This window comes from Streptomyces sp. NPDC060028 (assembly GCF_042736725.1).
Taxonomy (GTDB): domain Bacteria; phylum Actinomycetota; class Actinomycetes; order Streptomycetales; family Streptomycetaceae; genus Streptomyces.
In genome coordinates this window covers 133,769-189,803 of sequence record NZ_JBHWVJ010000003.1, presented here as the reverse complement: position 1 = coordinate 189,803, position 56,035 = coordinate 133,769, and the positions used below count along the sequence as shown (strand labels likewise).

Genomic DNA, 56,035 nt, shown 5'->3' with positions numbered 1-56,035 from the left:
GCAGCGTCTCGACGATGCCCATCGCGGCGAAGCCGTCCGCGCCGGCCGTGCCGTACGGGTGCCAGGCGCGGTCGCCGGGGCGGGCCGCCCGTACGGCCGCGGACAGCAGGCCGCCGGTGGCCGTGATGATCTCCACCAGTCCGTCGGGGGTGGTGCCGGGGTCGGCGGTGATCTCGAAGGGGACGTACGCGCCGGTCGCCCGGCCGGTGAGCTGGGCCGCGTAGGCCGTGAAATCGCCGGCCACATGGACGGCGGTGTCGTGGCAGCTCCACTCCAGTCCGGCGGCCGGGGCACTCCAGTCGAGGTGTGCCACGTCCCGCAGTGCCTGGGTGGTGAGGGACACCGCCTTGTCCACATCCTGCGCGCTCGTGATCGTCATGGAGCGAACCATAGGTCGCGGGCCCGGTCGGGCCAACGCAATATCCACCGGACCTCGTACCGGTGACAAGGGCGCGTCTGCGCGCCTGCGACCGGGCCGGGGCGCTACTGCTTGTGCTCGGGACGGCGCGCCGACGGCGCCCCCCGGATGAAGGGCGGAGCAAGCGGTGAAGATTTCGACGAGGGACGTCTTCGGGGCGCCGTGCTGGGTGAGCCTGATGGCCCGGGACCTCGGGACCTCGCAGCGGTTCTACGGTGCGGTCGTGGGCTGGCGGTTCAGGCCGGCCCGGCTCGGCGAGGCGTTCTCGGTCGCCGAGCTGGACGGGGTGCCGGTGGCGGGGATCGGGGCGTTGGCGGGGGACTTGGCGGTCGCGGTGGCATGGACCCCGTACTTCGCCGTCGACGACGCCGATGTGGCGGCGGGCCGGATCCGCGAGCGCAGCGGCACGATCGCGGTCGGCCCGGTGTCCTTCGAGTCCGGGGGCCGGGCGGCGCTGGCGGCGGACCGCGACGGCGCGGTGTTCGGGATCTGGGAGGGCCAGGTGTCGGACTCCTGGCGGGTGGGCGCGGGCCACGCGCCGGCCTGGCTGGAGCTGCGTACCCGCAACGCGTTCGAGTCGGCGATCTTCTACGGGGAGGTGCTGGAGTGGGCCACCGGCCGCCCCGGGTGCTGCGAGGTCAGCTACGAGGAGGACCGGGTGGTGCTGCGGCAGGGCGGTGAGCCCGTCGCCCGGCTCGACAGCGGTCCCGTGGAGACGGCCTCGTACGCGCCGTACAGCCGCCCCCGCTGGCACGTGCACTTCCGCGTCCCGGAACTGGAGCCGGCCGTGCAGGCGGCCCTGGACCTGGGCGGCCGCACGGTGTCGCCGATCCAGTCGAGCGACACCGACCGGTGGGTGGCGCTGCGCGATCCGGACGGGGCCCTGTTCACCCTCACGACCCCGATCGCCGCCGGCGCGGAGTCCTAGTGCTGTGGCCACCCACCGGGGGCCGGGGCGCCCGCCGGGGCGTCCCCGGCCCGGCGCTCAGCGCGGATTCGGTCCCCGGGCCGGTCAGCCGGGTGGGCGGCGGGTGCGGGTCCAGGTGAGGAGGTCGGCCGCGGGCCAGGTGTTGACGATCCGGTCGGCCGGGACCCCGCATTCCACGGCGCGTTCGCAGCCGGTGGTCTGCCAGTCCAGCTGGCCCGGGGCGTGGGCGTCCGTGTCGATCGCGAAGAGCGTGCCCGCGCGCTCGGCGAGGCGCAGCAGTCTGCGGGGCGGGTCCAGTCGCTCGGGCCGGCTGTTGATCTCCACCGCGGTGCCGGCTTCCGCGCAGGCGGCGAAGACGGCTTCGGCGTCGAACTGGGACTCGGGCCGGGTCCTGCCGGTCACCAGCCGGCCCGTGCAGTGGCCGAGGACGTCCATGTGGGGGTTCTGGACGGCGGCGAGCATCCGCCGGGTCATGGCGGGCGCGTCCATGCGCAGTTTGGAGTGCACGGATCCGACGACGAGGTCGACCTCGTCCAGGAGTTCGTCCTCCTGGTCGAGCGAGCCGTCGAGGAGGATGTCGCACTCGATGCCGGTCAGCAGCCGGAACGGCGCCCAGGTCTCGTTGAGCTCGGCCACCACCCGCAGTTGTTCGCGCAGCCGCTCGGGCGAGAGCCCCCGGGCGACCGTCAGGCGCGGCGAGTGGTCGGTGAGCACCGCGTACTCGTGCCCGAGGCCGGCCGCGGCCCGGCCCATGGCCTCGATCGGGCTGCCCCCGTCCGACCAGTCGGAGTGCACGTGGCAGTCGCCGCGCAGGGCCGCGCGCAGGGCGAGGGCCTCGGGTGAGGCGGGCGGACCGGCCGGGTGCGCGGCGGCCTGGTCCTCCAGCTTCCGCAGATACTCCGGGACCCCTCCGCCCAGCGCCTCGCGGACGACCTGGGCCGTCTTGGGGCCGATGCCCTTGACCGCCTCCAGCGTGCCCGCCCGGACCCGCTCGGCCGCCTCGCCCTCGCCCATGTGTCCGACGGCGGACGCGGCCGTGCGGAACGCCCGCACCCGGTACGTCGGCTCCTGGGCGCGCTCCAGCAGGAAGGCGATCCGGTCCAGCGCCGCAACCGGATCCATCGCGTACCTCCTGTTGCCCGTGATCCGCGTACTCCCAGTGTGACCACGAACCCGGCGGCCCGGCTCAGCGGAGCTCGGCCAGCAGCAGCGCCACGTCGGCCCCGGCGACCGCCAGTGTGGCGTGGAAGGGGAACCGTCCGCCGAGCCGCCCGCCCGCGAGCAGGGCCGGGGCGGTCGTCACGGCGAGCAGGGCCCAGCCGTACGGGCTCACCGGCCCCGGCGGCCCGACGACCAGGGCGGTGGTCGAGCCGAGGACGAGGAGGCCGGCCAGCGCGGCCGAGCGGCGCACGCCGAGCCGCTGCGGCAGCCCCGCCACCCCGGTGGCCAGGTCGTCCTCGATGTCGGGCAGGACGTTGGCGAAGTGGGCGCCCGCCCCGAGCAGCGCCGCGGCGGCGGTGAGCCACGGGGGCGGCCAGGGCGCCCCGGGCAGGCCGAGGGTGACGTAGGCGGGGAGCAGCCCGAAGGCGAGGGCGTACGGCAGCCAGGAGGCGGCGGTGCTCTTGAGCCGCAGGTTGTACGCCCAGGCGGCGGCCACGCCGGTCAGGTGCACGGCGCCGGCGAGCGGCCCGCCGGCCAGCGAGAGCGGGACGCACAGGAGCAGCGCCCCGAGCGCGGCGGCGGTCACCGCGCTCGGGGTCACCGTACCGGCGACCAGGGGTTTGTCGACGCGGCCGGTGGCGAGGTCGCGGCGCAGGTCGGTGCGGTCGTTGCACCAGCCGACCGACAGCTGTCCGGCGGCGACGGCGGCCACGCAGACCGCGGCTCCGGGCAGGGCGCGGCCCACGGCCGCGGCCAGGGCGGCGGCGAACAGGGTGACGGCCGCCGTCGGCAGCGGATGGCAGGCGCCCAGCAGGCCGGCGACGGGGGACGGAGGCGTTCGGGCCTCTGCTGCGGTGGCGGGCACGGTGTCACGCTAGGCCGTCTCGTGGACGGCCCGGGCTGCGGCGCGCCCGGTTCGACTGGTTCCTCACGAAGTGTCGGATCTTCCCTATGTTGAGGCAATGACACGTGTCCTGGCTGTGCGCAGCGTGTTCCCGCCCCACCGCTACCCGCAGTCCGAGATCGCGCAGGCGCTCGCCCGGTTCCTGCCGCCGGGCAGCGACACCGCGCTCCTGCACCGCGTCCACGCCTCGGTACGGGTCGGGGCCCGCCATCTGGCGCTGCCGCTGGAGCGGTACGGGCCGTCGAACGACTTCGGAACCACCAACGCCCTCTTCGTCGAGGCCGCCCTCGAACTCGGCGGCCGGGCCCTGGAACTCGCCCTCGCGGACGCCGGTTTGGCCGGCGCCGAGCTCGACCTGGTCATGTCGACCACGGTGACCGGCCTGGCCACGCCCTCCCTGGAGGCACGCCTCGCCGGCCGTGCCGGGCTGCGCCCGGACGTGCGGCGGGTGCCGCTCTTCGGCCTCGGCTGCGCCGCCGGCGCCGCCGGGGTGGGCCACCTCCACGAACACCTGACCGGCAGCCCCGGCCACGCGGCGCTCCTGCTCTCCACCGAGCTGTGCTCGCTCACCCTCCAGGCCGCTGACGCCTCGATGGCCGCCCTGGTGGGCGGGGCCCTCTTCGGCGACGGGGCCGGCGCCCTGGTGGTCGTCGGCGAGGAGCATCCGCTGTACGGGTCGGGCACCGGACCCACGGTGGTGGCCGCGCGCAGCCGCCTCTACCCGGGCACCGAGCACCTGCTCGGGTGGGACATCGGGCACTGGGGCTTCCGGCTGGTACTGGACCGCGACGTCCCCGAACTGGTCCGGCTGCACGTGGCGGAGGAGGTCGAGACCTTCCTGGCCGGGCACGACCTCAAGCCGTCCGACGTCCATGCGTGGATCTGCCATCCCGGCGGGCCCCGGATCCTCGACGTGCTGGCGGACGCGCTGTCGCTGCCCGAGTCGGCCTTCGCGGCGAGCCGGAACTCGCTCGCGACCGTCGGCAACCTCTCCTCCGCCTCGGTCCTGCACATCCTCGCCACCTTCCAGGAGTCGGGACCGCCGCCGCCCGGGTCGGTCGGGCTGATGCTCGCCTTCGGTCCGGGCTTCGCCTCCGAACTCGTCCTGCTGCGCTGGTGAGTGACCCGTGTCGATGAACCTGTACCTGCTGATCGTCGGACTCGTCGCCGCCGAACGCCTCGCCGAGCTCGTCACGGCGCGCCGCAACAGCGCCTGGAGCCTGGCCCGCGGCGCCCGCGAGTACGGCCGGGAGCACTATCCGGCCATGGTCGCCCTGCACACCGCGCTGCTGGCCGGATGCGCGGTGGAACCGTGGGCCGCGGGGCGCCCGTTCGTCCCCTGGCTGGGCTGGACCGCGCTCGCGCTCGCCGTGGCGGCGCAGGGTCTGCGGTGGTGGTGCATCGCCACCCTCGGGCCGCGCTGGAACACCCGGGTGCTGGTGGTGCCCGGACTGCCGCTGGTGGCGGCGGGGCCGTACCGGCTGCTGCGCCACCCCAACTACGTCGCGGTCGTCATCGAGGGCATCGCGCTGCCGCTGGTGCACACGGCGTGGTTGACCGCGATCGGCTTCACCGCCCTGAACGCGGTCCTGCTGGGCGCCCGCATCCACTGCGAGGACATCGCCTTGGCCGACGCCTTGGCGGACGGCGCGGCCAACAGCCCGGCGGACGGCCCGACGGGCGGCCCGGCGGACGGCGCGGCCGACAGCGCACCCGCCCCGGCCCCGCACCCCGCGCCGTGATCGATCTGCTCGTCGCCGGCGGCGGACCGGCCGGGCTGGCGACCGCGATCCACGGCGCGCTGGCCGGGCTGGAGGTGGTCGTCGCCGAGCCGCGCCCGACCCCCATCGACAAGGCCTGCGGCGAGGGCCTGATGCCGGCGGGCGTGCGCCGGCTCGCGGAGCTCGGCGTCACGGTGCCCGGCCGGCCCTTCCACGGCATCCGCTACCTCGACGGCGTCACCGGGCGCCACGCGGAGGGGCGCTTTCGCACCGGCCCCGGGCTCGGCGCGCGGCGCACCGCGCTCCAGGCCGCGCTGGCGGACCGGGCCGCGCAGTTGGGCGTACGGGTGCTCCCCCGCCGGATCGACGAGGTGCGCCAGGACCCCGACTCGGTCAGCGCGGCCGGCCTGACCGCCCGCTACCTGGTGGCGGCGGACGGTCTGCACTCCCCCGTCCGGCGGGAACTGGGCCTGACCGCGCCGCCCGTGCCCGGCCGGGCGGCCCGCTACGGCCTGCGCCGGCACTACGCCGTGGCGCCGTGGAGCGACTGCGTGGAGGTGCACTGGGCGGAGCGGGCCGAGGCGTACGTGACCCCGCTGGGGCCCGACCGGATCGGCGTGGCCGTGCTGACCTGCGAGCAGGCCCCGTTCGACGTACAACTCGCCCGGTTCCCGCTGCTGTCGGCCCGGCTGCCCGCGGCTCCCGGCGCGCCGGTGCGCGGCGCCGGACCGCTGCGCCAGCGGGCCCGGGTGCGGGTGGCGGGGCGGGTGCTGTTCGTGGGGGACGCCGCCGGGTACGTCGACGCCCTCACCGGCGAGGGGCTCACCCTGGCCGTGACCGCGGCGGGTGAGCTCGTACGGTGCGTACGGGCGGGCCGGCCGCAGGAGTACGAGCGGGCCTGGCGGGAGCTTTCGCGCAGCTACCGCACCCTCACCGCCTCCCTGCTCTGGGCCCGTGGGCAGCCCCCGCTCGCGCGCCGCATCGTGCCGCTCGCCGCCCGGCTGCCCGGGGTGTTCACACGGCTGGTGAACGTGCTCGCGTGACCCGCCGCACGGCGTCGCCCGGGCCCCTTCCCGGATCAGGTTCCGTCGCGCCGCGGCCGGTACTGCAGGGCCAGGCCCGCCAGCACGGCCGCGGACGCGGCGCACAGCACGGCCGTCACGTCCGTCCAGTCCGCGGACCCGCCGACCGCACCCGGCGGCGGGTCGAACCCGACGATCCCGCCCAGCACGTGCAGCACGGCGACGGCGAGGGCGGCCACGGCCCCGGTCCGCCACACCGCGGCGGTGTCGCGCACCGCCAGCAGGGCGCCGAGCCCCAGGCACAGCACGGCGACCGCAAGGCCGGGCAGCACCCCGGGGTCACCGGCCGACACGCCCGCCGGGTACCGGGGCAGGTGCAGTGCCCCGCAGACCAGCAGCGCGAGCGCCACCGGCCAGCGCAGCAGGTGGCGCAGCGCGCGGGAGCCTCGGGGCGCGGCCCGCGGGGTGAGGTCCGTCTCCTCCCCCTCGTGCGCGTGTTCGCCCAACAGGGCGGCCCTCTCGCCGACTTCGTGGACGGGGCGGGCCGCCTCGGCCGCCCGCGGGGCTTCGTGTCCGGGGTCTTCGTGTTCCGTCGCGGCGAGCCTGATGGGGTCATCCATGGAAAGCTCCGTTCACCGACGCGCGGGCACGCCTTGCGCGCCGGTCGTCGTGCGTTACGGGTATCGCACGCTTTGTCATATTCAGCGGCACTTCGCCGCACTGCGCCATTCGGGGCGGGCAAACGGGGGTCTCCCGCGCCGCCGCCCCGGTGACTTCCGCCCGGCGTGGGCATGGTGGAGGCATGAAGGGCACGGAAGTACTGGCCGACGCGTTCGGCAGAATCCGCGACGTGGTGCACGAGGCGGTCGAGGGATTGTCGGGCGAACAGTTGAACGCGCGCGTCGATCCGGGGGCGAACTCGATCGCCTGGCTGGTGTGGCACCTCACCCGGATCCAGGACGACCACGTGGCGGACGCGGGCGGGCTGGAGCAGGTGTGGTCCGCCCAGGGCTGGGCGGACCGGTTCGCGCTGGCGCTGCCCGCCGGGGCGACGGGGTACGGGCACACGGCGCGCCAGGCCGGGGCCGTGCGCGTGGACTCCGGCGAACTGCTGCTGGGGTACTTCGACGCGGTCCACGCGCAGACCGGGCAGTTCCTGCGCGGGGTGGCCGCCGCCGATCTGGACCGGGTGGTCGACGAGGCCTGGGATCCGCCGGTGACCCTGGGCGTGCGGCTGGTCAGCGTGATCGGCGACGACCTCCAGCACGCCGGGCAGGCCGCCTTCGTACGGGGCGTGCTGACGAGGCGCCGGTGAGGGCGGCCGTACGGCGGGCCGTGCGGGCCCTGCTGGCGGGGCTGCTGCTGTCGGCGGCCGGGCCGGCCTTCGGCGCCCGGGCCGCGGACCGGCCGGTGGTGGAGACCGACCGCGGGGCGGTACGCGGCCGGGCGCATCCCGGGTACCGCACCTTCGAGGGCATCCCGTACGCCGCGCCGCCGGTCGGGGCGCTGCGCTGGCGGCCGCCGGTGCCCGTACCGCGCTGGCGCGGTGTCCGGGACGCGGGGGCGCCCGGTGCCCGCTGCGTGCAGTTCCCCGCGATCGGGCCCGGCGGGCCGAGCGGCTCGGAGGACTGCCTGTTCCTGAATGTCACCGGCCCCGCGGCCGGGGTGCGGCGGCCCGTCATGGTCTGGTTCCACGGCGGCGGCTTCGTCAACGGCGCCGGGGACCTGTACCGGCCGCAGCGGCTGGCCGCCGCGGGCGGGGCGGTGGTCGTCACGGTCAACTACCGGCTCGGCGTCTTCGGCCTGTTCGGGCACCCGGCGCTCGGCGGGGCGCCCGACTCCACCCTCTCCGACCAGCAGGCGGCGCTGCGCTGGGTGCGGGCCAACGCGGCCACGTTCGGCGGCGACCCGGGCAACGTCACCGTCTTCGGCGAGTCGGCCGGCGGGCTCAGCGTCTGCATGCACCTGACCTCCCCCGCCTCGGCCGGCCTGTTCCACCGGGCGATCGTGCAGAGCGGTTCCTGCTCGACGACGATGCCCCCGCGGGCCCTGCTGCCGGAACTGGGTGCGTACGAGCCCTTCGTGCCGGAGCGGCGCACGGTCGCGGACGGGGCCGCCGCGGCGGCCCGGCTCGGCTGCGGCCGGCCGGAGCCCGCCGCCGAACTGGAGTGCCTGCGCGGCCTGGACACCGGGAAGCTGGCGACGCCCGAGCTGATGCAGCGGTTCTCCCTCGTCTCCTACGGCAATGCGCTGCTGCCCGTCGAACCGCGGCGGGCACTGCGGGAGGGGCGGTTCCACCGGGTCCCGGTGATCCAGGGCGCCGACCGCGACGAGATGCGGATCTTCCTCGGGCAGACCCTGGCGGTGTACCCGGTCGCCGACGAGCAGGCCTACCGGGCCCGGCTGTACACGTCGTTCGGGGAGTCGGCCCCGATCGTCGAGGCGGCCTATCCGGCCTCCGCGTACCCGACGCCGGCGCTGGCGCTGGCGACGGCGCTGACCGACGTGTCCTTCGTGTGCCCGACGCTGCGCGACGGCCTGGCACTGGGGCGGCACGTGCCGACGTACCTCTACCGGTTCGACGACCGGGACGCGCCGAACTACACGGGGCTGCCGGAGGTCCCCGGTTTTCCGTACGGCGCCTCGCACGGATTCGAACTGACCTACCTGTTCGACACGCCGTTCGCCCTGAGCGGGCCCCAGCGGGCGCTGGCGGACCGGATGGCCGGCTACTGGGTCCGGTTCGCGCGGACGGGCGATCCGAACGGGCCGGGGGTCCCGCGGTGGAAGGCTTCCTCGCCGGCCTCCGTGCAGTCGCTGGCTCCGGGGCCGGCCGGGATCCACCCGGTGGACGCATCGGCCGAACACCACTGCGCGCTCTGGGAGTCCCGGGGCGGCGCCGACGGAAAGGCGGACTCTTGACCGGCTTGAGCGACATCCTGGAGCGGCACGTCAGCAGCGGTTCGCTGCCCGGGGCGGTGGCCCTGGTGGCCCGGGGCGACGAGGTCGAGGTGGCGGTGGTGGGCAGCGCGGACGCGGAGGGCAGCGCACCGATGGTCCGGGACTCGCTCTTCCGCGTCGCCTCGATCACCAAGATCGTCACTGCCGTGGCGGTGATGATGCTGGTGGAGGAGGGCCGGTTCGCGCTGACCGATCCCGTGGCCCCCTGGCTGCCCGAGCTGGCCTCGCCCGTGGTCGTACGCACCCCGGCGAGCCCGGTCGACGACGTGGTCCCGGCCGAGCACGCGATCACCGTCGCGGACCTGCTGACCTTCCGGGCCGGCTGGGGGTTCCCGTCCGATTTCTCGCTCCCGGCGGTCGGGCTGCTGTTCAGCGAGCTCAGGCAGGGGCCGCCGCAACCGCAGCTCATCGCGGCGCCGGACGAATGGATGGCGACGCTGGCACGGATCCCGATGCTCCACCAGCCGGGCGAGGCCTGGCTGTACAACACCTGCTCGGACGTCCTCGGGGTGCTGATCGCGCGGGTGGCGGGCTGTTCGCTGCCGGAGTTCCTGGCCGAGCGGATCTTCGAGCCTCTGGGCATGGCCGACACGGGGTTCGCCGTGCCGCACGGCAGCCGCGGGCGTTTCACCGGCTACTACCGGACCGGACCCCGGGGCGGCCCGGAACTGATCGACGCCCCCGACGGGCAGTGGAGCAGCGTGCCGGCCTTTCCGTCCGGCACCGGCGGGCTGGTGTCGAGCCTGGACGACCTGTACGCCTTCACCCGGATGCTGCTCGACGGCGGCGGCCCGCTGCTGTCGGCCGATTCGGTGCGGCGGATGACCACCGACTGGCTCACCCCCGCGCAGCGGGCCGGCGCCGAGCTGTTCCTGGAGGGCCAGGGCTGGGGCTTCGGCGGCTCGGTGGACGTCGCGCCCGTCGACCCGTGGAACGTGCCGGGCCGCTACGGCTGGGTCGGCGGCACCGGAACGGCCGCGCACGTCACCCCGTCCACCGGGGCCGTCAGCATCCTGCTGACCCAGCTGGAGCTGAGCAGCCCGACGCCGCCGGCCCTGATGCGCGAGTTCTGGACGTACGCGGCCTCCTGAGCGCCGCCGCCGGGACCCGCGTCAGTGGTTCTCGGTCGGTTGCAGGTCGCGCGGGATCAGCGACCAGGTGGTGGCCGCGGCGGCGACGGCGAGGGCTCCGGCCAGCAGGAACGCCGGGGTGATCGCCAGGGTGTAGGCGTGCGAGGCCGCGTCGAGGAGGGCGCCGCCGACCTCGCCGCCGATCCGCTCGGCGGTGTGGGCCGCCTCGCCCACGGAGTCCCGTACGGCGCTCATGGTGGGGCCGTCCAGGTCGAGGGCCGGGAGGTTGCCCCGGTAGAGCGCGGCGGCCGTGGAGCCGAGGATGGCCACGCCCATGGCCGAACCCAGTTCGTAGCAGGTCTCCTCGATGGCGGCCGCGCTGGACACCTCGTCCGCGGGGGCGGAGGACATCAGGGTCACCGAGGCGACCGTGGTCGCCAGGCCGGCGCCCAGGCCGATGACCGTCAGGGCGACGGCGAAGGCCGGGTAGCCGAGATCGGTGAACTGCTGGAGGGTCCACGGCAGGGCCATGCCCGCGGCCAGCACCACCAGGCCGGCGCCCAGGACGTGCCGGATCGCGAAGCGCTGCATGAGGGTGGGGGCCATCATCGAGGCGCAGATCAGGGCGAGCGGCGCGGGCAGCAGGCGCAGGCCCGCCTCCAGCGGGGTGTAGCCCTGGCCGTACTGGAACCACTGGGTGACGAGGAAGAGGATCGCGCCCATGCCCACCATGGGCAGGAAGATCGCGGTCGCCGCGACGCTGAAGGCGGGCTTGGTGAACAGCCGTACCTGGAGCAGCGGGTTGTCCAGGCGCAGCTGGCGGCGGACGAAGACGGTCAGGGTGATCGCGGCGATGACGAGCAGGGCCCAGGGCAGCGGGTCGGCGATGCCGCTCTTGCCGAGCTGCTTGATGCCGCCCGCGAGGGCGAGCATGCCGACGATCGACTGGGCGACGCCCCACCAGTCCCAGGCGCCGGCGGAGCGCGGGGAGCGGGATTCGGGGAGGTAGCGCAGGCCGGCCGCGACGATGACGGCGGCGACGGGGAGGTTCAGGAGGAAGGCGGAGTGCCAGCCGTAGTCCTGGACGAGGAGGCCGCCGACGACCGGGCCGAAGGCCATGCCGCCACCGAAGACGGCGGCCCAGACGGCGAGGGCGAAGGCGCGTTCCTTGGCGTCGGTGAAGACGCTGCGCAGGATCGACAGGGTGGACGGCATGATCGCCGCGCCGCCGATGCCGAGGAGGGCGCGGGCCGCGATGACGTGCCAGGCCTCGGTGGAGAACACGGCTATGAGCGAGGCGACGGAGAAGATGCCGAAGCCCGCCATCAGCAGCCGCTTGCGCCCCCAGCGGTCGCCGAGGGCGCCGGCGGTGACCAGCAGGCCGGACAGGGCGAGCGCGTAGATGTCGATGATCCACAGCTGCTGCACTGCGCCGGGCTGGAGGTCACCGACGAGCGAGGGGAAGGCCACGTTGAGGATCGTGGTGTCCATCGAGATGAGCAGGAGGCTGCCGGAGAGGATCGCGAGCACGATCCAGCGGCGCGGATCCGGCGTGGGGGTGTGCATGGAGATTCCGTTCGGGAGGGGTGCGCAGGGCTGTGCTGGGGCTGCCCGGCGGGACTACGCGGCGGAGGCCCGGGTTCCGCCGAGGAAGGAGGTCAGGACCAGACGGCCGGTCCGGCGGGGGGCGAGGTGCCCGTCGCGTACGCCTTCGGCGGCGGCGTCGAGCAGGCCCCAGAGCGAGTACCAGAGCCAGTACGGGGGCATGTCGGCGCGCAGGCGGCCGAGCCGCTGGCCGAACTCGAAGAAGGCCAGGGCCCGCTGGTCCTGGCGCTCGATGCCAGCCCGGAACTCGGGATCGGCGAGCACGGTGGCGTCGCGCGAGGTGAACCCGTACAGGTGGACGGCGGGCAGCAGGTCGGTGACGAGCTGCTCCAGCGCGGCGTCGAAGGCCGCGCCGTCGGCGTCCGCGGGCAGGTCGGCCGGGGTCAGACAGCCGTCGACCACCTCGATCGCCCGGACGGCGACGGCCTTGAGCAGTGACTCGCGGGTTGCGTGGCGACGGCTCAGTGTGGCGCGGCTGGTCCCGATGCCCGCGGCGATGTGGGCCATCGAGGCGCTGTGGTCGCCGGCGAGGACGCGGGCGGCGCCGTCCAGCAGTTCGTTTTCGTGCACCATGATGAGCCTCCTTCGCCTCATACGATACGTTTTTGTCTCACATGAGGCAAATTTGGCTACTCAGGGCAATACGGACCAGTGGACCGGCCCACGGACCGCTACGGGTGGCCGTCCTCCTGGTCCGGGGCCGTACGGGCACGGGCGCCGGAGCGCGTGCGGCCCGGTGTCTGGGCCCGCTCCGGGTGGCGGCGCACGTACTCGTGCTCCAGCTCGTTCATCCGCTGCGTGTGCGTGACCAGCGCGTCTTTGGACCCGTGCAGCAGGGTCTCGTGGCGCGTGCGGTGGATGGCCTCGAGCTCCTTGAGCAGTCGGCCCTCCTCCAGCTCCCGCGCCGACGGACCGCCCTCGTGCTCCGCCATGGCAGGTACACCTCCTCCTCTGCCGGGCCGGGCGCACCGCCCGGTCCTGGTCCCTCCATCATCCGCCGGGGACGGCGGCCCGCGCTCGGCAGCTTCGGGCGACCTCGTCGGCGAAGACGCGGGCCGGAGGGCTGAGGGCCGTCCAGCGGCGCACGGCCCAGCCCACCGCGAGGGGAGGCAGCGCGGGGACGGGCACCAGGCGCAGCGGGCCGTCGGTGCCGGGGACCTGCCAGCCGGGCAGGGCGGGCACGACGGCGTGGCCCAGGCCCAGTTCGGCCAGCAGGAGGGCGGTGTCCCAGTCGGCGACGCTGGTGTCGGAGGCGATCCGGATGCCGGATTCCGCGAGGGCGGCGTCGAGGTGGGCGCGGGAGGCGGAGTTCTCGGGCAGCCGGATGTGGTGGACGGCGGCCAGCTCGGCCAATTCGATGCGGGGCCGAGCGGCGAGGGGGTCGTCGGCGCGGACCGCGAGCACCCAGGGCAAGTGCATGACAGGGCGTTGTTCGATGCCGCGGACGGGGGCGCCGATGGTGATCCAGGCGAGGTCGAGGTCGTCGGCGGCGAGGGCGTTGAAGCAGCTGCGGCTGGAGTTCTCGGTCTGGAACTCCAGGCTCACCCGAGGGTGCCCGCGGCGGAAGGTGACGACGGCCTCGGCCATGAAGTGCCGCACGGTCGTGGCGCCGGTGGTGACGCGGACCGAGCCGGCGCCGCCGCGGACGAGGTCGTCGAGCCGGCGCAGGGCACCGTCGAGGCCGGCGATCCCGTCGGCTGCGGCCGCCCACAGGATCCGCCCGGCCTCGGTGGGGACCACCCCGCGCGCGTGGCGCTCCAGGAGGACCGCGCCGGTCTGCTTCTCCAGGCGGCGGACGTGCTGGCTGACGGCGGACTGGGTGCGGCCGAGGTCGCGGGCGACGGCGCTGAGGCTGTCGGCCCCGCAGACGGCGACGAAGACGCGGAGGTCGTCGAGGGTCATGAACCCCCAAGCTAACACTTGGGGGTTGGGAGCAAATCGGAGGATTGACTTGGGTGTCAGCGTGAACAATGGTCTTCACAGAGACCGGGCGGCAACCCGTCCCCGGCCTCGTCACGGTCCGGACCGTGACGAGGGGAGAAGGGGACGGGTGCCGACCCATCGGCCGTGGGGGGCGGTCAGGGGTGGGGATCGGGGCGTGGGGATCAGGGCGTCGGGATCAGGGCGTGAAGGTCCAGCGCTGAGCCGCCGAGTCGTCGCAGGCGGCGCGGGTGAGCTTGGTGCCGTTGGCGCTGCCGCCTCCGACGGGGGCCAGGCATTGCCCGCCGGTACGCAGGCTGGACTGGGGGCCGGCCTGCCAGGTCTGGCCGGAGCTGCCGTTGCAGGTCTGGATGGTGACTTGCGAGGGGCTCGTAGCGTCCAGGCAGACTCCGCCGAGGCCGGTCAGGCGGCCGTCGCCCTGGAGGGTCCAGCGCTGGTTGGGCCCGCCGTGGCAGGTGTACAGGGCGGGTTCCGTGCCCGGTGTGGTGGCGCTGTACGGAAGGTCCAGGCATGCGGCGGAGGCCGCGTTGACGAGGGTGGCGTCCGCCGGGAGCGGGGCGGCCCGCCCGGTGAGCGTGATCTCGGCGGCGCTGCTCCAGGGGCCGCGGCCGCCGGCTTCGGTCAGGGCCTTGAGGCGGAGGTAGCGGCCGGTCCGTGCGGCCAGGGTGATGTCCTTGCGGGCCGCCGTGTCGGCGAAGGTGCCGCCGGCCACCGGGGACCCCCAGTCGGCGGTGGTGTCCGAGACGTACACCTCGTAGCCGCCGATCCGGCCGTTGACACCGCCGTCCTGCCGGGGCAGGTAGCCGAGGCCGTCGACCGTGTAGCGGGCGCCGAGGTCGATCTGGATCTCGTGCGGGAGCGGCGCCGGGGTGCCGGAGGACCAGGCGGTGTGCCAGATCGTGGCCGGGTTGCCGTCGAAGGCATTGCGGGCGGCGCCGTTCTCGGCGCCGGTCTCCTGGCTGTCGGCGGAGACCAGGGTCCAGGCCGACTGCGCGATCGGGGCGGAGCCCGCCGGGATCGGATCGGCCGCGGGGACGGTGGTGGCGGTGGCCGTGACGGTGAACGCGCCCGACTTCGAGCCGGTCTTGACCCAGAGGATGCCCCCGCGGTCGGCCGCGTCGAAGTACCAGCCGGTCGCTGCCCCGTCGTAGGCGGCCTTCGAGGACTGGCGGGCGAGCGCGGCGCCGTCCGCCGTGACCGTGCCGGGGGCGGTGGCCACATGGAGGGTGAACTCGTAGCCGCGGGCGGCCGGCTTGCCGGTGTAACTGCCGGTCGGGGCGCCGACGGCGACGGTGACGGTGCCCGAGCCGGTGGCCGGGGCGGTGACGTCGACCTTCTGGCGGGCGTACGCGCCGGACTCGTGGGCGCGGGTGAGGCCGTCGTCCTCGTACAGGCTGAAGGAGGAGGTTCCGCGCGGGTGGATGTCGTAGGTGAGGGTGGAGACGGGCTTCTCGCCGGTGAAGTTCATCTGCGGCCACATCGGAACGATCGCGCCGCCCTTGACGAAGAGGGGCAGGGTGTCGAGCGGGGCCCGGTAGCCGTTGAGCCAGCCCGGTCCGGCGTACGTCTTGCCCGTCCAGTAGTCCGTCCAGGTCCCGGCGGGCAGGTAGATGCCGTCCCGTACCGAGGTGTCGGAGACGACCGGCGCGACGAGGAAGGAGTCGCCCGCCATGAACTGACCGCTGGTGAGGTTGCCGCGGGCCACCGGGTCGTCGGGGTACTCCAGGACCATGGCGCGGGTGCTGGGCACGCCGCTCTCGTGCGCGACCCGGCTCATCGAGTACAGGTACGGCATCAGCCGCATCTTGAGCTGGAGGTACTTGCGGTTGATGGACAGGTACGGCTCCGCGAACCGCCAGGGCTCCTTGTCCTGGTAGCCGGCCGCAGGGTTGGTCGCGCCCCAGCCGGACATGGTCATGAAGGCCGGGGTGAAGGCCTTCCATTGGAGGTCGCGGGCGTACGTCTTGGGGCTGCCGCCGAAGATGCCGTCGATGTCGCCCGAGGCGTAGTTGACGGCGGACAGGCCCGCGCCGGTGATGGCGGGGACGTGCCAGCGCATGTCGTCCCAGGTGCCGTTGGTGTCGCCGGTCCAGACGACCGCGTTGCGCTGGGTGCCGGCCCAGCCGTCGACGGTCCAGACGTAGCGGCGGGCGTCGGAGTTCTTCTCGATGCCGTCGACGGCCTGCTGGACGCCGTTGAAGGCGTACTTGTAGCCGCTGCCGATCCAGGCCACGTCGGTCTTGACTCCGCGGGTGCCGGCCACGGAGACCTCGTCGGTGATGGAACCGAGGCCGGTGGAGGTCCACAGCCCGGTCTGGAAGCCCTTGGACTTGAGCGCGTCGACCGTGGACTTCAGCGGAGCGGTGTAGCCGCAGCCGTAGCCGTCGTTGGGCAGGAACCAGCCCGAGGGCATGTCGGCGGCGCGGGCGTCGGCGGCGTAACCGGCCACGTCCGGGGTGGTCTGGTGACGCAGGCGGTTGTGGTCGCCCTGGTAGTCGGGATTGGAGGCGTTGAAACAGTCGGCGTTGCCGAGCTCGAAGCCCCACATCGGGGCCATGAAGGGTTTGCCGCTGACGTCGGTGTAGGCGTCGAGGACCGACTTGAGGGAGCCGCCGGTGAAGTACCAGGCGTCGAAACGGCTCTCGTTGTGGGTGAGGGTGGTGGGGGCGTTGAATCCGTAGGAGCCCGGGGCCCAGGTATTGCGCATGACGCCGTAGCCGTTGGTGGACATGTAGAAGGGCGCGGGACTGGCGTTGTTGTTCTCGCGCCACTTGTTGTCCACGGCCACCGGTACGGTCTTGCCGCGCAGCGCCCATTCGCCCAGGCGCAGGCCGGTCCCGTAGAACTGCTCGTCCGCGCCCCGGGCGAGGTACTGGGTGGTCTGGCCGCCGGTCCAGGAGGTGGGCTGGGTCTCCTGCCAGACGAGGGTGGAGTTGTCGGCGCGATAGACGGAGAACTGCAGGGGCGACTTGTTGACCCGGATGGACAGGGCCCCGGTGGTGATGCGGTAGTACGCGCCGGCGTCGGTGTAAGCGGGACTGACGGGGCCGAAGTCGGTCGTCGGGGCGAGGTCGGAGCCGGCGGGGTCGTTGGTGAAGGCCCCGTCGGGCGAGAGCCAGAGCCGGAAGATGTCCGCGCGGGCGACGACCACCCGGGCCTTGGCGCCGCTGGACGCGGTGACGGTGAAGGTGTTCCCGGACCGGGTGAATCCGGTGACGTTGCCGGCCGTGGCCGGGGGGGCTGCGGAGGCCGCCTTGGCGGGCGTCACGGCCGGTCCCGCCGCGGCCAGCCCCGCCACGGCGAGGGCGGCGGCGAGCAGCGCCGCGGTGCGGCGCCTGCCCGGCCCCCGGGGCCGGCTCCTGCGGATGCGGATCAGTCTCATGGGGGTCATGGGGCTCATCGGGCAGCTCCTCGTGCGGTCCGGGTCACGGACACACCGCTTTGGCATGCTCCCGGCAAGATAGCGCTCCACGGGGCCCATTTGAAGGAAGTTGCTCGAAGTTGCTTCAGATCGAGCATCTTTGAGCATCCCACTGCGCTGAAGGCGGCTCGGGTGGTCGTACGGCCGGGAGGGGCCGGCCACAGCGTTCGTCCCGCTCGCGAAGCGGTGGTTGAGCTGCCGGCGCAGCCATTCGCCTCGGGCCGGCCGGACCGCCGGCGGGCGCCGCCACCTGCCCGGCGTCCGTAGGGGGTCGCGACCGGCCCCTCGTACACACGGAAGCGCGGCCGAAACCGTCGGCCCCGGGTTCCACACCGTCGATCATGTCGCACGCCCCGGAGCGGGCGGCGAGACGTGTGGAGAACCACATTTTTGCCTGATTTTGGACATAAGGGTGAATGATTGATCCCATTCGCGCCGACACGCCCGGGAGAGACATGCGACGCCCCCACAGCACCCGCACCGCTTGGCGGGCCGCCTTCGCGGCCGCAGGCATGGCCGTCGCCCTCTGCCTCGGCGGCATCGTCGGCACCCCCGCGCACGCGGCGTCGGGAGACGGTGCGGCCAGGCCGGACGCGGCGGCCGTACCGCCCGCGGCATCGGGCCTCATACCCGAGGCGGCCCGGCGGCTCGGGATCAAGGAGGAGATGTCCTCCTTCACCGTGAAGTTCCCGGCCGCCCCCTACCGCACCACGAACATCGGGCGCGCCGTGGAACGGATCGACGGCAACGTCGTCCTGCCCGGCGAGGCCTGGAGCTTCAACAAGACGGTCGGCGAGCGGACGCCGGAGAACGGCTTCGTCGACGGCATCATGATCAATGACGGCCGGTACGTGAAGTCCCCCGGCGGCGGGGTCTCGGCGGTCGCGACCACCATGTTCAACGCCCTGTTCTTCGCGGGCGTCAAGCCGCTGGAGCACGGGGCCCACTCGTTCTACATCGAGCGGTACCCGGAAGGCCGCGAGGCCACCGTGGCCTGGGGCACGCTCGACCTGCGCTGGCTGAACGACTCCGGCCACCCGATCTACATCCAGGCCCGGTCCACCGACCACTCGGTGACGATCACCTTCCTCGGCACGAAGCGCTTCGACGCCGTGCGAGCCGTCCGAGGGCCCCGCGCCCACATCACCCAGCCGGCCGCGCGGGAGGCCTCCGGACCCGACTGCGAGGCGCAGACCCCGTACGAAGGCTTCGACGTCGAGGTCGACCGCCTCCTCGTACGAGACGGCCGTGAGGTCGGGCGGGACACCTTCCGCACCCACTACACACCGCGTGACAAGGTCACCTGCATCGCCCCGGTGGCTTCCCCCACGGCGACGGCCGGCGCCGCATCCCCCACCCCGATGGCCAGCGCCGCGTCCCCCACCCCGACGGCCGCCGCCGCGTCCCCCACGCCGACGGCCAGCGCCACACCCACCACCCCGGGGGCCCCGCCTGCGACGTCCTGGGTGCCTCCGGTGGCGTGCATGTACATCTGCCTCCCGAGGTAAGTTGCGCCCTTGACTGACGCTTCGCCACTTCCCGTGCAGTGCGCCGCTATCGCGGTACGGAGCCGAACGTGCGGCGGTAGGCGCCCGGGGTGGTGCCGAGCGCGGTGCGAAAGCGGCGGCGGAGGTTGACGGCGGAGGCGAGGCCGACCCGTTCGGCGATGGCCTCCACCGGCAGATCGGTGCCCTCCAGCAGCACCCGGGCCTCCTCGATGCGCCGGCTCAGCAACCACTGCCCGGGGCTGGTGCCGAGCTGGTCGGCGAAGCGGCGGGCGAGGGTGCGTCCGGAGAGCCCGGCCCGCGCGGCGAGCCGGTCCAGGGTGAGCCGCTCGCCCAGCCGGGTCCCGGCCCACTCCAGCAGCGGGGCGAGGGAGTCGTCGGTGCGGACGGGCGCGGACGGCCGCTCGGCGAACTGCAGTTGGCTGCCTTCGCGGTGCGGGGGCAGCACCATGCCCCGGGCGACCCGCGCGGCGTACGCGGCTCCGTGGTCCCGGCGCACGAGGTGCAGGCAGAGGTCGATGGCGGCGCCGGTGCCGGCGCTGGTGGCGAGGTCGCCGTGGTCCACGTACAGCACGTCCCGCTCGACCCTGACGCGGGGGAAGGCCGCGGCCAGGCGGTCGGCGTGCCGCCAGTGCGTGGTCGCGGCGCGGCCGTCGAGGAGTCCGGCCTGGGCGAGCACGAAGGCGCCGGTGCACAGGGAGGCGATCCGGGCGCCCCGGCGGTGGGCGGCGCGCAGGGCGTCGAGGACGGCCGGGGAGACGGTCGAGCCGGGCGGCTGCCGGCCGGGGAGGACCACCGTCTGCGCGCGGTCGAGGGCTTCGAGCCCGGCCTCGACGAGGAGGGCGTACCCGGCGGTGGTGGGCAGCGGCCCGGGGCGCTCGGCGCAGACCTCGACCTCGTAGCGTGCGGGCTCGTCGGGGCCGGGCGGGCCGAAGACGGTGGTGGCGCAGGCGAGCTCGAAGGGGGTCTGGGGGGCTCCGGCGAGGACGGCGATCCGGTGCGGGCTGCTCATGGCAGGAATGTACCCGGTGACGTCTTTTTGGACTCTGGGGTTCGCGGCGGGCGCGGATCACAGTGGGGCCATGAAGGAAACCACCTCACACACGACGCTGCTCAAGACGGTCGTCCACGTCGATGACATCGAACCCGCCGAGGTCGTCCCCGGCATCACGCGCCGCCGGCTGCCGGCGACCGGCCTGGCGCGGGGCTGGCTGATCGACTTCGCGCCGGGATCCGAGTGGCCGGAGGTCGACGTCCACACGGCGGAGGAACGGTACTTCGTCCTGAGCGGCGAGGTGATCGAGGGCCCGGAGCGGCACCCCGCCGGCACCTACGTGGTCTTCGCGCCGGGCAGCAGTCACCGTCCGCGCACGGAGACGGGCGCCCGGATGATCGGCATCACGGTGACGGCACCCGCGCCGACCCGGGCCGGCTGACGTCGCACCGCCCGCCAGGCGCCCCGGCCTCCCACCCGCTGCCGGCCTCCCGCCCGCTGCCGGCCCGCCGCCCACCCTCGGTGGAGCCCTGGCCGGCAGGGGCGACGACGGGCATCACCGCCAGGACGGGCGGAGCCGGCGAGGTGTGCTCGTGTCCGCACGGGTCGAAGACCAGCACCACCGGCAGACCGGGGCGCTGGCGCCAGGAGATCCGCTCCGGGCCGTTGCCGCACACCGGACAGCGGGGCAGCGGGCTCGGCTCCGGCCGGCACGCGGGGGCGGCCACGAGGGGCGTGGGGTGCGGATCGCGCATGGCGGCTCCCTGGTCGCGCGGTTGGGCTGATGGCACTCTGCCATGGACCGGGCCTTGTCCGCACGGGCGAATCATCCAGGGTTCTTGCTGGTCAGGGGTGTGCTCCCCCGGATGATTCCGGTCCTCTCACGGGCACTTGGTGATCAACCGCACTCCCGGCCGGCGGCCACGAGTCCCGATTCGTACGCCGCGATCACCGCCTGCGCGCGGTCTCGTACGCCCAACTTGCCGAAGATGCCCGTGATGTGGTTCTTGACCGTGGAGATGCTGATGTCCAGGTCCCGGGCGATCTCGGCGTTGTCGAGCCCGCTCGCCAGCAGGTGCCAGATCTCCAGCTCCCGCGGGGTGAGCTCGCCCGCCATGGCGGCGGGCTGCCGCGGGGGCCGCGCGGGAGCCCGTACGTACGTGGAGATCAGCCGGGTGAGCAGGCGCGGGGCCACCGCCGCCTCGCCGCTGTGGACGGTACGGACGGCGGCGCCGAGCTCCTCCGGGGAGACGTCCTTCGGCAGGAAGCCGTAGGCGCCGGCCCGCAGCGCGGCGACGACGTACTCGTCCATGTCGAAGGTGCTCAGGGCCAGCACCCGGGTCTCCGGCAGGAGCCGGGCCAGCTCCTCGGTCGCCTTGACCCCGTCGAGTACCGGCATCCGGATGTCCATGACCACCACGTCGGGCCCGAGGCGCTGCGCGAGGGCGACGGCCTCGGCTCCGTCCCCGGCCTCGCCCACGACCTCGAACTCCGGGTCGGGTGCCAGGATCAGGGCCAGGCCGCGGCGCACCAGCGGCTGGTCGTCGGCGATGAGTACGCGGATCACAGTTCCCGCTCCCCTCCCTCTCCCCCTCGTTCGTCGCCTGCCGGCCCGGACCCGGCCGGCAGGCGGGCCGCGACCCTGAAACCGCCGTCCCGCAACGGGGCGGCTTCCAGGCTGCCGCCGTGCAGGGCGACTCGTTCACGCATTCCGATCAGACCGTACCCGCAGGGCGTGGCCGAGTGCTGCTCCGCCTGCGGCCCGCCCGCTCCGTCGTCGCGCACCTCCACGGTGACTTCGTCCGGGCGGTACGTCAGCCGTACCTCGGCCCGTGCCTGCACCGCGTGCTTGCGGGTGTTGGTCAGCGCCTCCTGGACGATCCGGAACACGGTCAGGCCCACGGTCGGGGGCAGCGGCCGCACCGGTCCGTCCACGGTGAACCCGGTGTCCGTCCCGGCCTGCCGGGCTTCGGCGACGATGCGATCGAGGTCCGCGGCCCCGGGCTGCGGCGCCGGCAGGCCCTGCTCCGGTTCCTCCCCGGCCCGCAGTACGTCGAGCAACTGCCGCATCTCGCGCAGTGCCAGACGGCCGGAGCCCTCCAGCGTGACCAGGGCCTCGCGGGCCGTCTCGGGGTCGTGCGCCAGGTTGGCCCGGGCTCCGCCGGCCATCAGCTGCATGGTGGTGATGTGGTGGGCCACGATGTCGTGCAGCTCGCGGGCGATGCGGCGCCGTTCGTCGGCGACCGCCCGGTCGGCCAACAGGACGCGGTTGGCCTCGACTTCGCGCTGCCAGCGGTTGGTGGCCACTCCCCCGGCGATGACCAGCGCGGCGGCCGCCGCGTTGGCCACGACGCCCCAGCCGGAGGGGAGCAGCGTTCCGCCCTGGCCGACCGACGGCATGGGGACGGTGGCGAGGAAGGCCGCGGCCACCACGGCGGGACGGCTGAACCTGGCCACCGAGTAGAGGGCGACCACGAGGGCGAGGCCGAAGTGCGGTGACACCCCCGGGGTGGCCAGGTTGGGTACCACGCCCAGGGTCAGCACGGCCGCGAGCACGGCCGCCGGGTGGCGGCGCCGGGCCGGCAGGGCCAGTGCCGACGCCACGAGGGCGAGGGCGGCGCTCACCGCGAGGAGCGGTCCCGCCGGCCGGCCGCCGACCGAGAAGCCCACCAGTTCCCCCGCGGCGACCCCGATGGCCAGCAGTGCGTCGTTGCGCGTCCAGACCAGCCTCGCGGTGTCCTTGGCCATCGTTGCGGTTCCTCCCCCGTCGGCTGCCCCTCCCGGCCCGTGCCGGAGGCCGCGTACCGCCGGTCCCTCAGGATCCATTCTGGCAGCGGGGCCGGCCGGCGGCGCCGGCCCGTGGGCGGAGGCCGGACCAGTACCAGGGTCCTGGTCCGCCCTCCGCCCGGACCCCGGTCCCGGGGTGCGGCTCCTCCTGTGCCCGGACGCTTCCCCCGGTCGCGCCTGATGGTCTGGGATCAGCCGGGAACCCCCGGCGCCATCGCACAGACCGGAGGAGTCACGTGATCCGCGCCCTGACCGGATTCTCGACGAGAAGCCCATGGAAGGTGATCGCCGGCTGGGCCGTGCTCGGCATCGCACTGGCCCTGCTGGGCCAGGCGCTGGTGTTCCGCGCCACGCAGAGCAGTGCCGGTGACTTCCTGCCCCCTTCCTACGATTCGGCCGCCGCGCTGAAGATCGCCGGGGAGCGGTTCGGGGCGAGGCCCGACGCCAACCCGCTGACCGTGCTGGTGGCCAGGTCGGACGGTGAGCGGCTCGGCGCCGCGGACGAGCGGCGCATCGACGGCGAAGCCGCGGAGCTGGCCCGGCACCGGGTCGCCATGCCCAAGTCGAAGGACGACCCGCCCTTCGCCCGGGACCATTCGCAACTCCCCCGGGTCAGCCCGGCCATGACGGCTCCCGACGGGAGCTACCGGCTGCTGTCCGTGGAGCTGACCGGCAATCCGCAGGATCCCGGGGTGCAGGCCACGTACCGGGCCTTCCGCGACCACGCACGGGCCGAGTTCGCGCGGGAGGGGCTGCGGACCGGGTTCACGGGCGGGCTCGCGGACAGCGTGGACGGTGTCGATGCCGAGAAGACCCGGTCCACGGTCGTCGGCATCGTGATGCTGGCGGTGATCGTGCTGCTGCACGTACTGGTGTTCCGCAGCCTGCTCGCCGCGCTGCTGCCGCTGCTGGTCGTCACCATCGTGGGCGGCGCCGCCACGGGTACGGTCGTCGGCGCCGCGATGCTCACCGGCATCCGGCTCGACGCGTCCACCCCGCAGTTGATCAATGTCGTCCTGGTGGGCATAGGCATCGACTACTTCCTCTTCCTGCTCTTCCGCTTCCGCGAGCAGTTGCGCCGGCGCCCCGACCAGTCCGGGCGGGCCGCGGCGGCCGAGGTGGCCGGGCGCGTCGGTACGGCGGTCACCTCGGCGGCGCTGACCATCGTCGCCGCGTTCGCCACGCTCGGGGTGGCCTCCTTCGGGCAGTTCCGGGTGCTCGGGCCGGCCATCGCGGTCGCCGTACTGGTGATGCTGCTCGGCAGCCTCACCCTGATGCCGGCCCTGCTCGCCGTCGCCGGGCGGAAGATGTTCTGGCCCTCACGGTCCCTGAGGCAGGAGCCGCCCGCGGGCTCCGCCGCCCGGCTGGGCGACCGGGTGGCGCGGCGGCCGCTGGTGGCGGCGGCCGTCTGCGTGGCGCTGCTCGGCGCGCTGGCCGCGGGGGTGGCCGGGATGCGGATGGACTACGGATCGGGCGACGCGGGCGGCGGGCGTACGGCGGCCGCGGCCACCGCTGCCGAGATCTCCCGGGCGCTGCCCGCCGGAGTGTCGGACCCGATCAGCGTGTTCGTCGTCACGAAGGACGGGGGCGCGTTGCGCGGCGAGCGGATCGATCCGCTGGCCGGTGCGCTCGCGAAGGTGGCCGGGGTGGGCCGGGTGGCGCCGACCGTGCTGAGCGAGGACCGCCGGGCGGCGCGGATCGACCTGTTCCCGACCGCCGATCCGCATGGCCAGGAGGCCCGGGACCTGGCGTCCGGTCCGGTCCGGGAGGCGGTCGCCGCGCACCGCCCGGAAGGCACGCAGGCTCATGTCGGCGGCAGTGCGGCGGTGTTCGCCGACATCTCGGAGGCGGTGGACAAGGACCTGAAGGTGGTCTTCCCGGTGGCGGCGGCGCTGATCGCGCTCATCCTGTTCCTGCTGCTGCGCAGCCTGCTCGCGCCGCTGGTCCTGCTGCTCTCGGTGGGGCTGGGGTTCGCGGCGACGCTGGGTGCCTCGACGCTCGTCTTCCAGCGGGCGCTGGACCAGCCGGGCGTGGCCTTCTCGCTGCCGCTGGTCCTGTTCCTGTTCGTGGTCGCGCTGGGCACCGACTACAACATCCTGGTGACCGACCGGATCCGCGAGGAGATGCGGCAGCCGGGTCCGGCGCGCGCGGCCGTCGCCAGGGCGGTGCGGCACACCGCGCCGGCCATCGCGACGGCGGGGCTGGTGCTGGCCGCCTCCTTCGGGAGCCTCGCCGTCAGCCCGGCCTCGGCCACTCAGCAGATCGGCTTCGCGACGGGGCTCGGGATCCTGCTCTCGGCCTTCGTCCTGTCGATCGTCCTGGTGCCCGCGTGCGCGGCGCTGCTGGGTCGCTCCCTGTGGTGGCCGCTGCGGCCGCGCGCCGGCGCCGAGCCGCAGGCCCGGCACTCCGCGCCGGCGAAGCACCGGGTCCCGGTCGGCTGAGCCGCCGGGCGGCGGCCGGGGCGCCGGGGCACGAGGGGGCGTACGAAAATGCGCACCGTCCCCGTGCCCCGGCGCCGCCGGTCGGCTCAGGCGAGTTTGTCGACCTCCGGGTGCTCGGCCAGCCAGGCGCGGACCGCCTGCTGTTCCTTGCCCTTGCCCGATTCCTGGATCTTTGCCTCCAGGCCGGTCAGCTGGGCCTCGGTGAGCTTGAACGAGCGCAGCCAGTCGGCCACGCGCGGTTCGTCGGCGGCGAAGCCCTTGCGCGCGACGGTGTGGATGCCGTCGCCCTTGCCCCAGGCGCCCTTGGGGTCCTCCAGCTTGTGCAGGTCGTACGAGGCGTACGCCCAGTGCGGCGACCAGAGCACCGTCACGATGGGCTCCTGCTTCGCGTAGGCGCGCTTGAGCTCGGCGAGCATGCCCGGGGTGGAGCCGTCGACGACCTTGTACTCGCCGTCGAGGCCGTACTCCGGCAGGATCTTGTCCTTCAGGATCCCCATCGCGCCCGCGCTGGGCTCGATGCCGATGATCCGGCCCTTGAACTCGCCGCTCCTGCCCTTGAGGTCGGCGAGGGACTTCACGTCCTTCATGTAGGACGGGACCGACAGTTCGAGGGAGGTGGGGCCGTACCAGGCGCCGAGGTCGTCGAGCTTGTTCCCGTACTTCTTCCAGTACTCGGACTGGGTGACCGGCAGCCAGGCGTCGGTCTGGAAGTCGACCTGGCCGCCCGCGAGGCCGGTGAAGAGGGCGCCCAGCTCCAGTTGCCGGGCCTCGACCTGGTATCCGCGGCGCTCCAGGAGCTCCTTCCACAGGAAGGTGGAGGCGATTCCCTCGTCCCACGGGATGTAGCCGATGCTGACCTTGCGGCCCTTGCCGACGTCGTCGGCGCCGGCGGCGCTCGCATCGGTCCGGCCGGCGCCGCCGAAGGCGTTCAGGCCGCCGGCGACGAGGGCGAGCACGACGGCTCCGGTGACGGCGTAGGCGGGCTGGGGGCGGTGGTTCCACAGCCGGGTGACGCCGGTCGCGGCGGACCGTGCCTTGGCGAGGGAGCGGCGGCCGAGCGGGGAGACCTGGCGGCCCAGCGCCCCGGTCATCCGGTCCAGGTACATGGCGAGGATGACGATGGAGATGCCCGCCTCGAAGCCGAGGCCGATGTCGACGCTGCCGATGGCGCGGTAGACGGCGCCGCCGAGTCCGCCGCCGCCGACCATGCCGGCGATGACGACCATGGACAGGCCCAGCATGATGACCTGGTTGATGCCCGCCATGATGGTGGGCAGGGCCAGCGGGAGCTGGACGCGCACGAGCGTGTCGCGCGGGGTGGTGCCGAAGGCTTCGGCGGCCTCGACGAGTTCGGCGTCGACCTGGCGGATGCCGAGCTCGGTCATCCGTACGCCCGGGGGCAGCGAGAAGATGATCGTCGCGATGATGCCGGGCACCACGCCCACCCCGAAGAAGATGATGCCGGGGATGAGGTAGACCATGGCCGGCATGGTCTGCATGAAGTCCAGGACGGGCCGCAGGGCGGCGCTGACCCGGTCGGAGCGCGAGGCCCGGATGCCTGTCGGGACCGCGAAGGCCAGCGTGACGAGGGTGGCGACCAGGACCAGCGAGAGCGTGGACATGGCGTCTTGCCACAGGCCGACGGAGTCGACCAGCGCGAAGCCCGCGAAGGCCAGCAGGCCGGCGAGGAGTCCGCGCAGATACCAGGCGGCGACGGCGAGGATGCCGGCGAAGAGCAGCGGCGAGGGCGCGGACAGCACGGTCTCGATGCCGTCGTAGAGCCCGGTGACGATCGTGCTGATGGCGTCGAACAGCCAGGACAGGTGGCGCTGGAGGAAGTCGACGGCGCTGTCGACCCAGGCGCCGAGTGGCAGGCGGGGCATCAGGCTGCCACCTCCGTGCAGGCCATCGGGGGCCGCTGTTCGTCGCCGATGAAGGCGACGAGGCGGTCCTGGGTCACGGAGCCGACGACGGAGCCGTCCTCGTCGGTGACGGCGACCGGGTGCGGGACCCGGGCGCTGATCGCGCAGAGGTCGGCGAGCGGGGTTTCGGGGCTGACGGTCGGACAGCCGCAGGCGTCGGCAGCCGCGGCCCCCTGGGCGGGGGCATCGGGCTCGTCCATGACGGCTTCGGCCGTCAGGACGCGCGAGCGGTCGACGTCCTGGATGAAGGAGGCGACGTAGTCATCGGCGGGGCGGGTGAGGATGTCCTCGGCCGTGCCCTGCTGGACGATCCGTCCGTCGCGCATCACCGCGATCCCGTCGCCGAGGCGCATGGCCTCGTTCAGGTCGTGGGTGATGAACACGATGGTCTTCTTGAGCCGCTTCTGGAGTTCCAGCAGCTGGTCCTGCATGTCTCGCCGGATCAGCGGGTCGAGGGCGCTGAAGGACTCGTCCATCAGCAGCAGGTCGGCGTCGGTGGCCAGCGCGCGGGCGAGGCCGACGCGCTGCTGCATGCCGCCGGAGAGCTCGTCGGGCCAGGACGTCTCCCAGCCGCCGAGCCCGCACAGCGCCAGCGCCTCGGCGGCGCGCCGTTCGCGCTCGGCCCGGGGGACGCCCTGGACCTCCAGACCGTATGCGGCGTTGGCGAGGACGTCGCGGTGCGGGAACAGCGCGAAGTGCTGGAAGACCATGCTGATCTTGGTGGACCGTACGTGGCGCAGTTCACGCGGCGTGAGCGCGGTGAGGTCCTGGCCGTCGAAGAGGATGCGTCCCGAGGTGGGCTCGAGCAGTCCGTTGAGCATGCGCAGCAGCGTCGACTTGCCCGATCCCGACAGGCCCATGACGACGAAGATCTGGCCGGGCTCGACGCGGAAGGTGGCGTCGATCACAGCGGCCGTCGTTCCGTCGGCGCGCAGCTCGTCGCGGCAGGTGCCGCTCTGGAGCGCGCGGACCGCGGCCGTCAGGTCGTCGGGGCGTCTTCCGAACACCTTGTACACGTGCTCGGCCTGGAGCGTGGACACATACACCTCGCGGGTCGTACCGGGAACGGATCTCCGGTCGCAAAGCGACCGGAGGGCCGTGGAGCGGTACGGGATCTGCCCGTGCGCGCCACGTCCTCCGGCCGTTTTGGCCGGAGGACGTGGTTCCGCTCCATTGGCGCCAGTGCCCGGTATTAACCTCAGCAAACGCGAAGGTGACCCACCTCACGCCGACTGCGGGTGTTGCGCGTCCTCCAGCATCGAGGAGCGAAGGTGCGCGAGGAGGCGCGTGAGGAGCCGGGACACCTGCATCTGCGAGATGCCGAGCGCGTCGCCGATCTGGGCCTGGGTCAGCTCGTCGCCGAAGCGCATCCGCAGCATGGTGCGCTCCCGGTCGGTGAGCTGTCCGAGCAGCGGCGCGAGGGTCTGGATGTCCTCGACGCGCTCCAGCGCCGGCTCCTCCTCACCCAGCACGTCCGCGAGGGTGTGGCCCTCGGAGGGGTGGTCGCCGTGCTCGGCCTGGGGGGCGTCCAGGGAGCCGCTGGTGTGTCCGTTGGCGGCGACGAGCCCCTCGACGACCTCCTCCTCCGTGAGGGAGAGGTGCGCCGCGAGGTCGGCGACCGTCGGCGAGCGGTCGAGCGTCGCGGTCAGCTCCTCCTTCGCCTTGGCGATGTCGATGCGCAGTTCCTGCAGGCGGCGCGGGACGCGCACCGCCCAGGTCGTGTCGCGGAAGTGCCGTTTGATCTCGCCTGTGATGTACGGCATGGCGAGGGTGGAGAACTCGGTCTCGCGGGCCGGGTCGAACCGGTCGATGGCCTTGATCAGACCGATGGTGCCGACCTGGACGATGTCCTCGATCTCGCCGCCGGCACTGACGTCGCCGGCGGCTCGGCCGCGGAAGCGGCGGACGGCGTACTGGACGAGTGAGGCGTTCATCTCGATCAGCGTGTTGCGGACGTAGCGATACTCCGGGGTGCCCTCGGTGAGTTCATGCAGCCGCCGGAAGAAGACCCTCGACAGCTCCCTGGCGTCGGCGGGGGCCACCTCACGGGGCTCGTCGATCCGGGGCAGGCCCGCGCTGAGGGCGAGCGCCTCGGCGCTCCGGCGGGGGCCGGGCAGGACGGCGGCGTCGGTGCGGGGGTCGGCGGTATGGGAGGAGGGGGCGGGTACCGGCATGGGGTTCGCTCCTTGGGCTTGTCGGCTTGCGGCGCGGGACCTTGACTGCCGTAGATGGTGGCCTTCTTCTGCTCGTACGTCAAGAATTACCGGAAAGCTGTTTCACGTCTTGCATCACGTGAATCGTGTATCGCATCATGACCGCATGGGGAGCAATGCAAGTCGCGAAAACTGGACATTCCTTACAAATCACGCACGCGTTCTGGTGAGCATCGCCCGGGACCCGGCCGTGCGGCTCCGGGATGTCGCGCAGACGTGCGCGCTCACCGAGCGGACCGTCCAGACGATCGTCACGGACCTGGAGTCGGACGGATATCTGCGGCGCGTCCGCGACGGCCGGCGCAACCGCTACGAGATCTCCTCGGGCGCGGTGTTCCGGCACCCCGCCGAGGCCGGGGTCCAGGTGGCCGGCCTCCTCGCCCTCCTGACCGGCGTCCCCGCCACCGCGAGCTCGCCCGACCTCCCGGCGGGCACGGAGGAATCCGAAGCCCTGGACATGCTGGGCCTGGACGCGGTCGCGGACTCGGCTCCCGAGCCGGCCCCCGGACCTGGCCCCGGACCTGTCCCGCAATCCGTCCCGCAATCCGTCCCGCAATCCGTCCCGGGCCTCGCCGCCGACTGACGGCGGCGGACGAGTTCGGCCCGGCCTGGCGTTTCGGGGCGCGCGGCGGTGACTTCGTGGGCGACGGTATCCCCATGAACTGGACACTCGAAGTCATCCCGGTCCCCGTCACCGACCTCGACCGCGCGAAGGAGTTCTACGCCGACAAGGCCGGCTTCAAGGTCGACGTCGACGACGAGGTCGCCCCCGGGATGCGCGTCATCCAGCTGACCCCGCCCGGCTCGCGGTGTTCGATCGCGATGCTCGAGGGGATGCCCGCGGCGCCCGGCATGAAGGTGATGGCGCCGGGCACGCTGCAGGGACTCCAGCTCTGCGTCACCGACATCGAGGCGGCCCGCCGGGAACTGGTGGACCGGGGTGTGGACGTCTCCCCGGTCCGCCGCGTCGGCGCGACGGGCTGGGAGGACGGCAAGGGCGAGACCTGGAACTCGTTCATGTCCTTCGAGGACCCGGACGGCAACGGCTGGGTGGTCCAGGAGGCCCCCTCCGAGCTGTCGGAGCGCTGAGCGGCAGCAGGACAGCGAGCGATCCCGTAGGTCCCGACGGCCCCGGCCGTCTCGGCGATCCCGGCCGTCTCCGCCGCCCCCTTCCACCGCTTCTGCCCCTCCCTTCCCTCCTGTTCCCACGCGTCCCGGGCCCCCTTGTGCCCTCGGCGGCAGCGGCCGCAGCCTTGGCCGCATGACTACGAGACCGCACTTATGGCGGCGCTGCGGCGCCCTGCTGGCCCTGTCCGCCGCGCTCGCGCTCGGCTCCCAGACCGGAGCCTCGGCCGCCGCTCCGCCGGAGGGTTCCGTCCGCTACGCCGGGGCGCCGAATTCCGTCCCGGGCAGCTATCTCGTCGTACTCGACCCGGCCCGCGCGAACTCCCGTACCGATCAGGGCCGCGCGGTGGTCGAGCGATTCGGGGGCAGCGTCCGCCGCACGTACGGGTCCGCGCTGAACGGCTACTCCGCCCGGATGACGCAGCGCCAGGCCCGGCGCCTCGCCGCCGACCCGGCCGTCACCGAAGTCGTACAGAACCGGACGCTCAAGCTCGACGCCACCCAGCCCGACCCGCCCTCGTGGGGCCTGGCCCGCATCGACCAGCGACGTCTGCCGCTGGACACCCAGTACACGTACCCGGACTCGGCCGGGCAGGGGGTGAGCGTCTACGTCGTCGACACCGGGGTGCACATCACGCACGAGGACTTCGGCGGGCGCGCCTCCTACGGCTACGACGCCATCGACGACGACATGACCGCGGAAGACGACCACGGCCACGGCACGCACGTCGCCGGGACCGTCGCGGGCACCACGCACGGGGTGGCCAAGCAGGCGAAGATCGTCGCGGTCCGGGTGCTCGACTACACGGGCTCCGGCACGACGGAGCAGGTGGTGGCCGGAATCGACTGGGTGACCCGCAACGCGGTGAAGCCGGCGGTCGTGAACATGAGCCTGGGCGGAGACCCCGACGAGGTCCTGGACGCGGCGGTCAGGGGCTCCATCGCCTCCGGCATCACCTACGCCGTCGCCGCGGGCAACCAGAACATCGACGCCTCGGGCCATTCGCCCGCCCGGGTGTCGACGGCGCTGACCGTCGGGGCCATAGGCGAGTTCGACCACCGGTCCGAGTACTCCAATTACGGGCCGCTGGTCGACCTGTTCGCCCCCGGCGACTCCATCACCTCGGCCGCGTACTTCTCCGACGACTGGTACACGACCATGTCGGGCACCTCCATGGCCACCCCGCACGTCACCGGCGCGGCCGCCCTCTACCTCTCCACCCACCGCACGGCGACCCCGGCCCAGGTGGCCGCCGCCCTCACCTCGACGGCCGGCACCGGATCCGTCATCGACGCGGGCCCGGGAACCACCGACCGGCTGCTCAACGTGAGCGGTACGACGCAGCGGCCGCCGGGCAAGCGCTTCGCCAACACCACCGACCGCCCCGTTGCCGATCTGGCGACCGTCGACTCCCCCGTCACCGTCAGCGGGGTGTCCGGCCGCGCCCCGGCCGATCTCGACGTGCAGATCGACATCAGGCATCCGGACGTCGGGGACCTGCGGATCGATGTGATCGCCCCGGACGGCACCGCCTATCCCGTCAAGGACGAGTGGGACAACTGGATCACCACGGACTACCGCGTGGTCCTCGCCGTCAACGCCTCGTCCGAGACCGCGAACGGAGTCTGGAAACTGCGGGTGTTCGACACCCGGGCCGGGAACACCGGCTACATCGACTCGTGGTCCCTGCGGTTCTGAGTCCTCCCGCCCCCGCGCTCAGGGCACGCCACCCGACCCCTCGCCCTGACGGGCCACCGGGCAGCCGTCGGGGTGTCAGGTGACGAGGAACCCCGGGGCCGGGCGGTCCCGGTGGAAGGTCAGCCGGTCCCAGGTGGGGAAGGCGAGGTCGGTGACGGCGAGCAGCCGCCCGGTGGTGTCGTGCAGGGTGCGCCGTACGGAGAGCCCGGCGGCGGGGGTGGCGGCCGGCGGGTGGCTGGTACGGGTCATGGTGATGGTCTCGGCGACGCGCCCGGCCGCCGCGGACCGCTCCAGCCAGTGGCGCAGGGGGCGCAGGTCCTCGTCCCGGACGGGCGCGGCCGCGCGGTCGCGGTAGCGGGCCAGTTCGGGCGTCACGGCGACGGGATGCGGGCTGAGGTACGTCACGGCGTGCTGGAGGATCTCGCCGGCCGGGCCGAGTTCGCGGTGGTGGTGGACGAGGGTGCGGTCGCCGCCGCGCATGCCGAGCAGGGCGGCGAGGGAGGGCGCCACGCTGACGAGCGTCAGCCAGCTCTGGGTGGGGGCCGCGGCGGGGGCGGCCGCGGCCCGGGTTGCGGCGTCGGGTGCCGGCGGGACCGGCGGGATGTGCTGCGGGGTCTGCCCGGTCTGCGGGAGCTGCGAGATCCGGGCCGCGGGCGCGGACCGGGTGCCGCGGCGGCCGGTGACGACGAGGCCGTCCTCGCGCAGGTTCTGGAGGGCGGCCCTGATGGTCTGCCGGTTGACCTGGTAACGGGCGGCGAGGCTGCGCTCGGAGGGCAGCCGGCTGCCGGGGGTGTGGGCGGTGCGGTCGAGTTCGCGGCGCAACGCCGCTGCGATCCGCTGGTACTTGGGCGTGGCGGCCGGGCCGCCGCCCCGCGCGGGGGAGGGCATGGCTTCTCCTCTGACGGGTGGTCAAGGACTGCGCGGTCTGCCCGACCAACGTAGCATTGGTCTATACCTGTTGCCAGGCGGCCCCGGGCAACCCGCCCTGTTTGGCCGGAACCCGTACCCCGCGCGGTGGCGCTGACCACCGTGATGGGCGACCCGGACCGGACACAGAACTGGCCCCGCCCGTCGGCGCTTCCCCGCGGCCGCGAGGAGTTCGGCGAAGGGGTCCATTCGCCGTGCAAATGCCGCCGCTTCCGTGGTCGTCGGAGGCGTCGGAGGTGTACCGACCAGCTTGCTGACCACACAGCTCGGTTGGGCCCCCGTCGCCGGGCTGGTCCTGTGCGTGGCGATCGCGGCAGTCCGGGCCTGGCTGTCCGCCGGGGCGTGCCGGGGCCACCGGTCGCCCGAGCGTTCGGCACACCGTGGCGGGCAACTCCCGTATGACAGGCGGCCGGACCCTCGCCACGGGCGGCCGCGGAACGGTCGGACACACGGTGGAAGATCATTCCACGGTGGTGGACCACGACACCGAATCCACCTGACCCGCGACGGCGGGCCGGACGCGCGTACGGACGAGTATCCGCAGCATCGCCGCGCCCGCCACCACGGCCGCGAGATTCAGCGCCACCGCGACGACCGGATGCTCCGGCGGGGTGAATTCGGCAGGGTCCGCCAGCGCCACGTAGGCCATGATCGGCAGCTTCCAGCCGCTCCACGCGAACAGCGAGCCCGACCCGACCCAGCCGAAGACCAGGGGCAGCCAGCGGGGCCACCGGGGAGGGCGCGCCCGGGCGACCGCCCAGACGGCGGCGGATCCGGCCAGCGCCCAGAAGCCGCCGACGGCTCCGAGCACGTATCCGTCAGTGGTCCGCTCGGCCGGGTGCGCGATTCCCACGCTGCCGCCGGCCGCCCAGTAGAGCCAGACCAGGCCGACCGCCGCGCCGAGGGCGGCCGCCCACGGCGGCTTCGTGCGCGGACCGTCCCCGAGGCGTCCGGCGAACGCTCCCGGCCAACGACGCCACAGGTACGCGGGGACCGCGAGGGCGAGGCCCAGCCCCATCCCGACGAAGCCGAACTGGACGAGCACGGCCTCCCAGAACGGCATGGCCGGATCCTCGCCACCGCCACCCTCCGGTGAACCGCCCTCGGCACCCAGGAACGCACCGATCAAGCCGAACGGCAGTACCGAGACGAGGAACCCCGACCCCACCCAGGCGCAGAACGCGACCAGCGCCCCCGGTATCCGCATCCCCCACGGCCGCACGAGCGCGAGCGACAGCCCGATCCCGATCGCCGCCATGCCGATCGTGACGGTGTTGAGCACCACCCACTCCGCCATGCCGAACCCGCGGCCGACGGGCAGCACCCCGAGGAGCGCGCCGATCACCCACGACACCTTGATCAACAGGTACGGCGACAGTGCCAGCGCCGCCCCGTACGCCCCTCTCCGCCCGACCCGATCCCACCGATCCCACCGCTGCCGCCGCTCCCACCGCTCCACCAGGACTCCCCTTCCATCAGCAGGAATCCCATCCTCGAACGGCACCTCGCCCCGCCGCCTCCCCCACCAGAGCCATCCGTCTCCCCCGCCCGGGGGAGACGGATCAGCTCCGCAGGGGGTTGGGGAGCGGCAGGTACCGGGCGTCCGCGCCGTCGGCGCGGGTCCAGCGCAGCAGGAGGTTGGTCTTGGCCGGCAGGGAGGGGGCGTCGAGCAGGGCCGCGATCTCGGGCAGGGGCCGCGCCGCGTCGTAGCGCAGGAACTCCTCGCGGGCCGCCGGCCACAGGTCGGCGGCGATGTCCGGGTGGTGTTCCGCGAGGGCGCCCGCGATCTCGGTCAGGTGGTTGACGACCAGGCAGTAGACCAGCCGCTGCCAGGCGGCCTCGCGCGGCAGGTCCGCCAGGAGTTTCACGCCCTCCGCGTCCCGGAAGAGGGCCTGCACCGGCATGCCCTCGGCGTCGACGGCGACCAGGGCGTTCTGGAGGTGGGCCTCCAGGACGATGCCGTGCCGGGCGAACAGGTCCAGCACCGGCGGCACCACCTGGCGCAGGTACGCCCGCCACCACCCGGCGGGGTCGGCGGTGTTCTCCAGCGGACTGCCCGGGAAGCCCTCGGCGAGCGCGGCGGCCAGCAGCGGGGTGGTCCCGGGCTCCCGGTGTCCGCTCAGGCCGTCGCGCACCAGCACCGCCAGCTCCTCGAAGGCGAAGGCGGCGGTGCGGTAGCCGCGGTCGGCCAGCCAGCCGGCATTCGATCCCGACCGGCGCAGATCCGCGAAGCCCGCCTCGACGGCCTCGCCCGTCCGACGCAGTTTCAGCAGGTCGTGCCGCCACAGCCGGCGCACGTCGTTGGTGATCCGCACGTCGAGGCTGAACTTCACGAACAGGTCGGCGGCCCCGCCGGGCACGTACACCGTCCGGATCGAGGCGGTCGGCCAGACCGGCAGCCGGCCGGTCCCCAGCCGCAGCAGCCGCCCGTCCTCGAAGGCCTCGCGCACCCCCGGCCGGCACCCGACCAGGTCGAGCTGCCAGGGGTGGGCCGGCAGGAGCCGGTACCCGGCGGGGGCGCGCGGGCCGTCGAGGGCCTCGGCGAGCGAGTCGACCGCGGCGCCGGCGGCCGGGCCGCCCTCCTCGGCCGCCTGGTCCTCGCGCAGGCCCAGGAAGACCAGCGGGAACCGGGCGTGGGCCTCGGGCGCGTACGGCAGCCAGCTCCCGGCGGGCGCCCCGCCGCGGGCCTTGGGGGCCGGGTGGTGCGGGTGCCCCATGACCAGGGACTGCTCGGACAGCACGTACGGGTCGGCCGCCGGCGTGGCCGCGGCGCGGGCGGTCAGCAGCGCCGCGATGGTTTCCCGGCTGTCGGTGATCTCGATCGGCAGCTCGTCGTTGGAAACCCCGGTGTATTCGCGCAGTTCGTCGGAGGTGAGTTTGACGAGTTCGGTGTGGCTGAGCGGCTGCCAGCCGTCCGCCGTGCGCAGTTCGGGGCGGGAGGGCCTGCGGGCGCCGTGCACCCGCAGCAGTCTCCCGCTGCCGCGCAACCGGTAGGCGCCGGTCCCGTCGGGTTCGGCGGCCTCCCGCAGGAGGCAGCTCAGCAACGGGGCTGCGGCGTAGGCGTCGGCGGCGGCGTTGAGGTCCACTGGTTCCATTCGGTACATCCGGAGCGCCGGAGGTGCGCGGGGCGTGCCACCGGCCGTGATCTTCAGTATCCGCGATGATGAGGTGATCATTCGCTTCCGTGAGAGGAACAGGGCCCTGAACCCCCGTGTGCACGTCCCCGACTCCCCGCCCGCCTCCCCCGCCGAGGAGGGTGTCGCCGCCGAGCTGGACGGCGTACGCCCCTCCCTCGCGGGCGCGTACGCCGGCGCGCTCCCCGGAGCGCGGGCCGCCGTGCTGACCCGGCTGTGGCGGGGGCTCGCCTTCGATCCGCTGCCATGGGTGGCGCGTCGGGAGCGGGGGGCCGACAGCCTCGTGCTGGTCCTGGCCGGGGGCGCGCGGCTGGAGGGACCGCTGCCGGATCCCTACGCGACCGGGCCGTACGTCAGCGAGCTGCTGCTGGACGGAAAGCCCTACCGGCAGGCGGCCCGGCTGATGGCGGCGCTCGGGGGGCCGCCCGGGGACCCGCTCGGGGCAGTGTCCGGTGCGGGGTTCGCCGCCGAGCTGGACGGCAGTACCGCGTCCCTGGCGCTCTCCCGGGCCGGGCAGCCAGGTTCCGGGCGCGCTTCGCAGCCGCCGCCCGCGACCACCTGGGAGTGGGAGCAACGGGTGGTCGACGGGCACCCGTACCACCCCAACTGCCGCTCCCGCCCCGGTTTCTCGGTGGCCGAGCAGCTGGCGTACGGGCCCGAGCACCGGCCGTTGGTCGAGCTCGGGCTGGTCGCCGTACGGGCCGAGGAGTGCCTGGTCACCGGGGAGTGGCCGGACCACCTGCGCGACGGCGGGCGGATCCTCGTACCGGTGCACCCGTGGCAGGCCGAGCACGTGCTGAAGGGCGAGGAGGTGCGGCCCGGGTTCGAGGCGCATCCGCTGATGGCACTGCGCACGCTGGCGCCCGCCGGGGGCGGCCCGCACGTCAAGACCGCGCTCAGCGCCCGGCTGACCTCCTCCGTACGGGACATCTCCGGCTACTCCGTCGAGACGGCGGCCGCGCTGTCCGACTTCGCACAGGCCCTGGCCGGACGGCTCGACGGCCGGCTGCACTTCACCCGCACCCTGGGTGCGGCCGGCGCCCACGGCCCGGACCTGGCGGCGGTGCTCCGCGAGCCTCCCGAGGCCTTCGCGGACGCCGCGGCGGGCGAGAGCGTGGTGCCCCTGGGCGCGCTGGCCGCCACCCCGTACGCCGGCTCCGCGGCCTGGCGGGCCGAGCTGGCCCGGCTGGCGCTCGGCGTGGGCCTGCGGCTGCTGGACCTCGGGGTGGCGCTGGAGGCCCACGGCCAGAACCTGCTGGTGGTCCTCTCCCCCGCCGGCGCCCCGCTGCGGCTCGTCTACCGCGACCTCGCCGACGTCCGGATCAGCCCCTACCGGCTCGCGGGCCACGGCCTGCCGGTGCCGCCGCTGTCCGGCCGGCTGATCAACGACGACGTGGGCGTGCTGCGGCGCAAGCTGTTCGGGTCCCTGGTGGCCGGCGCGCTCGGCTCCACGGCGGGCTCGGCGGCCGCGCTCGGGGAGGATCTCGCGCGGGCGACGGCGGGCCTGGCGCCCACCGCCGACACGGAGGCGCTGCTGACCGGGCCGCTGCCCACCAAGGCGCTCACACTGATGCGGCTGAGCCCCGGTGTGCCGGGCGACCAGTGGGCGGAGCTGCCCAATCCGCTGGCGGTCATGTGACTTTTGCCTGACGGGTGCCGACTCCGGGCGGGGAGCGGGCTACTTTCAGGGGCATGACAGAGACCTCGTACTTGCACGCCGTACGGGCGTCCTACGACGCCGTCGCGGTCGACTACGCCCGGCTGCTCGGCGCGGAACTGGCCGGCAAGCCACTGGACCGCGCCATGCTGGCCGCCTTCGCCGAGTGCGTGCGCGGCGAGGGCCGTCCGGGCGGGACCGGCGGCCGCGCGGTCGCGGACCTGGGCTGCGGTCCCGGCCGCGTGACGGCGCACCTCGACGGGCTCGGCGTACGCGCCTTCGGCGTCGACCTGTCCCCGGCGATGGTGGCCGTGGCCCGCCGGACCTACCCCGGGCTGCGCTTCGAGGTCGGCTCGATGGCCGCGCTGGACATCGCGGACGGGGTCCTGGGCGGGGTCCTCGCCTGGTATTCCACCGTCCACACCCCGCCGGGCGAACTGCTCCCCCTGTTCGCCGAGTTCGCGCGCGTGCTGGCGCCCGGCGGTCATGCCCTGATCGCCTTCGAGGCGGGTGACGCGCAGAACCGGCTGGAGCACGCCTACGGGCACCCCGTCGACCTCGACGTGCACTGGACACCGCCCGAGCGGATCGCCGAACTGCTGGCCGCGGCCGGGCTTGCCGAGACGGCACGGCTCGTCCGGGAGCCCGACGCGCACGAGAAGTCCCCGCAGGGCTTCATCCTGGCGCGCAAACCCGGCCGGTAGGCAGATAATCGGCTGTACGGCCGCCAGGGCGGCCCGGGATCGGCCGTTCGGGGGGCAACTCGGCCCGTGTGGGCCCGCCTTCCCCCCGATCGCCCGCCGCGGTGGCAGGAAGGAGGCATGCGCCTCCACCGCCGCCAGGTCCTCACCAGCGCCACCGCGGCCGTCCTCGCCACCCTCGGCGCGGCTCCCCGGCTCCGGGGCCCGGACTTCGGGGCGCTGGCGCGCGCGCTCGACGGGCGGGTGGTGGTGCCCGGCGACCGGGACTACGCCGAGGCGCGCCGGCTCTTCCAGCCCCGCTACGACGCCGTCGCGCCGGGCGCCGTGGCCTACCCGGCGCACGCCGGGGACGTGGCCGTCTGCCTGGACTTCGCCCGCCGCTCGGCCGCGGCGGTGGTGCCGCGCGGCGGCGGCCACGGCTATGCCGGCTGGTCCACCGTCGCCGCCGGGCTCGTGATCGACGTCGGGGCCATGGCCGCGGTGTCGGTCGACGCAGGTTCCGGTACCGGCTCCGGCTCCGGCTCCGGCTCCGGCTCCGGCTCCGGCTCCGAGGTACGGATCGGCGCGGGGGCCCGGCTCGGCGACCTCAACGCCGCCCTCGCCGGGCGCGGCCTGGCGGTCCCGACCGGCCTGTGTCCCTCCGTGGGGATCGCGGGCCTCGCCCTCGGCGGCGGGCTGGGCCTGCTGTCCAGGGCCTACGGCGCCACCGCGGACCAGCTCACCGGCGCGACCACGGTGACCCCCGACGGGGTCGTCCGCGAGATCGGGCCCGACCGGGATCCCGGCCTCCACTGGGCCCTGCGCGGCGGCGGGGGCGGCAATTTCGCGGTGACCACCGAGTTCCGCTTCCGCGCGCACCCGGTCGCCGACTGCGCCTTCGCGGAGCTCCACTGGGCCGACGGCGACTCCCCGGCGGTGCTGCGCGGCTGGCAGCGCTGGCTGGCCGGGCTGCCCGATCCGTTCTGGAGCCAGGTCGAGTTCGCCCTCGACGGCGGTCCGGCCCCGGTTCCCGCCGTCCGGGTGGTCTGCCTCGACGGGCGCCGCGAGCTGGAGGAGCAGCTGACCCGCCTGTCCGACCTGGTCGGGCGTCCGGCGCGGGAGCGCCGGCTCGACGTCCGGAGCTACGGCGACACCGTACGGACCATGTCGGGCTGCCTGGAGCGGACCGCCGCCCAGTGCCGGCTGCCCGGCACGCTGCCCGGCCACGGTCCGCAGGGCCGGCTCGGCCGCGAATCGTACGCCGCCCGCTCCGACTTCTGGCCCGCGGGCGGCCTGCCGGAGCCGGCCGTCTCCGCGGTCCTGGCCGCCGTCCGGGGCTACGCGCGGAGCGTGCCGTGCGGCGGGTTCGGGGTGGTGCAGTTCGACGGGGTCTGCGGCGGCGCGCTGAACCGGGTGGCGGCCGACGCCACCGCCTTCGTCCACCGCGACAGCGCCTTCCTCGCCCAGTACCTCGTCCAGTGGCCCGAGTCCGCGCCGGCCGCCGAGGTGGCCCGGCACCAGGGCTGGCTCGACGGACTCTGGCAGGACCTGCGCCCCTGGGCGAGCGGAAGCGCGTACCAGAACTACATCGACCCGAAGCTCACCGGCTGGCGCGCGGCCTACTACGGGCCGAACCTCGCCCGTCTCGAAGAAGTCCGGCGCACCTACGACCCGGACCGGCTGTTCCGCTTCCCCCAGGCCATCTGAGGACCTGGGCACGATCCGCGACGAAGAGGAGACGGACATGCGACGTGCGTTGACGGTGGCGGCCGCGACGGCCGCCCTGCTGCTGCCCAGTGGACCCCTGCCGGTCGCCGAGGCCGGCAGCGCCCCGCCGCCGACCAGCCGCTGGTCGGCACGCGAGGCCGAGACCTTCTGGACGGCCGACCGGATGGCTTCCGCGGTACCGATCTCCCGTGGCGGGGCGGCCGCGGCCGGCAACGGAACCGGGCAGGACTTCGACGGCATCCCGGTCGTCGGCCGGATGTTCGTCATGAAGGGCGGCGGCGCGTACTTCTGCACCGCGAGCGTCGTCGCCTCCCCCGGCCGCGACCTGGTGCTGAGCGCGGCGCACTGCCTGCTCGGCACGGACGCCCGGCAGGTGGCCTTCGTACCGCAGTACACCTCCGAGAACCCGCAGCCGTACGGGATGTTCCCGGTCCTGCGGAACACGGCCGGGAAGTCGAAGGTGTGGATCGACCCGCGCTACCGCAGCCTGGGCGCCGACCGCGGCGCCACCCTCGACGTGGCCTTCGCGCAAGTCGGGCCGGACGCCGACGGTTTCCCCGTGGAGGACGTGGTGGGCGGGAACCGGCTGGTCACCGGCGCCGCGTACGCCCAGCCGAAGGTGTCGCTGATCGGCTATCCGGCGTCCGCGGCGCGCCCGCGCCTGTGCGTGAACAAGACGACGAAGTTCACCAGCACCGACCCCGGGATCCCCGGATCGTTCCTGCGCATCGACTGCACCGGCTACCCCGGCGGGACCAGCGGCGGTCCGTTCCTGACCAACTACGACGCGCGGACGGAGACCGGAGACGTGGTCGGGGTCATCGGCGGCTGGAAGACGGGCGGGGACACGGCCGACACCTCGTACAGCTCCTACTTCGGCGCGGACATCAGGAAGTTGTACCGGACGGCGGTTGCCGGGGCGCGGGTGGCATGAGTACCTGCCGGCGGACCCAGCGGGTGCGGCGCGGGTTCCCGACCGAGCGCGGCGTCGCCGGGAGCCCGTCGGCGGACAGCGGGTCCGCGGGGGCCAGACCGAGCTGACGGCGCAGGTCCGCGAGGGCGGTGTGGACCGGCGCGAGGATCACCTCGGCGCGCGGATGGGCGTACGTGAGCGCGTGCGCGGCGGTCTCGACGGCCTCGGCGGCGTCCTCGGCGGCGGTCCGGCTCCACCCGCCGGGCGCGGCGGCGCCCCACGGGGCGACGGCGTCGTAGAGGTGGCAGGCGGCATCGGCCGCGGCGTCGGCCAGTTCCCCGACGCCGGGCGCCGCGATGGTCGGCAGCTCCATGCCGGGTCAACGAGCGGGGCGCGCCGGGGGAACGAGCCCGGCCGTGCTTCATGCGCCGACGGCGTGGATCCAGAGCGGCAGCAGCAGGAGGGAGACCACCGAACTCTTGATGACGATGGAGGCGGAGAGGTCCACGCCCACGTCGTAGCGCTGGGCGAAGATGAAGAGGTTCTGCGGTGTCGGCATCGCGGCGATCAGGACCAGGTAGGTGAGCCAGTCGCCGCGCACCCCGAAGAGCGCCCCGCACACCGCCCAGGCCAGCAGCGGGAAGACGAGGCACTTGAACACGAGGATGGCGGCCTCCTCGCGGGTGGTGCCCCGCAGGTCGAGGCCGACGCCGCCCAGGTGCAGGCCGAGGGCGAAGAGGGCCACCGGGGAGGCGCTGTCGCCGACGAACGCGGCCCCGTCCAGGACCACCTTCGGGACGTGAACCGACAGCAGGTTCAGCAGGATCCCCGCATTGCAGGCGAGGACCAGCGGGGTGGCGAGCGAGGCGCCGACGGCCCGCGCCAGGCGCCGCCCGGGGCCGCCTGCGCCGGGACCCGAGCGGCCCAGTTCCATGATGGCGATGACGACGAGGGACAGCACGCACACCTGGAACAGCAGCACCGGGAAGATCGGGGCCGCCGTCCCGAAGAAGGTGATGAACACGGGGACGGCGAAGTACGCGGTGTTCACCTGGACCCCCGCCATCACGCGCAGCGCGACGGCGCGGGGCTCCCGTACGCCGTAGGCGGTGGCGGCGAGGGCCACCGCCACGACCGCGAGGGCCGCGGTCGCCGCGTAGCCGCCGATCGCCCGCCAATTGAAGAGGGCGCCGAGGTCGCTGGCGTAGATGTTGCCGAAGAGGTAACAGGGGACGGCGAAGAGGAAGGCGTAGTCGGCGAAGACCTTGGAGGCCTCTGCCGGGACGATCTTGCGGCGTGCGAGCAGCACCCCGCCGCCGAAGGCCAGGAAAACCGGCACCAGTTTCTCGAGTGCTGCTGCCCCGCCCATGCCTACGACTCCCCGGTTGACCGACCGCGTGCAGCCTACGCCTGCGCATAGGCTGGACCGATCATGAGCGACACCCCCCGTACCCCCGCCAAGAACCGCGGGCCGCGCGACTCCCGCGGTCCCCGCGGTCCCCGCGGTCCCCGTGCGCTGGCCTCGCTCGCGGTGGCGCTGCGCACGCCCGCCCGGGCCGCGGAGCCGCTGTTCGCGCAGGCGCCCAGGACCTGGCACCGGCTGCTCCCCTACCTCGTCACCGTCGCCTTCGTGGTGACGCTGGTGCCGGTGACCATCGCGGTGCTGAGCAACGACTACGGGGTAGCCGGCGGCTGGGCGGGTGCGCTGGGCGTGGCGCAGACGGTGCCGCTGCTGCTCGCCGTGACCCGGCCGATGGCGGCGTGGCTGCTGATCCTGACCGCGGACACGGTCGGGGCCGTGGTGCTGATCCACGCCGAGCAGGTGGCCCGGCACGCGTGGCCCTGGACGCCGATGGTGATCGTCGGCTACCTGCTGCTGATGGTGTGCCTGGGGCTGCGCGAGTCCATCCGGACGCTGATCGGGGTGTGGCTGGCGACCGGCGCGGTCGGGGTGGTACTGGGCTTCTTCCAGCCCGCCGGGGTGATCAACACCAGCGCGCTGCTGTTCGTGCTGAGCGGGGTCGTGCTCGCTCTCACCGGGGCGCTGCGCGGGTTCGGCGCCGCCCAGCGGCGGATCGCCGAGCAGGAGAGCATCAGCGAGGCCGAGCGGGCCCGGCGCACACTGCTGGAGGAACGGGCCCGGATCGCCCGCGAGTTGCACGACGTGGTGGCGCACCACATGTCGGTGATCACCGTGCAGGCCGACTCGGCTCCGTACCGGCTGCCCGGCATGTCCGAGCCGGTGCAGGAGGAGTTCGCGGCCATCGCGGCCTCCGCCCGCGAATCCCTGGGTGAGATGCGCCGGCTGCTGACGGTGCTGCGCGGCGACGCAGGCGACGGCCCCGGCGGGGAGCGGGCCCCGCAGCCGGGCCTGAGCCGCCTGCAGCAGCTCGTCGAGGCGACCGTACGGGCGGGACAGCCGGTGGAATTGTCCCTGGCCGCGGAGGCGGCCGGGGCCGCTCCCCCGGCGGTGGACCTGTCCGCGTACCGGATCGTGCAGGAGGCGCTGGCCAATGTGGTGCGGCACGCGCCGGGGGCGCCGACCCGGGTCTCGGTGACCGCCGACGAGGAGGAGATCCTCGTGCTGGTGGTCAACGGTCCGGCGCGCGATGCCGTGGTGGAGCTGGAGAGCTCGGGCACGGGGCACGGTCTGGTGGGGATGCGCGAACGCGTACGGTTGACCGGCGGGACGCTGGACACCGGTCCGCTGCCCGACGGCGGCTTCCGGGTCGCCGCCCGTCTGCCGTTGAATCCCACCGCTGAGGACGCAAGTTGACCATCCGCGTGATCATCGTCGACGACCAGGCCATGGTGCGGGCGGGGTTCGCCGCGCTGCTGTCGGCGCAGGCCGACATCGACGTGGTGGGCGAGGCTCCCGACGGGCGGCGCGGCGTGCAGGTCTCGCGCACCGTGCACCCCGACGTGGTGCTGATGGACGTACGGATGCCGGAGATGGACGGGCTGACGGCGGCCCGGGAGATCCTCGACCCCCCGCCCGGGGTGGTGCACCGGCCGAAGGTGCTGATGCTGACCACCTTCGACATCGACGACTACGTGTACGAGGCGCTGCGCGCGGGCGCCTCCGGTTTCCTGCTCAAGGACGCCCCGCCCGCGGACCTGATCGCGGCGGTACGGGTGGTCGCCTCGGGCGAGGCCCTCCTGGCGCCCTCGGTGACCCGCCGGCTGATCGCCGACTTCGTGCAGCAGCGGCCGGCCCCGCGCAAGGACCCGGCGCTGCGGCTGAACGGGCTCACACCGCGTGAGACCGAGGTGCTGGAGCTCATCGCGCGCGGGCTGTCGAACCAGGAGATCGCCGGGCACCTGGTGCTCGCCGAGCAGACGGTGAAGACCCACATCGGCCGGGTGCTGGGCAAGCTCGACCTCCGCGACCGGGCCCAGGCGGTGATCTTCGCGTACGAGGCGGGCCTGGTCCGGCCGGGCGACTCGGCCTGACACCTCCTCCACCCCCTACCGGGGTATGACATACGACTTGGCTCCACGGTCCGACGTACGGGCCGGTACCTCCTTCTTACCTTCCTCCTCGTCACGAGGAGAGGAGAAGGGGCATGCGCCGCTTCGGAAGGACGCTGGTCACGGCCGCGCTGGCGGTGGCCGTCGTCGCGGGCACCGCGGGATGGGCCTCCGGCGACAGCCAGAGCGCGGTCACCGGGCCGCCGCCGGGAACGGCCGCTTGGCGGGCCGACACCGCGGACGGGGGGCCGCTGCCCGACCCGGCCGGGACGGCTCCCCGCGAGGTGGCACGCTTCTTCGCCGGGCTGGACGACTCCGCCCGGCAGGAACTCGTGCGGTCCCACCCGCTGGTCGTGGGCAACCTGGACGGGGCTCCGCTCCCCCTGCGGTACGAGGCCAACCGGCTCGCCGTCGCCGCCACGGGCGAGACCCGCTACGCCTCGCTCGGCGCGCCGGGCCGGCAGATCCTGGCCTTCGACCCCCGCGGGCGGGGCCAGGTCTCCGAGGTGTTCGGGGACCTGGAACACGCGCCGCACGTCTCGGTGATCGTGCCGGGCTCCGACAACGACGCCACCCGCCACGACGCCGGGCGCAAGCCCGCCACCGGGCCGGCCGGGATGGCCCGTTCGCTGAGGGCGGCGGCCGGGGACGGCACCGCGGTGGTCGCGTGGACCGGCTACACCACCCCGGTCGGGGTCGGACTGGACGCGGCCGACGGGCGGCTCGCCGAGGCCGGGGCCGTCCGGCTGGCCCGGTTCACCGAGGGGCTCGACGCGGTCGGCGCGGCCGACCCGGTGCTGTTCTGCCACAGCTACGGCTCGGTGGTCTGCGGGCTCGCGGCCCGGCACACGGACGCCACCGACGTCGTCGCCCTCGGCTCCCCCGGGATGCGCGCGGACACCGCCGCCGACCTGCACACCCGGGCCCGCGTATGGGCGGCCCGGGGCCCGTCCGACTGGATCGCCGACGTGCCGAACGTGCGGTTCGCCGGGATCGGCCACGGCGCCGACCCCACCTCGGCGGCCTTCGGGGCCCGCCGGGTGCCCGCCGCCGACGTCCAGGGCCACACCGGCTACTTCGCGCCGGGCACCCGGTCCCTGGCGGCCTTCGCCGCCATCGCCAAGGGAGAGATCCGATGACGACGCCGCGCACGCTCACGATGCTGAAGCGGACCGCCGACCGGATCGAGCGGCAGACCCCCGCCCACCGCGACCGGGCCGTCGACGGGCTGCGCGCCCTCGCGCTGCTGGCCGTACCGACCGGGCACTGGCTGCTGGGCGGCTTCACCCTGGACTCCGACGGCGGGCTGCACAACGCCAGCCCGCTCTCCTCCTTCGGCGCCCTGGCCCCGGCGAGCTGGGTCCTCCAGATGCTCGGCATCTTCTTCCTGGTGGGCGGCTACGCCTCGGTGCTGTCCTTCCGGCGCCGGGCCGGCTCCACCGGCGCGTGGCTCAGGGGGCGGATCGTGCGGCTGGGCCGTCCGGTGCTCGGAGTCACGGCCGTCTGGGCACTGGCGGCTCCCGTGCTGTACGCGGCCGGGGTGCCACAGGCCACGCTGCGGACCGGGGCGACGCTGGTGATCCAGCCGCTGTGGTTCGTCGGGGTGTACGCGGCGGTCACCGCACTGACCCCGTACTGCGTCCGGGCGGCGCACCGGCTCGGCGGCTGGGCGGCGGCCCCGCTGATCGGCTCGGTCGCGGTGGTGGACTTCCTGCGCTACGGGCCGCCGGCCGACTCCGTGCCGTCCTGGCTCGCGCTGCTGAACATCCTGCCGGGCTGGCTCTTCGCGTACCAGCTCGGCGTGTCCTGGGGCGAGGGGCGGATCGGGCGGCGCGGGGCGTGGCTGCTGCTGGGCGGCGGGACGGTGCTGTTCGCGGCGCTGCTGGGGGTCTTCCACTACCCGGCGTCGATGGTCGGGGTGCCGGGTGCGGCGCGGACCAACTCGCATCCCCCGTCGCTGCTGGTGCTGGCCCTGGCGGCGGCCCAGTCGGGGGCGGCGATCCTGCTGCGCGACCGGCTGGCGCGGCTGCTGGCGCGGCCCGCGCTGTGGGCGCCGGTGGTCGTGATCAACCTGTGCGCGATGACGATCCTGTGCTGGCACCAGACGGCGATGCTGGCGGCGGCCGTGCCGGGCTCGTTCGCGGGTGCCCTGGCGGGTCTGACCACGGCGCCGGACAGCCTGGGCTGGATCGCGGCGCGACTGGCCTGGATGCCGGTGTTCGCGGTGCTGCTGGTCGTCATCGCCCGCCACGCCCGCCGGTTCGAGACCCCGCCGCAGGCCGGGCGCAGGTCCGCGGCGCTGCGGCGGGCCGTCGCGGGAGTCCTGGCGGCGGGGTTCGCGGTGTTCGCGCTCGGTCTGGCCTGAGGCGCGGAGCCGGCGTCGGCGTCGGCGGGAGCGCGGTGTCAGGCGATGGAGGCCGCGACGATGGCGGCGACGGCGAGGTTGCAGGAGGCCGTGACCCAGACCGCCGGGTGGGGTTCGGGGTCGACGACGATCGCGCCGAGCTTGCCCGGCGTCACCCAGTCCAGCACCAGGAAGGCCACCGCCATCAGCAGCAGGCCGAGCACGCCGAAGGCCGCGGTGGCGAGCAGGCCCTTGCCGAAGTCCTCGTACGTCGTCCAGATCGAGGTGAACACGATGCCGCCGACGCCCAGGAGCGCGGAGCTCAGCATGACGGCCGCGTTCCGGTTGCGTTCCTCCCAGATCTGCTTCGGGAGCTTCCCGGGGGTCAGCACGTCCACCAGGACGATGCCGAGGATGAGCAGCACCAGGCCGAGGGCGCCGTACGCGCAGGTGCGGCCAAGTCCATTGACGATGTCGCTCATTGAGAAGCCTGTCTCCGCGGGGGTGGGCAAGGATGTGCCGTGGGGGCGGCCGAAATGTATCGCACGGCCCTGACCCGGACCATGGGGAGGTCAGTGAATGGCAAAGGTCAGGGCGGCGCGGGCCGAGGAGGCGCAGGCGTTGACGGAGCTGGTGCGGCGCTCCAAGGCGTACTGGGGGTATGACGCGGAGTTCCTCGCCGCCGTCGATCCGGAGCTCCGGATCGACGCCGCCGATGTGACGGCCCGCCGGATCGTGGTGGCCGAGGACGCGCACGGGGTGGTGCAGGGTCTGGCCTCGCTGGAGCTGGAGCTGGAGCCGGACCTGGAGGGGGAGGGGGCCGGGCCGCGGGCGCGGCTGGGCCTGCTGTTCGTGGAGCCGTCCGCGATCGGCCGGGGCGTCGGGCGGCTGTTGTACCGGGATGCCGTGCGGCGGGCCGCCGGGCTCGGCGTACGCAGGCTGCTGATCGACGCCGATCCGCATGCCGCGGGCTTCTACCGGGCGATGGGCGCGGTCGCCGTCACGGTCGCCGATGCCGGGGCCGATGCCGGAGCCGGGGCGGTTGCAGGGCTGGTGCGCTTCGAGGTGGCGCCCGCTGTGCAGGCCGCCTGGGCGCGGGCCTGGACGGGCGGGGTTCCGGCGGTGCACGTGGGCAACGTCGCCGAGTTCAACGCGCAATTCTCCGACGCCTCCCTGGACCGCGAGCAGCGGGCCGCACACCACTACGCCGCCCTGGCCGCCTTCTACAGCCCGTACCCGGCGGCGCTGGTGCTGCCGCGCGCGGTGCCGCGCGGCTGGATCGCCCTGGTGGGGCGGCAGTTGGGCTGGGGACCCGAGGTGGAGGTGTACGACGGGCTGGTGGAGCGGGGTCCCGCGCTGTCGGACGCGGTACGGGCCCGGCCGGCGCTGGCCGGGCGGCTGACGGGGGCCGGGCTGCCCCTCGTACCGTGGGGGCTGACGGAGTCCTTCGCGCGGCTGTCCGGGCGGCCTTGGCGCCCGCAGGAGTTGCGGTACGAGTCGAAGGCGCAGAGCCACGAACTCTTCGGCCGGATCCTGGCGGCGGGCGGGCATCCGGAGATCGTGCTCCCGGCGCAGTGGCGGGCCGCGACGCGGCGGGCGGCGGTCGGGCTGCTGGCGGCCCGGACCCGGGCGGGGATGGCCAGCGTTCTCAAATCGGAGCACGGTGTCGGCGGTTCGGGCACGACGGTGGTGAGCGCGGCGCAGGTCAGGGCCGCGGGCGGGGCACGCGCGGTGCTGCGGCGGCTGCCGCGCGGGCCGCTGCTGATCGAGGAGTACGTGGCCGGCCCGACGGAGCCCGGCGAGCCGCGCGACCTCACGTACGACGGCTTCGTGGACGACGCGGGCCGCGTGCACGAGGTCGGCGGGGCGGTGATGGACGTGGCGGGCGCCGGGTACCGCGGAGCGACGGTGGGGCCCGGGGTGGTGCCGGCTTGGGCGCAGAAGCCGCTGCCGGCCTTCGGGAACGCGGTGGGCCGGGAGCTGGCCGCGGCGGGCTACCGGGGCTGGTTCGACGTGGACTTCGTCGCCGACGGCGCGGGGCGGCTCGCGCCGACCGAGGCCAACCTGCGGCTGACCGGGCCGTCCGTCGCCTTCATGGTCGCGGCCCGGCTGGACGAACTGCGGGGCGCGGGGCACCTGGTACGGATCGCCGACCGGGTGGAGCTGGGGGCCCGGCTCCCCGAGGCGCAGTTCGACGAACTGTGCGAGGCGCTGGCCCGGGGGTGCGCGGAGCTCGGGGCGGTCTTCGTCCCGGCGATTCCGACCGGCGCCTTCGACCCGGCCCCCTGGCTGGGCGTACTGGTGGCCGCGCACGGCAGGCAGGCCCTGGACGCGGCGGAGGCCCTGGTACGGGCCCGGGCCCTGGCGGTCGGGACGATGTTCGCGCCGTCGCGGTAGGGCTGGACCGGAGCCGGCGGCGGGGTCAGGGGCGGGGGCGGTTTTCGGGGTCGAAGTCGAAGCCCGTGGCCGGTCGGCGGGTGACGTAGAGGACCACGAGGGCGCCCGCGATCATCAGGGGGACGTTGAAGGCGTAGACGAGGGCGGCCTGGAGCGGCCAGTCGTGTTTGGCCGCCAGCCGGTAGAAGTTGTCCTGCGGCCACCAGGCGGCCAGCAGGTAGACCACCGCGAGATGGGCGATCTTGGTGAGGGCCGGGTCGCGGCCCTGGCGCAGCATCCGGGAGCGGCCGAAGAGCAGGAACAGCACTCCGCCGGCGAAGGCGCAGGCCTCGAACACGTAGAGGATGAAGAAGAGGGCCGCCCAGGGGTTCGGCACACCGGTGAGGTCCGTCGATCCGGGCCAGAACACGTCCGTGAGGAGCAGGGTGACGAGGCCCAGCACGAACGTCCCGCAGCCCAGGGCGGCGCCGGCCGGGAATTCGCCGCCGGTCCCCGCGGCCCCGTACTTGCCCGTGCCGCGGGCGGCGCGCGCGGGCGCGGTCCGCTGGGCGGGCAGCGGCAGCCCGGCACGGTCCTCCTGACCGGCCCGGTTGCGGGGCAGGGCGCGCAGCTTGACCACGGCCCGGGGGAACTCCGTATCGGGGAGCCTGCCCGCCAGGTGCTCGCGGAGCCGCCCGATGTCCGGCAGGCCGGAGCCCGGGGGCCAGGCGACCGCGTCGGCCGGCGGGGAGACGTAGGCGACGGGACCGCGCGGGCCCGAGCCGCTGTCGACATCGGCCAGGAGCACCCCGCCCACGTCGGGGTGGGTGCGGATCACGGACTCCAGCGAGTGCGGGTCCCGCGGTTGCCCGGCGACGGTGATCCGGTCGCGGATCCGGCCGCCGAACTCCAGCAGCCCGTCGGGGCGCAGCTCCGCGAGGTCTCCGGTGGGTATCGCGTCGCCGCCGTCGGGCAGGGTGAGTCGGATCTCCCCGCCGTGCAGGGCCACGGAGCAGCGGGGGAAGGGCCTGCCGATCAGGGAGAGCCGTTCGGGGTCGTCCAAGGGGCCGGGCAGCTGGGGCAGTTCGAACCAGGTCCCCGCGCCGGCGGACTCGGTGAGCCCGTACACGTCGAGCACCCGGGCCCCGGGGCGCAGGCGGGCCTGCAGGGCGGCGAGTTCGTCGAGGAAGAGCCGGTCCCCGGTGACGGTGACGAGGCGCAGCGAGCGCAGGGCCCGGTCCGGATCCGCCGGGCCGGCCTTGTTCATGGTCGCGGGGTGCGCCGGGGACGCCGGCCGGTCGCGCAGGAGCAGCCGGGCGGCGCCCGCCGGGTCGGTGTGCACGACGGTGGCCTTCTCCGCCTCGACCGCGCCGCGGATCGACTCGGCCGTCCAGGGCGAGCGCTCCGGCAGGACGAGGGCGCCGCCCGAGCACAGGGCCCGGGTCCAGCCCGCGGCGAAGGCGGTGACGGCCGGCGCGGCGGTGATCAGGTGCCGGTCCGCGGGGGTCAGCCCGGCCACCTCGGCCCAGCCGTCGTGGGCGGCGAGCAGGCGGTCGTGTCCGACGGCGACCGGGCGGGGCTCGGCGCCCCCGGTGAACAGGACGGCGGCGGGGTGCCCGGGGCGGGGGCCGGGGCGGGCCGGGGCTTCGGTGGGCCGGCCGGCGATCTCCGCGCCGTCCGCGCCGAGGCGGATCACCCGCAGGCCGCTGCCGTCGTCCAGGCCGGCCTGGTGCGCGGCGTGGGTGAGCAGGGCGAAGGGCTGGATCCCGGCGAGCTGGCGCTGTCCGGTGCGCGGGGACTCGACGTCGATGACCGCGTAGGCCGCACCCGCCTTGAGGACGGCGAGGAGGGCGACGACCAGTTCGGCCGGGCGGGCCGTGCCCACGGCCACGGTCTCACCGGCGGGCAGTGCGGCGTCGAGCAGGTGGTGCGCCAGCTGATTGGCGCGGGCTTCGAGCTGCCCGTAGGTGAGGCCGTGCGGGCCGGCGATGAGCGCGGGGGCGCCGGGGGTGTCCCGAGCCCACTGTTCGAAGCGGTGCGCGACGGTGTCGACGGTGCGCCCGCCGGAGCGCGTGAACTCGGATCCCTGCGTCATGGACCGATGATGCCACCGGGCACCGACAGCGGGCGAGGTACGTGAAAATCCCTCATATGGGCGGGAGTTGGCCGCCGCGGGAGATTCGGAAGGGCGAGGCCGGCCCGAAAGATTGACCTCGACTTTGGTTGAGGTCATACGGTTCGGGTCATGGACATGGAAGTCACCGCTTGGACATCGCTGCACAGCGCGATCAACGCCCAGCAGGACCGTCGGCCGATCTCCCGGGCCGGCCTGCGCCGGGTCGCCGCCTTCGCCCGCCCGCACCGGCGCGGGCTCACCCTCTTCCTGCTGCTGAGCGTGGTCACCGCGCTGCTGGCCGTGGCCACCCCGGTGCTGGCGAGCCGGGTCGTGACCGCGATCGTGGACGGGCGGGAGAGCGGCACCGTCACCCGCCTCGCCCTCCTCATCGCCGTGATCGCGCTCGCCGAGGCGGGCCTGGGCCTGCTCACCCGCAGGCTGTCGGCCACCCTCGGCGAGGGGTTGATCCTGGACCTGCGGACGGCGGTCTTCGACCACGTCCAGCGGATGCCGGTCGCGTTCTTCACCCGGACCCGCACCGGGGCGCTGGTCAGCCGGCTCAACAACGACGTCATCGGGGCGCAGCGGGCCTTCAGCAACACCCTGTCGGGGGTGGTCGCCAACCTGGTGACCCTGTTGCTGACGCTGGCCGTGATGCTGAGCATCTCGTGGCAGATCACCCTGCTGGCACTCGTGCTCCTGCCGGTGTTCGTCCTGCCCGCGCGCCGGACGGGTGCCCGGATGGCGGCGATGCAGCGGGAGGCCTCGGCGCTCAACGCGGCCATGGGCACGCAGATGACGGAACGCTTCTCCGCCCCCGGTGCGACGCTGGTCAAACTGTTCGGGCGGCCGGCCGACGAGTCCGCGGAGTTCGCGGCGCGGGCGGCGCGGGTCCGTGACATCGGGATCCGTACGGCGATGGCCCAGTCGGCCTTCATCACCGCCCTGACGCTGGTCTCGGCGCTGGCGCTGGCTCTCGTCTACGGGCTCGGCGGCTGGTACGCGCTGCGCGGCACCCTGGACGCCGGCAACGTCGTCGCCCTCGCCCTGCTCCTGACCAGGCTGTACGCGCCGCTGACCGCGCTCGCCGGGGCGCGGGTCGAGGTGATGAGCGCCATGGTCAGCTTCGAGCGGGTCTTCGAGATCCTCGACCTGAAGCCGCTGATCTCCCAGAAGCCGGACGCCCGCCGGGTGCCGGACGGGCCGGTGGCGGTGGAGTTCGACTCGGTCTCCTTCGGCTACCCCGCCGCCGACAAGGTCTCCCTCGCCTCCCTGGAGGAGGTCGCGACCCTCGACGCCCGGGGCGGTACGCAGGTGCTGCACGAGGTCTCGTTCCGCGCCGAGCCGGGCCAGATGATCGCCCTGGTCGGCTCCTCCGGCGCCGGCAAGTCGACCATCGCGCAGTTGCTGCCGCGGCTGTACGACGCCGACGCGGGTGCGGTGCGCCTCGGGGGCATCGACGTACGGGACCTCACGGCCGACTCGATCCGCGAGACGCTCGGCATGGTCACCCAGGACGGCCACCTCTTCCACGAGTCGGTACGGGCCAACCTGCTGCTGGCCCGGCCGGACGCGGGCGAGGAGGAGATCTGGGAGGCACTGCGGCGCTCCCGGCTGGACGGGCTGGTCGCGTCGCTGCCGGACGGGCTGGACACGGTGGTCGGTGAGCGCGGCTACCGGCTGTCGGGCGGGGAGCGCCAACGGCTGACGATCGCGCGGCTGCTGCTGGCCCGCCAGCGGGTGGTGATCCTCGACGAGGCCACCGCCCACCTGGACTCCACGTCGGAAGCGGCGGTGCAGGAGGCGCTGGGCGAGGCGCTGTCGGGCCGGACGGCGGTGGTGATCGCGCACCGGCTGTCGACGGTCCAGGCGGCCGACGTGATCCTGGTGGTGGAGGAGGGCCGGATCGTGGAGCGCGGCACGCACGCCGAGCTGCTGGCCGCGGGAGGGCGCTACGAGGAGCTGTACCGCACGCAGTTCGCCCCGGCTGACGCGTCGGACGGCGCCCCGGCGGCCCCGGGAGCCTGATGTCCGACGGGCCCGGGCCCACGGAGCCCGACCCGGTCGTGCTCAGGCGGCCGTTTCACTGGGCGCAAGGACGGCCTCGACGTCGACCGTGACATCGACCATGGGGCTGACGACCACTCCGCCGCGGTCGATCACGTCGTTCCAACTCACCCCGAAGTCATGTCGATTGAAGCGCGTCGTGGCGGAGAATCCGGCGCGTCGCCTGGGCCCGAGGTCCCGCCCCTCCTCCCACCACGGGGTGTCCCACTGTCCCAAGTAGGTGACGTCGAAGGTTACGGGGCGCGTCACGCCACGCACCGTGAGATCTCCGGTGACCTCGAATTCGGTTCCGCTCACCTGGTGAATGCCCGACCCGACGAACGTCCACGTCGGGTAGTGCTCGACGTCGAAGAAATCAGCACTGCGGAGGTGGGCGTCGCGCTGAGGCTGACCGGTGTATACCTGGGTCGCGTCGACCGTCGCCTCGACGCGCGCCTTCTCCGGCTCGTCGGGATCGACCTCCAGCAAGCCGTGCACGTTCTTGAGCTGCCCCCGCACGGAGGTGACCATCATGTGTCTGGCGCGGAACTCCGCCGCGGTATGACCGGGCTCGAAGAACCATTTGGTCATGGCCATGCGCACCCCTGACTTGCCACTTCAACCAGGATGGCATCGCCGGTGTTCGCTCACGCCGTCGGCGATGAGGGAGACGCCGATGCCCAGTATCCAGACGTCCTTGGCCAGCGCGATTCCCTGCTCGGTCGGGCGCAGGCTGCCTTCCTGCCGCATCCCCGGCGTACGGAGGTAGAGCCCGAGGGTGCCGGCGGAGAATGCGGTCAGCGCAACGCCGGCGACAGCGGCAGGGACGACCGGCAGCAGCAACGTGGCGGCAATGGCGATCTCCCCGGCGGAGACCAGCCGGACGAACTTCTGGGCGTCGCACTTGCCCAGGAACGGGTAGGTGGTGGCGGTGAACTGATGCAGCCCCTCGGCGGTGGCCTCGTCCGCACCGCGTTTGGAGAGCCCGGAGTTCAGGAAGAATGCGCCGACCGTGAGCCTGAGCGGAAGTTGCCGCGCTGCGGAACGCCGTACCGAACCGGATGCCATGCCGAGCCTCCCAACATTGACCCCACCTACCACCCTGCCATCCGCTCGAACCATGTCAAACGGGGGTCGATCACCCCCCCTGGTCCCGAAACCCCCGGACCAGGTCAGTGCCGGTGAAGAAGATTTCCCCCGTACGGCCGGTTTGCATTGTCACTGCGAGTGAGCGGTGGGCACTCGGGGAGATGTCCTGGAGGTCCTTCGTCTACTTCTGGGACCCGGACGGCACCGGCTGGGCCGTCCTCAGCAGACGAAGCCGCGCACGGCCGCCGGCTGACGCCCGACCCGCCCGGCGCGGCCCGCCGCGCATGGGGCAGGATGGCAGCCCGTTCGCATGCGCACAAACGCTCGAACGAGGCCCCACCCAGCACGACCTGACAGGTGAACAAGGTGACGACACATCACACAGGGCGGGCGGCCGCACCCCTCGCCGCTCCCCTCGCCGCTCCCCCGGCCCTTCCCGGCTCGGAGGGTGTCCGTTGAACCGGGACCTCGTCCTGCACGACTGGGTGACGGCCTCCATCGCGGTGGCCGCGGGCGCCGTCGTCGGCCTGCTGCTGCGCGCCCTGCTGCAGTGGCTGGGCAAGCACGCGAGCAGGACCCGCTGGAGCGGGGACGACATCATCGTGGACGCGCTGCGGACCCTGGCCCCCTGGGCCTCCCTCATCGCGGGCGCCGCGGTGGCCGCCTCGACCCTGCCGCTGACCACCCGGGTCGCGGGCATCGTCAACGACTCGCTGAGCGCCCTGCTCATCCTGATCGCCACGCTCACCGCGGCCCGGGTCGTCGCGGGTCTCGTACGGTCCGTGGCGCAGTCCCGTACCGGCGTGGCCGCGTCGGCCACGATCTTCGTGAACATCACGCGGATCGTGGTCCTCACGATGGGCGTCCTCGTCGCCCTCGAGACGGTGGGCGTGTCCATCGCACCCCTGCTCACCGCCCTGGGGGTGGGTGGTCTCGCGGTCGCCCTGGCCCTGCAGGGCACCCTCGCCGACCTCTTCGCGGGGGTGCACATCCTCGCCTCGAAGACGGTGCAGCCCGGTGACTACATCCGGCTCAGCGGCGGCGAGGAGGGTTACGTCGTCGACGTCAACTGGCGCAACACCGTGGTGCGCAATCTGTCGAACAACCTGGTGATCATCCCCAACGGCCGTCTCGCGCGGACGAACATGACCAACTACACCCACCCCGAACAGAAGTTGTCGATCCTGGTCCAGGTGGGGGTCGGCTACGAGAGCGACCTGGAGCACGTCGAACAGGTGACCCTGGACGTCGTGGACAGCGTGATGACCGACATCAACGGCGGGGTGCCCGACCACGAGGCTGCCGTCCGCTTCCACACGTTCGGAGACTCCAGGATCAACTTCACGGTGATCCTGGGCGTCGGCGAGTTCAGCGACCAGTTCCGGATCAAGCACGAGTTCATCAAGCGCCTGCACCAGCGCTACCGGGCGGAGGGCATCTCGATCCCCGCGCCCACCCGTACCGTCTCGCTCCACCAGGACGAGCCCCGGCCGACCCCCTCCTCTCCGCTGCCGCACCAGCGCGAGGGGTCGCCGGCGACCCTCGCGGACAGCGGCCGGTAGCGCCGGGTACGACGTACGCCGTCACGGTGGCCGGTGGCCCCCGCCCCTCCGGGGCGGGGGCCCCCCGGCATTACCGGGGGGTTAGCCGGGGGGACCAGGGCGAATTGGTGTATACGGGGAGGGGTACGGCGTGGGGCGGGGGGCGGATAAGGAC

48 protein-coding genes and 1 pseudogene (1 of these 49 only partly in view) are annotated in these 56,035 nt (G+C 74.0%); 24 read left to right on the top strand and 25 right to left on the bottom strand.

What is annotated here, in order from left to right; all coding sequences use genetic code 11:
* Positions 1–379, bottom strand: the beginning of a protein-coding gene (locus ACFWBF_RS03140) for a GNAT family N-acetyltransferase (RefSeq protein WP_385594286.1). Its footprint begins 689 nt before the window's first position; only the first 379 of its 1,068 coding nucleotides appear in the window; its start codon is at positions 377–379; its stop codon lies off the left edge, out of view.
* A gap of 217 nt (positions 380–596) precedes the next feature.
* On the opposite strand from ACFWBF_RS03140, the gene ACFWBF_RS03135 reads away from it, so the two are divergent.
* Positions 597–1,346 (top strand): VOC family protein, encoded by a 750-nt coding sequence (locus tag ACFWBF_RS03135; RefSeq protein WP_385594334.1) that lies wholly within the window; start codon positions 597–599, stop codon positions 1,344–1,346.
* An 84-nt stretch (positions 1,347–1,430) separates the two neighbouring features.
* Here ACFWBF_RS03135 and ACFWBF_RS03130 read toward each other — a convergent pair whose 3' ends face one another.
* Together ACFWBF_RS03130 and ACFWBF_RS03125 are read right to left on the bottom strand one after the other, a co-directional pair.
* On the bottom strand, positions 1,431–2,468 hold the full coding sequence (locus ACFWBF_RS03130; protein ID WP_385594282.1) for a PHP domain-containing protein: 1,038 nt from the start codon (positions 2,466–2,468) through the stop codon (positions 1,431–1,433).
* Positions 2,469–2,532: 64 nt separating this feature from the next.
* Positions 2,533–3,372, bottom strand: coding sequence for a UbiA family prenyltransferase (locus ACFWBF_RS03125; protein WP_385594279.1), 840 nt, complete (start codon positions 3,370–3,372; stop codon positions 2,533–2,535).
* 97 nt (positions 3,373–3,469) lie between these two features.
* On the opposite strand from ACFWBF_RS03125, the gene ACFWBF_RS03120 reads away from it, so the two are divergent.
* From ACFWBF_RS03120 to ACFWBF_RS03110, 3 genes are read left to right on the top strand one after another with little or no spacing between them, the layout of a single operon-like run.
* Positions 3,470–4,531: a type III polyketide synthase gene (locus ACFWBF_RS03120; protein WP_385594276.1), complete on the top strand. Its 1,062-nt coding sequence runs from the start codon at positions 3,470–3,472 to the stop codon at positions 4,529–4,531.
* Positions 4,532–4,544: 13 nt separating this feature from the next.
* Entirely contained in the window at positions 4,545–5,153 is a 609-nt protein-coding gene (locus ACFWBF_RS03115; protein ID WP_385594332.1) for an isoprenylcysteine carboxyl methyltransferase family protein, read from the top strand.
* Positions 5,150–6,175 (top strand): NAD(P)/FAD-dependent oxidoreductase, encoded by a 1,026-nt coding sequence (locus ACFWBF_RS03110; RefSeq protein WP_385594273.1) that lies wholly within the window; start codon positions 5,150–5,152, stop codon positions 6,173–6,175. The genes ACFWBF_RS03115 and ACFWBF_RS03110 overlap by 4 nt, the downstream gene beginning before the upstream one ends.
* Positions 6,176–6,210: 35 nt before the next feature.
* On the opposite strand, the gene ACFWBF_RS03105 is transcribed toward ACFWBF_RS03110, so the two are convergent.
* Positions 6,211–6,774 (bottom strand): hypothetical protein, encoded by a 564-nt coding sequence (locus tag ACFWBF_RS03105; protein ID WP_385594270.1) that lies wholly within the window; start codon positions 6,772–6,774, stop codon positions 6,211–6,213.
* 182 nt (positions 6,775–6,956) lie between these two features.
* On the opposite strand from ACFWBF_RS03105, the gene ACFWBF_RS03100 reads away from it, so the two are divergent.
* Genes ACFWBF_RS03100 through ACFWBF_RS03090 form a run of 3 tightly spaced genes read left to right on the top strand, consistent with a single transcriptional unit; the run spans position 6,957 to position 10,206 of the window.
* Positions 6,957–7,469 (top strand): DinB family protein, encoded by a 513-nt coding sequence (locus ACFWBF_RS03100; protein WP_385594267.1) that lies wholly within the window; start codon positions 6,957–6,959, stop codon positions 7,467–7,469.
* On the top strand, positions 7,466–9,076 hold the full coding sequence (locus tag ACFWBF_RS03095) for a carboxylesterase/lipase family protein (protein ID WP_385594264.1): 1,611 nt from the start codon (positions 7,466–7,468) through the stop codon (positions 9,074–9,076). The genes ACFWBF_RS03100 and ACFWBF_RS03095 overlap by 4 nt, the downstream gene beginning before the upstream one ends.
* Positions 9,073–10,206 carry a serine hydrolase domain-containing protein gene (locus ACFWBF_RS03090; protein ID WP_385594261.1) on the top strand — a complete coding sequence of 378 codons (1,134 nt, stop codon included), beginning with the start codon at positions 9,073–9,075 and terminating at the stop codon, positions 10,204–10,206. The genes ACFWBF_RS03095 and ACFWBF_RS03090 overlap by 4 nt, the downstream gene beginning before the upstream one ends.
* A gap of 21 nt (positions 10,207–10,227) precedes the next feature.
* Here ACFWBF_RS03090 and ACFWBF_RS03085 read toward each other — a convergent pair whose 3' ends face one another.
* From ACFWBF_RS03085 to ACFWBF_RS03065, 5 genes are all read right to left on the bottom strand, one after another.
* Positions 10,228–11,751, bottom strand: coding sequence for an MFS transporter (locus ACFWBF_RS03085; protein ID WP_385594258.1), 1,524 nt, complete (start codon positions 11,749–11,751; stop codon positions 10,228–10,230).
* Between the two features lie 54 nt (positions 11,752–11,805).
* Positions 11,806–12,363: a TetR/AcrR family transcriptional regulator gene (locus ACFWBF_RS03080; RefSeq protein WP_385594255.1), complete on the bottom strand. Its 558-nt coding sequence runs from the start codon at positions 12,361–12,363 to the stop codon at positions 11,806–11,808.
* 98 nt (positions 12,364–12,461) lie between these two features.
* Entirely contained in the window at positions 12,462–12,722 is a 261-nt protein-coding gene (locus ACFWBF_RS03075) for a DUF6158 family protein (protein WP_385594252.1), read from the bottom strand.
* Between the two features lie 58 nt (positions 12,723–12,780).
* Positions 12,781–13,692, bottom strand: coding sequence for a LysR family transcriptional regulator (locus ACFWBF_RS03070; protein WP_385594249.1), 912 nt, complete (start codon positions 13,690–13,692; stop codon positions 12,781–12,783).
* Between the two features lie 217 nt (positions 13,693–13,909).
* A complete protein-coding gene (locus tag ACFWBF_RS03065; RefSeq protein WP_385594246.1) occupies positions 13,910–17,122 on the bottom strand; it encodes a TIM-barrel domain-containing protein in 3,213 nt (1,070 codons plus the stop codon).
* A 605-nt stretch (positions 17,123–17,727) separates the two neighbouring features.
* Here ACFWBF_RS03065 and ACFWBF_RS03060 point away from each other — a divergent pair.
* Positions 17,728–18,459 (top strand): annotated as a pseudogene (locus ACFWBF_RS03060) (VanW family protein); the annotation flags it as partial.
* A 247-nt stretch (positions 18,460–18,706) separates the two neighbouring features.
* Here ACFWBF_RS03060 and ACFWBF_RS03055 read toward each other — a convergent pair.
* Positions 18,707–19,669 carry a GlxA family transcriptional regulator gene (locus ACFWBF_RS03055; RefSeq protein ID WP_385594243.1) on the bottom strand — a complete coding sequence of 321 codons (963 nt, stop codon included), beginning with the start codon at positions 19,667–19,669 and terminating at the stop codon, positions 18,707–18,709.
* A 70-nt stretch (positions 19,670–19,739) separates the two neighbouring features.
* On the opposite strand from ACFWBF_RS03055, the gene ACFWBF_RS03050 reads away from it, so the two are divergent.
* Positions 19,740–20,093 carry a cupin domain-containing protein gene (locus ACFWBF_RS03050; protein WP_385594240.1) on the top strand — a complete coding sequence of 118 codons (354 nt, stop codon included), beginning with the start codon at positions 19,740–19,742 and terminating at the stop codon, positions 20,091–20,093.
* Here the strand turns inward: ACFWBF_RS03050 and ACFWBF_RS03045 are convergent.
* The 3 genes from ACFWBF_RS03045 to ACFWBF_RS03035 all read right to left on the bottom strand — a co-directional run bounded on the left by ACFWBF_RS03045 (position 20,056) and on the right by ACFWBF_RS03035 (position 22,399).
* A complete protein-coding gene (locus tag ACFWBF_RS03045) occupies positions 20,056–20,406 on the bottom strand; it encodes a hypothetical protein (RefSeq protein ID WP_385594238.1) in 351 nt (116 codons plus the stop codon). The genes ACFWBF_RS03050 and ACFWBF_RS03045 overlap by 38 nt on opposite strands.
* A 143-nt stretch (positions 20,407–20,549) precedes the next feature.
* Positions 20,550–21,218 (bottom strand): response regulator, encoded by a 669-nt coding sequence (locus tag ACFWBF_RS03040; RefSeq protein ID WP_385594235.1) that lies wholly within the window; start codon positions 21,216–21,218, stop codon positions 20,550–20,552.
* A complete protein-coding gene (locus ACFWBF_RS03035) occupies positions 21,215–22,399 on the bottom strand; it encodes a sensor histidine kinase (RefSeq protein ID WP_385594232.1) in 1,185 nt (394 codons plus the stop codon). Before ACFWBF_RS03035 ends, ACFWBF_RS03040 begins: the two co-directional genes overlap by 4 nt.
* A gap of 275 nt (positions 22,400–22,674) precedes the next feature.
* On the opposite strand from ACFWBF_RS03035, the gene ACFWBF_RS03030 reads away from it, so the two are divergent.
* Positions 22,675–24,879, top strand: coding sequence for an MMPL family transporter (locus tag ACFWBF_RS03030; protein WP_385594229.1), 2,205 nt, complete (start codon positions 22,675–22,677; stop codon positions 24,877–24,879).
* A gap of 86 nt (positions 24,880–24,965) precedes the next feature.
* Here ACFWBF_RS03030 and ACFWBF_RS03025 read toward each other — a convergent pair whose 3' ends face one another.
* The 3 genes from ACFWBF_RS03025 to ACFWBF_RS03015 form a co-directional block, all read right to left on the bottom strand.
* Positions 24,966–26,762: an ABC transporter permease/substrate binding protein gene (locus tag ACFWBF_RS03025; RefSeq protein WP_385594226.1), complete on the bottom strand. Its 1,797-nt coding sequence runs from the start codon at positions 26,760–26,762 to the stop codon at positions 24,966–24,968.
* A complete protein-coding gene (locus ACFWBF_RS03020; protein ID WP_385594223.1) occupies positions 26,762–27,841 on the bottom strand; it encodes a glycine betaine/L-proline ABC transporter ATP-binding protein in 1,080 nt (359 codons plus the stop codon). The genes ACFWBF_RS03025 and ACFWBF_RS03020 overlap by 1 nt, the downstream gene beginning before the upstream one ends.
* 183 nt (positions 27,842–28,024) lie before the next feature.
* On the bottom strand, positions 28,025–28,975 hold the full coding sequence (locus tag ACFWBF_RS03015) for a SigB/SigF/SigG family RNA polymerase sigma factor (RefSeq protein ID WP_385594220.1): 951 nt from the start codon (positions 28,973–28,975) through the stop codon (positions 28,025–28,027).
* A 205-nt stretch (positions 28,976–29,180) separates the two neighbouring features.
* Here ACFWBF_RS03015 and ACFWBF_RS03010 point away from each other — a divergent pair, with 205 nt between their 5' ends.
* From ACFWBF_RS03010 to ACFWBF_RS03000, 3 genes are all read left to right on the top strand, one after another.
* Complete coding sequence (locus ACFWBF_RS03010; protein WP_385594217.1) at positions 29,181–29,597, top strand: MarR family transcriptional regulator; 417 nt, start codon at positions 29,181–29,183, stop codon at positions 29,595–29,597.
* 74 nt (positions 29,598–29,671) lie between these two features.
* Positions 29,672–30,103 (top strand): VOC family protein, encoded by a 432-nt coding sequence (locus ACFWBF_RS03005; protein WP_385594214.1) that lies wholly within the window; start codon positions 29,672–29,674, stop codon positions 30,101–30,103.
* Positions 30,104–30,275: 172 nt separating this feature from the next.
* Entirely contained in the window at positions 30,276–31,838 is a 1,563-nt protein-coding gene (locus tag ACFWBF_RS03000) for a S8 family serine peptidase (RefSeq protein WP_385594211.1), read from the top strand.
* Between the two features lie 75 nt (positions 31,839–31,913).
* Here the strand turns inward: ACFWBF_RS03000 and ACFWBF_RS02995 are convergent, their stop codons facing one another.
* From ACFWBF_RS02995 to ACFWBF_RS02985, 3 genes are all read right to left on the bottom strand, one after another.
* A complete protein-coding gene (locus tag ACFWBF_RS02995) occupies positions 31,914–32,726 on the bottom strand; it encodes a GntR family transcriptional regulator (protein ID WP_385594208.1) in 813 nt (270 codons plus the stop codon).
* Between the two features lie 499 nt (positions 32,727–33,225).
* On the bottom strand, positions 33,226–34,110 hold the full coding sequence (locus ACFWBF_RS02990; RefSeq protein ID WP_385594205.1) for a hypothetical protein: 885 nt from the start codon (positions 34,108–34,110) through the stop codon (positions 33,226–33,228).
* Positions 34,111–34,327: 217 nt separating this feature from the next.
* Entirely contained in the window at positions 34,328–35,869 is a 1,542-nt protein-coding gene (locus ACFWBF_RS02985; RefSeq protein ID WP_385594202.1) for an IucA/IucC family protein, read from the bottom strand.
* Between the two features lie 109 nt (positions 35,870–35,978).
* Here ACFWBF_RS02985 and ACFWBF_RS02980 point away from each other — a divergent pair, with 109 nt between their 5' ends.
* The 4 genes from ACFWBF_RS02980 to ACFWBF_RS02965 all read left to right on the top strand — a co-directional run bounded on the left by ACFWBF_RS02980 (position 35,979) and on the right by ACFWBF_RS02965 (position 40,898).
* A complete protein-coding gene (locus ACFWBF_RS02980) occupies positions 35,979–37,538 on the top strand; it encodes an IucA/IucC family protein (protein WP_385594200.1) in 1,560 nt (519 codons plus the stop codon).
* Between the two features lie 53 nt (positions 37,539–37,591).
* The gene (locus tag ACFWBF_RS02975) at positions 37,592–38,260 is read left to right on the top strand and encodes a class I SAM-dependent methyltransferase (RefSeq protein ID WP_385594197.1); all 669 of its coding nucleotides are present in this window, start codon (positions 37,592–37,594) and stop codon (positions 38,258–38,260) included.
* A gap of 117 nt (positions 38,261–38,377) precedes the next feature.
* Positions 38,378–39,943 (top strand): FAD-binding oxidoreductase, encoded by a 1,566-nt coding sequence (locus ACFWBF_RS02970; protein ID WP_385594194.1) that lies wholly within the window; start codon positions 38,378–38,380, stop codon positions 39,941–39,943.
* A gap of 37 nt (positions 39,944–39,980) precedes the next feature.
* On the top strand, positions 39,981–40,898 hold the full coding sequence (locus ACFWBF_RS02965; RefSeq protein WP_385594191.1) for a hypothetical protein: 918 nt from the start codon (positions 39,981–39,983) through the stop codon (positions 40,896–40,898).
* Here ACFWBF_RS02965 and ACFWBF_RS02960 read toward each other — a convergent pair.
* Together ACFWBF_RS02960 and ACFWBF_RS02955 are read right to left on the bottom strand one after the other, a co-directional pair.
* Complete coding sequence (locus tag ACFWBF_RS02960; RefSeq protein WP_385594188.1) at positions 40,852–41,250, bottom strand: hypothetical protein; 399 nt, start codon at positions 41,248–41,250, stop codon at positions 40,852–40,854. The genes ACFWBF_RS02965 and ACFWBF_RS02960 overlap by 47 nt on opposite strands.
* Before the next feature lie 48 nt (positions 41,251–41,298).
* Entirely contained in the window at positions 41,299–42,246 is a 948-nt protein-coding gene (locus ACFWBF_RS02955; protein WP_385594185.1) for an AEC family transporter, read from the bottom strand.
* A gap of 63 nt (positions 42,247–42,309) precedes the next feature.
* Here ACFWBF_RS02955 and ACFWBF_RS02950 point away from each other — a divergent pair, with 63 nt between their 5' ends.
* The 4 genes from ACFWBF_RS02950 (at position 42,310) to ACFWBF_RS02935 (ending at position 46,713) form a co-directional block, all read left to right on the top strand.
* On the top strand, positions 42,310–43,653 hold the full coding sequence (locus tag ACFWBF_RS02950) for a histidine kinase (RefSeq protein WP_385594182.1): 1,344 nt from the start codon (positions 42,310–42,312) through the stop codon (positions 43,651–43,653).
* Positions 43,650–44,330, top strand: coding sequence for a response regulator (locus ACFWBF_RS02945; protein WP_385233662.1), 681 nt, complete (start codon positions 43,650–43,652; stop codon positions 44,328–44,330). Before ACFWBF_RS02950 ends, ACFWBF_RS02945 begins: the two co-directional genes overlap by 4 nt.
* A gap of 113 nt (positions 44,331–44,443) precedes the next feature.
* Positions 44,444–45,487, top strand: a complete 1,044-nt coding sequence (locus ACFWBF_RS02940; RefSeq protein ID WP_385594179.1) for an alpha/beta hydrolase — start codon at positions 44,444–44,446, stop codon at positions 45,485–45,487.
* Positions 45,484–46,713, top strand: coding sequence for an acyltransferase (locus ACFWBF_RS02935; protein ID WP_385594176.1), 1,230 nt, complete (start codon positions 45,484–45,486; stop codon positions 46,711–46,713). The genes ACFWBF_RS02940 and ACFWBF_RS02935 overlap by 4 nt, the downstream gene beginning before the upstream one ends.
* 38 nt (positions 46,714–46,751) lie before the next feature.
* On the opposite strand, the gene ACFWBF_RS02930 is transcribed toward ACFWBF_RS02935, so the two are convergent.
* Positions 46,752–47,174: a DUF350 domain-containing protein gene (locus tag ACFWBF_RS02930; RefSeq protein ID WP_385594173.1), complete on the bottom strand. Its 423-nt coding sequence runs from the start codon at positions 47,172–47,174 to the stop codon at positions 46,752–46,754.
* Positions 47,175–47,271: 97 nt separating this feature from the next.
* On the opposite strand from ACFWBF_RS02930, the gene ACFWBF_RS02925 reads away from it, so the two are divergent.
* Complete coding sequence (locus tag ACFWBF_RS02925) at positions 47,272–49,089, top strand: GNAT family N-acetyltransferase (protein ID WP_385594170.1); 1,818 nt, start codon at positions 47,272–47,274, stop codon at positions 49,087–49,089.
* Positions 49,090–49,114: 25 nt separating this feature from the next.
* Here the strand turns inward: ACFWBF_RS02925 and ACFWBF_RS02920 are convergent, their stop codons facing one another.
* Positions 49,115–51,163, bottom strand: a complete 2,049-nt coding sequence (locus ACFWBF_RS02920) for an AMP-binding protein (RefSeq protein ID WP_385594167.1) — start codon at positions 51,161–51,163, stop codon at positions 49,115–49,117.
* A 150-nt stretch (positions 51,164–51,313) separates the two neighbouring features.
* Between ACFWBF_RS02920 and ACFWBF_RS02915 the strand changes: the two genes are divergently transcribed.
* Entirely contained in the window at positions 51,314–53,212 is a 1,899-nt protein-coding gene (locus ACFWBF_RS02915; RefSeq protein WP_385594163.1) for an ABC transporter ATP-binding protein, read from the top strand.
* A gap of 42 nt (positions 53,213–53,254) precedes the next feature.
* On the opposite strand, the gene ACFWBF_RS02910 is transcribed toward ACFWBF_RS02915, so the two are convergent.
* Positions 53,255–53,827, bottom strand: coding sequence for a YceI family protein (locus tag ACFWBF_RS02910; RefSeq protein ID WP_385594160.1), 573 nt, complete (start codon positions 53,825–53,827; stop codon positions 53,255–53,257).
* 21 nt (positions 53,828–53,848) lie between these two features.
* Positions 53,849–54,298 (bottom strand): hypothetical protein, encoded by a 450-nt coding sequence (locus ACFWBF_RS02905; RefSeq protein WP_385594157.1) that lies wholly within the window; start codon positions 54,296–54,298, stop codon positions 53,849–53,851.
* A gap of 476 nt (positions 54,299–54,774) precedes the next feature.
* Here ACFWBF_RS02905 and ACFWBF_RS02900 point away from each other — a divergent pair, with 476 nt between their 5' ends.
* Positions 54,775–55,881: a mechanosensitive ion channel family protein gene (locus ACFWBF_RS02900; RefSeq protein ID WP_385594154.1), complete on the top strand. Its 1,107-nt coding sequence runs from the start codon at positions 54,775–54,777 to the stop codon at positions 55,879–55,881.
* Positions 55,882–56,035: the final 154 nt, after the last annotated feature.

Bases quoted from the DNA above. Each gene is read 5' to 3' on its own strand.
- ACFWBF_RS03135 (WP_385594334.1), top strand. From the start codon at position 597: ATGGCCCGGGACCTCGGGACCTCGCAGCGGTTCTACGGTGCGGTCGTG.
- ACFWBF_RS03130 (WP_385594282.1), bottom strand. From the start codon at position 2,468: ATGGATCCGGTTGCGGCGCTGGACCGGATCGCCTTCCTGCTGGAGCGC.
- ACFWBF_RS03120 (WP_385594276.1), top strand. From the start codon at position 3,470: ATGACACGTGTCCTGGCTGTGCGCAGCGTGTTCCCGCCCCACCGCTAC.
- ACFWBF_RS03115 (WP_385594332.1), top strand. From the start codon at position 4,545: ATGAACCTGTACCTGCTGATCGTCGGACTCGTCGCCGCCGAACGCCTC.
- ACFWBF_RS03105 (WP_385594270.1), bottom strand. From the start codon at position 6,774: ATGGATGACCCCATCAGGCTCGCCGCGACGGAACACGAAGACCCCGGA.
- ACFWBF_RS03100 (WP_385594267.1), top strand. From the start codon at position 6,957: ATGAAGGGCACGGAAGTACTGGCCGACGCGTTCGGCAGAATCCGCGAC.
- ACFWBF_RS03085 (WP_385594258.1), bottom strand. From the start codon at position 11,751: ATGCACACCCCCACGCCGGATCCGCGCCGCTGGATCGTGCTCGCGATC.
- ACFWBF_RS03080 (WP_385594255.1), bottom strand. From the start codon at position 12,363: ATGGTGCACGAAAACGAACTGCTGGACGGCGCCGCCCGCGTCCTCGCC.
- ACFWBF_RS03075 (WP_385594252.1), bottom strand. From the start codon at position 12,722: ATGGCGGAGCACGAGGGCGGTCCGTCGGCGCGGGAGCTGGAGGAGGGC.
- ACFWBF_RS03070 (WP_385594249.1), bottom strand. From the start codon at position 13,692: ATGACCCTCGACGACCTCCGCGTCTTCGTCGCCGTCTGCGGGGCCGAC.
- ACFWBF_RS03065 (WP_385594246.1), bottom strand. From the start codon at position 17,122: ATGACCCCCATGAGACTGATCCGCATCCGCAGGAGCCGGCCCCGGGGG.
- ACFWBF_RS03055 (WP_385594243.1), bottom strand. From the start codon at position 19,669: ATGAGCAGCCCGCACCGGATCGCCGTCCTCGCCGGAGCCCCCCAGACC.
- ACFWBF_RS03050 (WP_385594240.1), top strand. From the start codon at position 19,740: ATGAAGGAAACCACCTCACACACGACGCTGCTCAAGACGGTCGTCCAC.
- ACFWBF_RS03045 (WP_385594238.1), bottom strand. From the start codon at position 20,406: ATGCGCGATCCGCACCCCACGCCCCTCGTGGCCGCCCCCGCGTGCCGG.
- ACFWBF_RS03035 (WP_385594232.1), bottom strand. From the start codon at position 22,399: ATGGCCAAGGACACCGCGAGGCTGGTCTGGACGCGCAACGACGCACTG.
- ACFWBF_RS03025 (WP_385594226.1), bottom strand. From the start codon at position 26,762: ATGCCCCGCCTGCCACTCGGCGCCTGGGTCGACAGCGCCGTCGACTTC.
- ACFWBF_RS03015 (WP_385594220.1), bottom strand. From the start codon at position 28,975: ATGCCGGTACCCGCCCCCTCCTCCCATACCGCCGACCCCCGCACCGAC.
- ACFWBF_RS03005 (WP_385594214.1), top strand. From the start codon at position 29,672: ATGAACTGGACACTCGAAGTCATCCCGGTCCCCGTCACCGACCTCGAC.
- ACFWBF_RS03000 (WP_385594211.1), top strand. From the start codon at position 30,276: ATGACTACGAGACCGCACTTATGGCGGCGCTGCGGCGCCCTGCTGGCC.
- ACFWBF_RS02995 (WP_385594208.1), bottom strand. From the start codon at position 32,726: ATGCCCTCCCCCGCGCGGGGCGGCGGCCCGGCCGCCACGCCCAAGTAC.
- ACFWBF_RS02985 (WP_385594202.1), bottom strand. From the start codon at position 35,869: ATGTACCGAATGGAACCAGTGGACCTCAACGCCGCCGCCGACGCCTAC.
- ACFWBF_RS02975 (WP_385594197.1), top strand. From the start codon at position 37,592: ATGACAGAGACCTCGTACTTGCACGCCGTACGGGCGTCCTACGACGCC.
- ACFWBF_RS02970 (WP_385594194.1), top strand. From the start codon at position 38,378: ATGCGCCTCCACCGCCGCCAGGTCCTCACCAGCGCCACCGCGGCCGTC.
- ACFWBF_RS02965 (WP_385594191.1), top strand. From the start codon at position 39,981: ATGCGACGTGCGTTGACGGTGGCGGCCGCGACGGCCGCCCTGCTGCTG.
- ACFWBF_RS02960 (WP_385594188.1), bottom strand. From the start codon at position 41,250: ATGGAGCTGCCGACCATCGCGGCGCCCGGCGTCGGGGAACTGGCCGAC.
- ACFWBF_RS02955 (WP_385594185.1), bottom strand. From the start codon at position 42,246: ATGGGCGGGGCAGCAGCACTCGAGAAACTGGTGCCGGTTTTCCTGGCC.
- ACFWBF_RS02950 (WP_385594182.1), top strand. From the start codon at position 42,310: ATGAGCGACACCCCCCGTACCCCCGCCAAGAACCGCGGGCCGCGCGAC.
- ACFWBF_RS02940 (WP_385594179.1), top strand. From the start codon at position 44,444: ATGCGCCGCTTCGGAAGGACGCTGGTCACGGCCGCGCTGGCGGTGGCC.
- ACFWBF_RS02935 (WP_385594176.1), top strand. From the start codon at position 45,484: ATGACGACGCCGCGCACGCTCACGATGCTGAAGCGGACCGCCGACCGG.
- ACFWBF_RS02930 (WP_385594173.1), bottom strand. From the start codon at position 47,174: ATGAGCGACATCGTCAATGGACTTGGCCGCACCTGCGCGTACGGCGCC.
- ACFWBF_RS02925 (WP_385594170.1), top strand. From the start codon at position 47,272: ATGGCAAAGGTCAGGGCGGCGCGGGCCGAGGAGGCGCAGGCGTTGACG.
- ACFWBF_RS02920 (WP_385594167.1), bottom strand. From the start codon at position 51,163: ATGACGCAGGGATCCGAGTTCACGCGCTCCGGCGGGCGCACCGTCGAC.
- ACFWBF_RS02915 (WP_385594163.1), top strand. From the start codon at position 51,314: ATGGACATGGAAGTCACCGCTTGGACATCGCTGCACAGCGCGATCAAC.
- ACFWBF_RS02910 (WP_385594160.1), bottom strand. From the start codon at position 53,827: ATGGCCATGACCAAATGGTTCTTCGAGCCCGGTCATACCGCGGCGGAG.
- ACFWBF_RS02905 (WP_385594157.1), bottom strand. From the start codon at position 54,298: ATGGCATCCGGTTCGGTACGGCGTTCCGCAGCGCGGCAACTTCCGCTC.